Below are 54792 nucleotides of genomic sequence, written 5' to 3'. Positions count from 1 at the left end.
TTATTTTATTATAAGTATATTATAATGTATGTGGTTCTTTAGATTACAAAATCTAGCCAACAATACATTAGGAGGGTTACAGCATGGCTTTATCGAATGAGCTTCATGAAAGACTGAATAAAGAATCAAGTCTAACTGCCCGGCGCACAGCGGGGTTGACCTTGATTATAGGAATTATTTTTATCGCAGCGAATCTGCGGACTCCACTCAGTTCGGTAGGTCCCCTCGTAGGACTTATACGCAGCAGTACACAGATTTCCAATACAATGGCAGGGATGATTACGACATTACCTTTGCTTGCGTTTGCTTTATTTTCAACATGGGTTCCCCGGTTAGGTCGTAAATTTGGCGTGGAACGGCTGATTATGGCCGCTGTGATTTGTCTTACATTTGGTATTGTATTAAGGTCTGTTCCTGGGGTGATCACTTTATATGCGGGAACTATTGTGCTTGGGCTGGCTATTGCTGTGTGCAATGTAATGCTGCCCAGTCTGATCAAACATGAATTTCCATCGCGGCTAGGGATGATGACAGGTGTATATTCCATTTCGATGAATTTGATGAGTGCCATCGCTTCCGGAATCAGTATCCCGCTTGCCGTTAATGCAGGACTTGGCTGGAGGGGGGCACTTGGGATTTGGGGCGTTCTGAGCTTTATCTCTATTGTCATGTGGTTGCCACAATGGAAACGGAAGGGAAAAGAAAACGGGGCAAGTACGATTCAAAATAATACGGTGGCCGGTGAACAGACCAGCTTGTGGCGTTCAGGATTGGCCTGGCAAGTGACCTTGTATATGGGTTTGCAATCTATGGTGTTCTATGTGGTGATCGCCTGGTTGCCAGAGATTCTGCTGCAGCAGGGCATTGGCTCGGGCCAATCCGGCTGGTTGTTATCGATTCTGCAATTGGCGATGCTTCCCTTTACTTTTATTGTACCAGTTATGGCAGGACGGATGTCTAATCAGCGTCCGCTTATTATAATGGCGTTTATTTTTATAATGTCTGGCGTTCTCGGTCTGCTCTATGGAGGCGTCCATTTAATTGCGTTGTGGGTCATCTTAGTGGGGATCGGCTGCAGCTTCGCTTTTGGTTTGGCGATGATGTTTTTTGGACTCCGTACGAAGGATGCCCATCAGGCGGCAGAATTGTCCGGTATGGCTCAATCCGTCGGTTATTTGCTGGCAGCAGCCGGTCCGATTCTCTTCGGTTACTTGCATGATATGACGCAGAGCTGGACTACGCCGCTTCTGATTCTGCTTGGAGCAACCGTGCTACTTCTTATTTTTGGCTTGGGTGCAGCAAGAGACCGGAAAATTAGTTCCTAGAATCCCCTTGACGAATAGACGGCTCATTATTATAATTCAAATAATTTATTGAATATGATAAAGGGGGAGCAAGATGACTCCAGAGCCGTCGGCAAGAGCGTTTAAGGATGAGTTGTATGGACAATTTGCTCGTATCGGGAAATGCCTGTCTAGTGATAAACGTCTGGAACTGCTGCATTTATTATCTCAGGGTCCCAAATCGGTAGAAAAGCTGGCCAAAGGAACAGAGATGAGCGTAGCGAATGTTTCGCGCCATCTTCAAGTGTTATTAGATGCCAGGCTGGTGAAATTTAGCAAGCAGGGGACGTATGTCATTTATACATTGGCGAACCCTGAAATTTTAGGATTTTTAAATTCCTTGTGGCGTTTGTCCGAAAGTCAGCTGGCAGAAATTACGCGGATCAAATCGAATTTTATGAACAACTTTGAGGAAATACAAACACTTTCACTTAATGAGGTATTAAATAAGGTCGAAGACGGGAGTATTATTCTACTGGATGTCCGTCCGGCAGAAGAGTTTGACGCAGGTCATATTCCTGGGGCGGTTTCTGTACCGATGGAGGAACTGGATACTTATCTTCAAGGTCTTCCCAAGGATACCCGGATTGCGGCATACTGCAGGGGACCTTACTGCATTTTTTCAACTCAGGCTGTGGAAAAAATGCAGCAGGAGGGATTTACAGCGTTTCGTATAGAAGAGGGAGTATATGAATGGGGGCAAACCCAGTAAATTCATGTACCTCTCTTAGTTTGATTTATAGGTGGATGATGTACTAATCTTGCAGAAGACAAGAGAATGTGGGGTGGGAAATTGCAAATTCATTGCTTGCAGCATGTTCCGTTTGAATCGCCGGAGCACATTGCCGTTTGGGCCAGGAATAAGGGGCACCAGCTTAAGACCTCGTTAATGTACGAAGAAGATCAGAGCCTGCCTGAGCATGATGATTATGATTGGCTTGTCGTTTTGGGTGGCCCGATGGGAGTGTATGATGAGGAAAATATCCCTTGGCTGAGTTTAGAGAAACAGTACATAAACCAGGCTATCCATGCAGGAAAGTTAGTGCTGGGTATCTGTTTGGGAGCTCAACTCATTGCTGAGCAAATTGGGGGAGTTGTGGAAAAGAACCCGTGGAGGGAGATTGGCTGGTTCCCGGTAGAACTGACCGATGCAGCCCAAGACTCTGTATTTTTCCAAACGTTCCCGCAGCAGTTTACACCATTTCATTGGCATGGGGATACCTTCCGTTTGCCGGCAGAAGCGAAGACGTTGGCGTTTAGCGCAGGGTGTGGTAACCAAGCCTTCGAATATAATGGTCATGTCGTTGGCTTGCAATTTCATTTGGAATCTAACGAAGACAGTATCCGTACAATCATAGAGCATAGCGAAGACGAAATGGAGCCGGGGAAATATGTTCAGACACCAGCGGAAATGCTGGGACAACCCGAACTAGTTAACCAGTCTAATGAGCTGCTGTTCACTTTGCTGGGGTTAATAGAAGAGAAGTTCCAATCGGCTGCTGAGCAGTAAAATAGAGGTGGAGCGCAAGGATGATCAATCCCTGTGCTCCACCTTTTTTGCTTTAGTCGTCCCGGTCCAAACTGCAGACAAGACCGGGCCCCCCATTATATTAATTTATTTAAAGCTTCCTCTAACGTTACAGAACCCGTGATAAGCTCTGTTCCCTGACGTTCAAAGTCAATCCAGCCCGAGTTAAATCCATCCAGCATCTCCAGACGACCGTTCACGCGATCAGCAATTCCGCCTTGCTGAACAAAAGTATCTGCCCAATCCGAACGTGGAATCAGAATAGCTTCTACATTTCGGTTAAAAAGCTTGGCGAGCGTAGAAGCGATGTCATTAGGCGAATACGCCGCAGGTCCTTGCAGTTCAAGGTAGCGGGTACCTTCCCAAGTCTGCTGAAGTGTAGCGGCGGCAATTTTGCCAATATCCACTGTGGAGATCATGGGTATTTTACGATCCAGGGGTGCAAGATAAGCTTGGATATGCCCATTACTCATGGCGGGCTCAATATCCCACAGCGAATTCTCCATAAACCAGGCAGCCCGCAAAAAGGCTGAAGGGATTGATAACTGGCTTAATTCCTGCTCTAAAATATGCAATGAACCAATAATACCAAGACCCTGAGGATGTTGTGCGCCTACAGAAGATAAAGCAACAAATTTCTGGGGAGCTGCTGCTTCCAATGCCAAGCGAATAGATTTAACCACTTCTTTTGTTTCAGGAAAACCCTCTTCCGGATAAAAGTAAGGAGGGTTCATCACAAAAACAGCCTCTGCTCCGGTAAAAGCGACTTGCAGAGCTGCCGAATCACGGTAGTCCGCAGTCACCACTTCCGCGCCTCGTACTTCCCATGCGCTTGCCTTTTGTTCATCGCGAACAACAACTCTAACACTCTTGCCTTCTGCAAGAAGCTGATTAGCAACGGCTCCTCCGACTTGTCCTGTAACGCCCATGACTGTATACATCAATATCACTCCTTAAGATTTATGGGAGAAGTATATCATCGCAATTTACAAATTACAAGTTACAAAATAATTAAAACGTAACTTGTAGATATAAAAACGCCAGTTGAACTTCGATCGGGGATAGATCGAAGTTCAGCTGGCGTTACTGGCGATGGTTTATTTTGTTATAGATAATCCGTTCAATAAGACCTGCCAAATGGCTTGGAATTGCGCGTCGGAATGAGGTGATTCCCACTCTGCAGAATGGGCGGCATGATGGAATCTCGTTGTTGCGATAAATACGGCAGTAGCGGCCTGGCGGGGATCCTTGCAAGCGAAGATGCCTGACGATACCCCGTCTTCAATGATTAATGTTAGTTGATCTATTAGATGCTCAACATGGACTTCCAGTGCGCCTTCGGTCTCTGCGACCATAGCTGCGTACATGGCGAACAATTCAGGATCTTTTCTGGCGCGTTCCCGCTTGAATTCCCGTAAAGTATCCAGCCAACGGTACACTTTTTGATCGGCTGGGATATCCTCAGCAGCAACAACATTCAAAGAATCGAAGACGCTGTGCATCCAGCGTTCCACAACCGCTTTACGCAGTGCCGCTTTATTGTCGAAATATTTATACAACGCTGCATGGCTGACATGAAGCGCACGAGCGATATCAGATATGTTAGTCTTAGCGAGTCCGAACTTGCGGAAGACAGTCTCGGCGGTGTCAAGAATTACATCTTTGGACAACGATACATCAGTCATTAGGTTTAATCCCCTTAATATAATGGATTACAAATTACAGTTTACATATTACAACTATTATAGACGATGCTTGAACAGGAAAACAAAATAATTTGCATTGCTCCAGAGATGAAGGTTAAATGAACCACGTTGCGTAAAAAAGACTTGCATTTTATCCAAAAAAGGCGTATAGTCTTACTTAACGGTGATTGAGATCACCACTAAATAATATGCGGTCGTGGCGGAATTGGCAGACGCGCACGGTTCAGGTCCGTGTGGTAGCAATACTGTGGAGGTTCGAGTCCTCTCGACCGCATCATAGTTAGTAAACAATGAGCTCTTGAATTGTCCTTGTGACGATTCGAGAGCTTTTTGTTTTAACCGAACCGAAGACAACCGTTCTTTCTTTGTGTAAAAAGAGAGAGCGGTTGTTTTTTTTGATTTACATTTTTTTAATGAAGTGTTGATTCTGTGCTGATATTTCTCCTTTAAAGTTGTGACATGTTCTTTTATTTGTTGTGAATTTGTGAGATTGAATAGAAAAACACACATAAACGGTCATGGACAAAGGAGCTACCTATGAAGCGAATCGCAATAGACATTGATGAAGTCATGGCAGATACAGCCATCTCACATCTGGAGCTGTTTAATCTGGAACACGGTGATAACGTGACACTGGAAGAACTGCAAGGAACCACCCTTGTCAACATTCGACCAGAGCGTCGCGAAGAAATCGAAAGCTACTATGAATCCGAGCAATTCTTTCGCCAGTTGAGTGTCATACCGGACAGTCAGGAGGTTATTCGGGAATTACAGAAACATTACGAGATTTTTATTGCCACAGCGGCGATGGAAGTTCCTGCGTCGTTCCAAGCGAAATATGAATGGCTTAAGGAGCATTTTTCCTCTATACCTGACAGCCATATTGTATTCTGCGGTGACAAAAGCATTATTCATGCCGACTATCTAATCGATGATAATGTGAAGCAACTAAAGCGATTCAAGGGGACAGGCATTCTTTACAGTGCTGCTCACAATATTTTTGAAACGGGATATACCCGGGTGAATAACTGGCTTGAGGTACAAGAACTGTTGCTTGGAGAGCGAGCCGAGGTGAGGCGGTGACGAGGCATGGACGTTCCTTGGGAACGCAGCGGCGGGAGAATCCAGTGGAGCCGCTTGCTCACTGGCGGTTTACCCCTGATGGAGTTGAGCATGGAAGTCTGCAGAAGGAGAATCTTGTTCTGCGGGACTATAGCGGTAAAGGAAATCGATTATTACTTACCTCTGTAAACCTGGTGCCAGGGCACAGCGTTACAGCCTCTGACCTTTTAACCTGGGAAACAGAAGAAGGGGAAGAAGGGTTGGCTTTTCGCAATGATCGCCTTCCCAAGGGCTCCGGTTATTATTTTTGGACAGAGCAAGAGGCTCCATTGAATAAGGAAAGCATGTTACAAGGCTTTACGATCGAGGCGATTATTCGTCTTCCCGATCCTTTCGATGAAGTTCGCCACAGCTGGATGGGTGTATTGACCCGCCAGGGACAGGGAGGAGAACTTGGACGAAGCGGTGAGCGTGAGCTCTTGTCCTCTCTATCCGTATCCAACTGCAAGGAGATACAGTGGGTCAGCCATCCGGAGAATTTACACACCTCGACAACGAACTGGACGCGCCAGTTGGAGGCGGGAGACTGGCATCATGTAGTGATTGTCAATGATACGCACCGTACCCTGTTATTTGTTAACGGCATCTGTGATTATAACAGCCCTTTGGAAGGTATTTCCGGAATCGCTGCGGTCAAGGAAAGAGGCTGGAACGTAGGCGCTTCCGAATGGGCTGGAGGAATTGATACTCTATTTACCGGGACGATTAGGGAGATTCGTGTTACAGGAGAAGCGCTCCACCCGGACGACTGGCTCTGTAAGATGGAGGCGGAGCAAGTGCTGGAAGGAAGCTTTGAGGGTGAGCCAGAGCTGCAGCGGGAAGAGAATTATCATTTTGTCTTTATTCCCGATCCTCAAATGCAAACCTATTTGAACCCGGAGATGCTTGAGGCCCAAACAGCCTGGATTGTTAAGCATGAGGATCACTTGCAGCTGGCTATGACCGCCTTTGTCGGTGATCTGGTACACCGGAGTGAGGTCGAAGTCGAATGGGAGCGTGCCTCGGCTGCCGTTGCCATGCTTGATCAAGGCAAGGTGCCTTACATGATGACAGCGGGCAATCACGATTACGATGAGCATCATACGTATTTACACTATTTTGGCCCTGAACGATTTCAGGATAAAAGCTACTACTGTGGTGCTTCACCCTCTCGTTACAGTTCTTATGGGTTGAAGCCGGCGGGAAGCTACACCTACTTATGGCTGATGGTTGATATGGAACATCTAGAGAAGGACATGGACTGGTGCCGGGACATTCTCGAAAGTCATCGGAATTATCCGACCATCCTTGTCTCGCACGATATTATGTATACGACCCGGCATCGGGCCATGAATCTCCCTGAACTATCAGAGAATGGTGTCTTAATCTGGAAGGAACTCGTATATCCCTACGATCAGGTGTTCATGACCGTGAACGGACACTTTAACGGTAATGTGCATCAGGTGCGTAAGAATGCCAGTGGGCAAGAGGTCATTCAGATCCTCGTTAATTACCAGGATCGTTATAGAGGGGGAAATGGTTGGCTGCGGCTTGCTGAATTTGATGAGGTGGATAACAGAATGAGATTCAGAAGCTTCTCGCCATGGGTAGCATCGCTGGGAGTTTATGAGACTTTAGAGTACCCGGATTACCGGTTTCTAACCGGACGGTATGACGAATTTGAGTTGGCACTTCCATTCAAAACAAGATTTGCATTTGCAGCACAGCAGTAAGGGGTACAGGAGAGGGGAATAGAAACAGATGTCATTGTTGGCCGAGGAACGAAGAGACTTCATTCTCGAACAAATCGATGCTCATGGCAAAGTAAGGGTAACGGTGCTGGCTGAGCAGCTTAAAGTATCGCAAGAGACTGTACGCCGGGACCTGTTCCAGCTGGAGGAAGAGGGGAAGCTGAAACGGGTCTATGGTGGAGGTGTCAAGACACAGTACGAAGGCGGGGAGCCGCCGTATCAACAGCGCAGCATAATGAATTATGAGGCCAAACAGATCATCGGGGGCAGGGCGGCAGAGCTGGTCCAAGATGGAGATACCATCTTTATGGATACAGGAACCACCATTTATGAAATGGCTAAGGCCTTGAAAGGTAAAAAGCAAATTACCGTCATTACGAATTCATTAACTGTGGCTAACCAGCTGTGCGAATCGATCGCCAAGGGACTCGTGCATGGCCGAGCTATCTTGCTGGGTGGAGAACTCTCACCTTTTCAACGTTCCGTAAGCGGGTATCTGTGTCAGGAAATGCTTAAAAATTTCTATGTGGACCATGCTTTTATCTCCATAGGCGGGATTTCCATCGATACTGGAATTAGCGATTATGACTTGAACGATTCTGTGATTTCTAGAATGGTAATGAATAGCGCCAAAGAAATCATTGTACTGGCGGATCACAGCAAGGTAGGTATTCAGGCTAGTTGTCATTTAGCTTCGCTTGAGAAAATCGACGTAATCGTAAGTGACAAAGTTTATCCTTCGCTTTGGGAGGCAGAATTGGAGCGTCAAGGCATTACTTGGATCACCGCCGATCATTCTGAATGAAGAAGCGCCTGTAAGGAGGAGAATGAACCATGAATATGAAACTATCGGCTGCTCCTATGAAAAGAAAGAGTACAGAGAGAGCTGCCGGCAGCAGGCCCCGGATCTGGAATCGATTGATTGGCCATTATCAGCTTTATCTGATGCTATTGCCTTGTATCACATTTTTCATTATTTTCTCTTATATTCCTATGGGCGGAGTGGTTCTGGCCTTCAAAGACTATCAGTTCAACAAGGGAATATTCGGAAGTCCATGGGTTGGATTCACATATTTTGAGATGTTCTTTGAAGATCCGTTTAGTCTGCAAATTATTAAGAATACAATCATTATCAGTCTAATGAAGGTTTTTCTGGCCCTGCCGTTCCCGATATTGCTCGCTGTGATGCTCAATGAAATCAAGAGGAAAAGGCTGCTGCATGTGTTTCAGGGTATCGCTTATCTGCCTCATTTTCTGTCCTGGGTTATCGTAATCGGCCTGGTACAGCGGATTCTTTCGCCCGACACCGGCCTGGTTAATCAGGTGATTTCTTGGTTTGGCGGTGACGGGAGCACCTTCTTTTTAATGAAGGAGAATGCGTTCTATCCGGTCATGTTCTGGAGTTACATCTGGAAGGACATTGGCTGGAGTTCGATCATTTATTTTGCAGCTATTGTGGGGATTAATCCGGCCTTGTATGAAGCAGCAAAAATCGATGGCGCAGGAAGATTTCAGCAGATGTGGCGTATTACGCTGCCCGGTATCCGTCCTACCATCATGATTATTTTCATTCTATCTCTAGGTAATATCTTATCGGCAGGATTTGATCAGATTTACCTGCTGAGAACACCGGGCAACATGAATCTTTCAGAAATTCTCGATACGTACCTCATTCATATGGGACTCGAGAGCGGACAGTTTGGATTCGGTACAGCTCTGGGTCTAATGCAAGGCTTTATCGGTCTGATTTTAGTACTAGTCGTCAATCGGATATCCCGTAAATGGTTCGAAACTTCATTATGGTGAGCTGGCGGACGTTGCAGTGTGGCCTTTCACAATAGAAAAGCTAGGGAGAGGGAGAAATCAACCATGATTAAGAAAAGTTACTCCAATTTGCTTCTGCTTCTACTGGTATTTGGAATGGTGTTAACGGCATGCGGAGGGAATGACTCTCAGAGTAGTTCTAATTCTGATACCGATTCGGCCAAGAAAGCCGGAAAGCCTGCAACCTGGATCGCGGACCGTACAATCAAAGGCTTGATCTTCATGGGCAGCGATGTAACAGAAGAGATGAATCCCGACATTATGAAGAAGCTCAAGGAGATGACAGGTATTGACCTGCAGATCCAGGCTGTAGGCTTCGACGACTCTACGAAAGCACTGGCAGCCGGGCTGGCTTCAGGCGATCTGCCGGATTTTATCGGTTATTATCTGAATGATAGCGGCCGTCCAGAGATGGGGCTTATCAACAAGGCTGCTTCGGAGGATATGTTCTATGATGTCGCTCCAATGCTGAAAAACACAAAGGTATACAGTAAATATCTTGAAGATAACTATCTTCCTATTGATACGAAGTATGGTGTGATGTTCCGGCCTGAATATAACGGTGCTGCTTATAGTGTGCACATCAATATTCCAAGAGAAGGCGGATATGGGGTCAGGAAATATATCTCGGGACCGTATATCCGTAAAGATATTGCCGATGCCCTTGGTGTAGACCCGCGTAATATTACAACCTCTGAGCAGCTTTATGAATTGGCTGAGAAAATTAAGGCAGGCGGGTTCAAAGATAAGAACGGCAAGGCTGTGTTTCCGATCGGACCTGTCCTTTGGGGAGGTTCTGACCGACAAGGGCTATATAATGACCTTGTATGGACAGGCTTTAACGGTGAAGGCTTCAAGCGCGACGCTAGCGGTAAAATCTTGCATGAGAGTCAAACAGACTATGGTCTAAAGCGCGTAGAATTTGTGCAGAAGCTGCTAAAAGAAGGGTTGATGCATCCGGAGTATTACACGATGGAAGAGACCCGTGTAAAAGAAGGCGTGCTTAATGATTCCTTCGCGATTGTAGGGGAAATGCATAATTACGTTGACGAAGACAAGGATGGTCGGTATGTTCCGCTGGGTCCGTTGAACTCGGTAGACGGTCCTTATCAGATGGATTTGACTTATAAAAGCGGATACGGTGCATGGTCCATTCCTAAATCCACCAAAAATCCGGAAGATATTGTGAAGCTGGCTGATTTCCTCGCTACTCGTGAAGGTAAGCTGCTCTGGAATTATGGACTTGAGGGCCGGGATTATGATTTGAATTCCCAAGGAAATCCGGTACCAAAGAAACAAGTGCTTGATCTGCTGCAAAAAGACCCGGTTAGTGCAAAGAAGCTTGGATTTTCAGGGGTCGGTAACGGTTGGGGCTGGTTTCTTGGGGGTACAGATGTGGATGATCTCAAGGATTTTGGTGAGGCAACCTATGGCGCCAATGAGACTCCAGACCAAGATAAAGTACCACTTGAACTCGCTAAATACTGGGGATATGACGAAAAAAGGAGTCAAGCGAAAGTGAAAGACGGCTATTCAGCACTTGCCTTCCTGGGAGAGTTCAGCAAAGGGAATCAATTGAGCATGGCGCTCGACAAGTACAAGGAGAGTGTGGTTCGAGCCTATTATGCTAAGGACATGACAGAGGCAAAGACGATACTGGATGCTGCGGCGAAGCAGCTTCAGATTGCAGGGCTTGATGATTACATCAAACTACTGGAGGAAAAAAGTAAGGACCCTAAAACTCAGCTGCTCTTTTAATTCTGTATGACAACGGGGGATACATGGCATGAAGAAAGCTTCGATGTTTTCTACAGGTATGGAAAAGACAGTAGATGTGATGAATTATGGATTATTGATATTGTTGAGTCTTAGTATCCTATTGCCGCTTATTAATGTACTTGCGCTAGCCTTCAACGTGGGATCTGATGCGGCAAAGGGAGGCATTTATTTCTGGCCAAGAGAGTTTACGCTAGAGAACTTCCGTGAAGTATTCAACCAATCCAATATTCTGAATGGGTTTATGATTTCTATCTTTCGTACGGTCGTAGGTACCTTTCTGAGCGTGATCTTGACATCTATGGCCGCTTACGCGCTTAAGAGCCGCACTCTCCCGGGGCACAAGCAGCTGACCTTCCTGATTTTTTTTACAATGCTGTTTAGCGGCGGAATCATTCCTTATTATATTGTGCTCAAGAATCTTTCGCTTACGAATAGTATCTGGGTCTACATTATTCCGGCATTGTACAGTGTGTGGAACATGTTGATTATGCGGTCATTTTTTCAGCAGACACCGGAAGGTCTGGAAGAAGCCGCACGAATCGACGGCTGCAGCGACTTTGGCATTTTCTTTCGGATTATTGTCCCGGTCAGCAAACCTGTTTTTGCCACCATTGCATTGTTTAATGCCGTAGAGCACTGGAATGATTGGTTTACAGGAGCCTTTTATGTCCGTGATTCCAATTTAAAGCCGCTCTCTACGGTACTGCAGGAGATGTTGACGAAACAGCAGGCGCTGGCAGATACCTTAATGAAAGCGAGCAATCCTGCACAATTGCAAATGATTGATAAGATCCAGGTTACTGGCACTTCCTTGAAGATGGCTACGATTATTATTGTAATTACACCCATTCTGATGATTTATCCGCTGCTGCAAAAGTATTTTGCCCAAGGTGTGATGATTGGTTCGATAAAAGAATAATGCTTGAAAGGTAGGAATTAAACTTTGCCGGATGAACGTAAGGATCGGCTGAAGAGTTATAGTCTGCTTTCTCTGACTTGGCCGATATTTCTGGAGAACCTGTTCGGAATGCTGCTTGGCATCGTCGATACGATGATGCTGAGCGGCTACTCCGATACAGCGGTTACGGCTGTAGGATTGGCCAATCAGGTGTTGACCATTGCCGGGATGTTCTTTGGATTTCTGACTGTAGGTACTGCTGTAGTGTTGAATCAATCGCTGGGTGCAGGCAGGCCGCAGGATGTGGAGAGGATAAGTGCGCTTTCTCTTACACTTAATGTAATTCTTGGCCTTCTCATAAGTATGACTTTGTTATTGTGCCCTGGTGTTTTTCTTAATGTGTTCAAATTATCGGGAGGGATCATGGAGCAAGGCAAGGTCTTTCTGTCGATCGTTGGTAGTTCGATGCTAATGGTTGCCATTAACATGACTTTAGGTACCATGCTCCGCTGCCGCGGCATCGTGAAGGAAATGATGCTGGTGTCCCTGGCCAGCAATGTTATCAATATTATCGGGGTGTATATTGTACTTAAACATCCCTTTGGTATGCCGGTTTTAGGTGTAGGAGGTGTAGCTGTTTCTACGTGGGTCTCAAGGTTGTTCGCATTGCTGGTATTGCTTATATTATGCAGTCGCAGCCTGCCTCATCGTGTCCGGCTGCTTCCACTAAAGAGCTTTCGGAAAGAAGATATCCGACTATTGTTTAAGCTGGGGCTTCCATCGGCAGGCGAACCCATATCGTATAATTTGTCACAGGGTGTGATTACCTATTTTATTTCCGTGCTAGGGGTAGCGGCGTTAACGACCAAGATCTATACACAGAATATAACCTCATTCGTTTTTGTGTTTTCAATGTCTATCGGCACGGCTACCCAGATCATTGTGGGTCATTTAATCGGCTCAAACCACAAGGAGGATGCCTACCGTTCAGGACTGCGAAGCTTAAAGACGGGGCTACTCGTGACAACGGCTGTCAGTATTTTGCTCTATTTTATCTCAAGTCCGTTACTTGGATTGTTTACTTCAGACGCCGGGATCATTTCACTAGGCCGGGAATTATTCCTGTTATCCATTCTTCTGGAGCCGGCCAGAGCCTGTAATATGGTGCTGATCAGTTCCTTGAATGCGGCAGGAGATGTACGTTTTCCAGTTCTCATCGGGATCATTTCGATGTGGGGGATTAGTGTACCGATGGCATTTCTATTTGGTGTGGTGCTGCATTTTGGTTTGGCAGGTATCTGGCTTGCCTTTGCAATTGATGAGTGGATCAGGGCTTTAATGATGTTCTACCGATGGCGAAAGCAGGCCTGGAAGCGGCTAGTGATCGTCTCACAAGAACAGCTAAATATGTAAAAAAACCAAGAACCACATGCGAGCGTATGCTCGGTGTGGTTCTTGGTTCGTTGTTATTTTCGAACCGAAAGAATGAACTTCTCCAGCGGTCCTGTATCGGTAATAATCCCATTGCATTTATCGTTGTCCATACAGACGTATTGACCAACCGCAGAATAATTATCCGGCGAAGCGTTCGCAGGTTTGGTCTTGACCGAGAAGAAAGCAAGCTCTTGATGCCGATTGCAGAACAGGCAATACCCGCTCTTATGTGTCGGCGTAATTCTTCCCTCAATCCCAATGAACTGACCTTCGAATGGATATACAATGAATAATTTATTCGAAGCAATATCGATCCAGCTCAGATACGTCACAAATCGAAAATCGATGGATGAGAGATCAGGTACTTTTAGCTTCTTAGTCTTAGGGAACAACTTCTGAATTTGTTTTAGCGTAATCGTCGGATATGGCTCTAGGTAAGGCTCTAGTGCGCTGACATATCTCTGGAAATCATAACCCGACTCTAAGGTCGAGATTTGTTCCAGCATCTGCTGCTGCTCCTGTGTAATAGAAGGAAAGGCTTCAGTAACGATTGTTGCAGCACGAAATCTTACGGTCTCCAAAACTCTACGGTCTGCGACGGTGCGCAGTGTGTTTTGAAGGAATTCACTTTGTTTCTTAATAACGTTATATTGGTGGTTTCTAATGAATGGTGTATTCATAGCTTTTCAGCCCCTTATTTTTAATGGAAAAATATAAGGTGCAAAGCCCATTATTAGAAACGATAATGTTAAGTTTGGGCGATGAAATCTGTTCTATCGCACCTCACACAAAGTATCGCCCTAGTATTAGGCTTTGCATGAGGACACCCTAGCTAATGAGCAATTCTGCGTTGCCATGTCTATACAACCCCCTGTCACATATCCTGAGGAAAGTATAGCATATAGGCCTAAAAGGCACAAAGTTTAGAGGAACGTTAGCTGAACACAGATAGAGCGCTATACACTAGTAGTAATGCCATGACAATATTAAAAGCTTTTTGATACTTTAGCAGAAAGCTTTGGAAGAGAGAGCCGAACAGTGCCCAGCTAAAGGTCGCGAGAAAGCCGACAAAAGCAAGAAAGACAGCAAAGCCTATCAATCTGAAGTTCGAGTAATGGTAGGGTGTGATAAAGGTGGAGATGACAGTAATTCCATACAGGATCACTTTGGGATTAATGAATTGCAGCAATAATCCAGAGAAAAACGAGTTGTTATTGGAAGCAGAATCATCTCGTTGTTGGGAGCTGCTTCTAACAATCTTTACAGCCAGATACAGCATATATAGACATCCCAAAATGTTCATCCCAACTTTTATGCGTGGAATGAAATGGTATAATACCAGATTGAAATAGCTGGAGAGTAACATAATAGCTAAGAAGCCTGCACCGACGCCTAAAATAAAAGGAAATGATCTTCTCAGGCCCATTCGGCTGGCATTTGACATGGCCATTATATTATTGGGGCCTGGTGTAAAGGTAGTAACGATGACATACGACAAAAACGGAATAAAAGACATGCTTGAAACCACTCCTCAAATATATGCTACAATTGAACAAAATGTACGTCATAACATTCTGTGCTTCATGATTGTACAATAAATACGCTATAACGCACAATAGCAGGGAGTTGAGTATTTTGGATAATATTCAGTTGATCTTCGCTAAAAATCTGAAAGCTTTGCGTAACCAGAGAAAGCTCAGCCTGGACAAAGTATCTGAATTGACAGGAATAAGTAAAACGATGTTGGGGCAGATCGAGCGGGGAGAGTCCAATCCATCGATTACAACGGTATGGAAGATTGCAAATGGGCTAAAGGTTTCGTTCACTGCTCTGATCAATCAATCCCAAACGGAAGCGGTGGTTGTAGCCAAAGAGGATATTCAATCTCTTACTGAAGAGGAAAAATACCGCTTGTACCCGTTCTTTCCTTATGACGATGGAAGAAAATTCGAAATCTACACGGTAGATATTGATCCGGGAGGGGAGTTAATTTCCGAGCCGCACCAGGAGGGGACCGAAGAATACATTACTGTATTTGAAGGGGAGATGACGGTACTGGTTGGTGGCACCGAATATAAAGTTAAAGCTGGTGACGCCATTCGTTTCAAAGCGGACAGACCACACTCTTATTTCAACAGAGAAAATACAAAGTGCCAAATGAACATGGTCATATACTATGGCGGTAATCACTAGCGCTGAATAGCCCGAACAATGGGGAAGGCTTTGGCCGAAGCGTAGCATAACAAGAGGCTCGTAAACCAGCATTTGTAGCGGTTTACGAGCCTCTTTATGATTGTTATTCAAATGTATCAAACAAACTGCGAGCGGTAAGCTGCTCTTTAAAGGCTTCCAGTGTCAGCTGCTCTGATAGGCTATCTTTCGAGACGGTGACGGTTTTTGCGGCAGAAGCGGACAAGTCAAAGATGTTATCGCTCCAAAGGGAATCCGCATGGCTTAAACTAAGCTCCACAAATTTGGCGAGCGACTGGCTCTTAACTTCAACGATGAACTGATCTTCTGTCTCGGTGACAGAGGTGCTGATCTGTGGGTCCAGGTAATTAAAATGCTTGGATTTCACAAACAGTACAGTTCCTCCGCTGACCGATTGACCGTCTACGATATAGTCGAATTCCAGGTAGCTTTCTCTTTGCTTCTGCTTGGTGTCCAGTACAGAACCGAAATCCAGATTGGTGATCTCCTGTGTGGAAAGAGCATCAACGGATACCGCCAGCTCACCGCTCTGAATGAGTTCGGAACGGGTGTTCAGGAGACGCCAGCTTAGGTGTCCTGTGGTTTCGTTCAAGGTTTCGTTGGTCACATGCAGCGAGACAGTGGTTCCTTCTTCGCACGCGGAGGCCAGTACCGGAGCGAAGAATCTTTTAGCCGCGTAATGACCTGCTTTCCATCTGCCGAAATAGTCCAGACTGGACCAGGAAGCTACCGGCCAGATGTCATTCAGCTGCCAATAAATAGCGCCCATACATCTTCCGCGGTTTCTTCTCCAGTGCTCGATCCCATTGCGCATGCCTTCCGCCTGTATAAGCTGGGAGACATACAGCAGGTTATCGAAATCTTTCGGATACTTAAAATATTCGCTGATATAGTACAGAATCTTCTCATTGCCGGTACCGTTCTTCTGGTGAGACTCCATGACGTAGGAGAAAATATTCCGGTCTTCTGGCAGTGTGAACGACTCCACAGTTTTTAGTGACGGGAAGGATTGCAGACCAAACTCCGACATGAACCGCGGGAAAAGAGTTCTGAATTCGGTGATCGGCTTTCGTCCGTGCCAGACATCCCAATAATGCATATCCCCAATGTTCTCGTTGTTCGGGTCATCGAAGTTACCCGTGGAGGAAGGGGATGACCGCCAGTAGAAGGTGTTTGGATCAAGCGATTTGGACAACTCCGGCAAATACTCTTCGAATTGCTTGAGATAGTCTTGTTTCAGCTTTTCGCCGTACCGTTCTCCCCAGCCCCAATATGCCCAGGCATACTCCAGCTCATTGTTGCCGCTCCACAGACCGAGGGAGGCGTGGTGACGGATTCTTTTCATATTATCGATCGTTTCTAGTGTGATGCTGTCTTTGAACTCGTCGGTAAAATCGTAATTTCCACACGCATACATATGATCCTGCCACACAATCAAGCCATACTGGTCGCACAGATCATAGAAATAATCATCGGCATAATACCCGCCGCCCCACACACGGATACAGTTGTAGTTAGCTTCCACACAGCTTTTAATCAATTTTTCTGTTTTTTCATAGTTGATCCGCCCGAAGACGTTATCTTCCGGGATATAGTTCGCGCCCATGGCGAAGATGCTCTTACCGTTGACTTCAAACTCGAAGGACTCGCCCCAAGTATCTTTGACTTGCTTGACAGTTAGCGTGCGAAGACCGATCGTAAGTGTTTTGTCATCAATGACTTTAGCTCCGCTAGACAGTTCCACCTTTAAGGTATACAAAGGTTGACTGCCGAAATTGTTCGGCCACCAGATTTGCGGGTCGGTAATTGCCAGAGCCAGTGAGGTCTGAGAAAGGTTGACGGCGGACACCTGTTCGTACACTTGCCCATCCGGGGATTCCAGAACGGCCCGCAGGTGTAGTTCGGCTTCCGACCAATGTTGAAGATCTACCTTGATGTCCAGATGGACCTTGTTCTCGCTATGTGTCTGGGTCACATATACATCATCAATTCGCCCATTGTCATAGCCGTGAATGGTGATGTCCCGCCAAATCCCCGCATCGGGAATTTGCGGACCCCAATCCCAGCCGAACATACTGTGCGCCTTGCGGATATGAGAGATCCCTGGAACGGCATCCGCGCAGCTTGAGAGATGCTGTTCTTTTTCTTTTTCCAAAGCGTACAGGGTTGCCGATTGAATGAGGACATGGATCACATTGATCCCGGGAACGAGCACATCTTTTACGTCAACCTCATAGGTTCTGTGCATGTTATCCGCTTTCAAAACAAGCGTACCATTTATAGAAAGGTCACATAGGGTATCCAGCCCCTCGCAACGCAGCAGGACAACATCATGGTCCAGAAGATCTTTTTCCACGGGAAACTCTCTGGTGTATTCAAAATCGGATTTGGACAGCTCCAGCGCGTCATATTCATTATCTCTGAAGAACGGGTCTTCCATTTGACCGGCCTGAAGTAAATCATTAAACACAGAGCCAGGAACGTTGCCGTTGATCCATTCCGAATCGTTCGTTTTTTTCATCTGCCATATACCGCTAAGTGTTAACAATTGCATCTGCATTCCACCTGCTTTTTAAGAATTTTATTGTGCTATATTGGTATATAGTATCAGCTGGATATCAGGATAGTCTTGTATTGTTTCATCTTTTTTTGTGCTATATTAACATAGGATTTAACAGGAGATTGAAGAACAGGCCGTTGGCCGGAGTTGACATCATATGAGGTGAGAAGAATTGACACAAGCGACCCTTTTAAAAGCCGAAACGCTGATTGACCCCCAGGTACAGTCCACTTTTCATATTGAATATTCGATTAAGCACACCACACCGCTGCACTATCATGATTATTATGAAATTTTTATTATCACAGAAGGTAGATGCGTACATCATATTAATGGCGAGGCACAGGTTTTGGAGCCTAATACGATGGTGTTCATCCGCCCGGACGACATGCACTGGTATGACTTTTATGAGGAGAATGACTGCCAATTCATTAATGTTAACTTTTATAAAGAAGTGGTGGAGGATGCTTTTCATTATTTTGAAAATTCCGTCTTTGCCGGGAAGCTGAAAGGCTTGAAAATGCCGCCTTATGTCATTCTGCCGTCTTTCGATATGGAGACGCTCGTCCAGAAGAGCAAGCTGATTCATCTGTATACGAGCATAGATAAGCAGAGGGCCAGGATTTTAGCGCGCAGTTTTCTGACGGATGCGTTGACCTACTACTTTTTCAATGATCAGGATCAGAACCAGAAAGAGATCCCGCAGTGGCTGAATGCACTTCTTATGGACATGCAGAAAAAAGAAAATTTCACAGGCGGTCTGAGCCGCTTGAATGAAATATCCGATCATAGTGTTGGCCATATCAACCGCGTATTCAAGCAATATCTCCACACGACACCGACGGCGTACATCAATCAATTGAGGCTCGGTTATGCCAAAAATCTTTTGCTGACCACTAATCTGACGATTCTGGAAATCTCCTATGAAGCCGGATTTGATAATCTTAGTCACTTCTATCATTTGTTCAAAATACATTATGGAGCTTCCCCGGGGAAGATTCGTTCCCGTTAGGAAGCCCAGTGTGATTTCTGTATCATATATAAATTTAATAATGCATAAAAATTAATTGGCCGCTCTGCGTAACAACTCCAAGCGAATTTCAAAAAAGAAATGGAGGTAGGGAAATGTCCAATGTAACAAAATCGAATACATTGTTAACCCGGGTCTTTGCTATCTGTATGAGCTTTATATTCATAGGTTCTTTTTTTAGTTATGGTGCCAAGGCCGCAGAAGCCAGTCCGCAATTTAAAGTCATAGCTTTTTACAACGGAACTTGGGACGCAGCCCATATAAGCTTTGTAAACGAAGCAAACAGAAGGTTCCCTGAGTTTGCCAGCAGGTACAATTTTTCATACGAATCGACAAATGATTGGAGTAAATTAAATACTTCTAATCTTTCCCAGTACCAGGTTGTCATTTTTTTAGATGATGTACCTCCTGCTGCTCAAAGACCCGCATTTGAGCAATATATGAGAAATGGCGGAGGATGGCTGGGTTTTCATGTAAGTGCTTTCACCACAAACCCTTCTTCATGGAACTGGTACTATAACGAATTTTTGGGGTCGGGGGCCTTTAGATCAAACACGTGGTTCCCAACGCCAGCTACCTTGCGCCTTGAGAACAGTACCCATCCTGCCACCAGTAATATGCCGGCAACATTCAAAACCCCTGCAAGCGAATGGTATAGCTGGTCGGTTGATCTGCGCACCAAACCCAATATTGATATCCTATATTCCGTCGATCCTGTGAGTTTTCCTCTTGGTACGGATCCCAACCAATCTTGGTACAGTGGTTATTATCCTATAGTTTGGTCCAATAAAAATTATAAAATGATGTATGCCAATATGGGTCATAATGATATGAACTATGCAAACAACACAGCGAAATCCTATACTTTTTCTGATGAGACGCAGAATAAACTTATTATTAATGCTCTTTTATGGATGGGTGGCGGTCAACAGCCTAGCACGTCCTTTAGTGTGCCGGGTACGATAGAAGCTGAGAATTATTCCAGCATGTCTGGAGTACAAACTCAGAATACTACGGATACAGGCGGTGGCCTAAATGTTGGCTGGATCGATCCCGGCGATTGGGTAAACTATCCCGTCAATGTCGCTTCCTCTAATACGTATAAAGTAAGTTACAGGGTAGCCAGTCCAAATGGAGGCGGCACCATTCAAGCTGAGAATGGTACTACAGGTCAGGTATTTGGTTCTGCCCAAGTCCCTGCTACAGGCGGTTGGCAGACCTGGACCACAATTTCCCATGATGTTAATCTTTCTGCTGGAGAGCAGCTTTTAAAATTATCATTTCCCTCTGGAGGGTTTAATCTTAACTGGATTAAAGTCGAGGAGAAAACACCGAGTATAAGAATTGAGGCAGAGAATTACATCGAAAGTAATGGCGTTCAGAAGCAAGACACAACAGACGTTGGTGGAGGGCAAAATGTGGGATGGATCGATCCTGGTGACTGGATGACTTATTCAACGCCAACTCCCCTTTCTCCGGGGACTTACACTATCAGCTATAGGGTAGCTAGCCCCAATGGCAGTCAAATTCAATTTGAAAGGGCTGGAGGCGGAGCAATATTCGGCACCATTACAGTCCCGGCAACGGGAGGATGGCAGACCTGGACCACCATCTCGCATGATGTCGTACTTTCATCTACAGAACAGCAAATTGCTTTATCTTTTCCAACCTTAGGCGGCTTAAATGTGAATTGGTTTACGATTACTAAGAAGTAATAGGTTGTTTAAGCACAATGCTCCTATTTGCTGTTAAAACTATTTTATCCGGTGGTCAGAAACAGTGTTTAATCTAGGCGGTAGGCCTAATGAAGATTTTGGATATGCTTATCCTTGATGAGCCGACTTCCAACAAGCCTCCAAACCGGCACTGAAGCGGGATGGAGGCTTCTATTTTTTTGAAGTATAAAAAGTTATGGCGTGTTCTTGCGGCTATAATGGGCTTTGTTTATTGTTTTACTTGCTCTCTACTTGCTTCGCAATATCCACCCACTCGGTAGCATGGCCATGGGTGAAAAGTTCATCAGGCGTCAGCTCAACTACACTGGTAGGACTGCCGCATGCCGGGAACAGCGTATCAAAGCGCTTAACTGAGACATCGATATACACAGGAATGTGATCCGCGACAGCGAAGGGACAGACACCGCCAACCTGCTGATCCAGTTGTTCCTCCACTTCAGATGCCGTAAGCATCCTAGCCTTCATACCAAAGTAATGACGGAACTTCTTATTGTCGATACCCACGTCACCGGCCATTACGATCAGCATGCAACCCTCATCTTTTCTGAGACTTAGTGTCTTGGCAATTCGGGCGGGCACAACACCAATGGTATTAGCCGCTTCCTCAACCGTTGCACATGAACTGTCAAAATGCTTGATTCGACCGGTCATTCCCTGTTCTTCAAAATACGTAACAATCTTCTCATAGGACATTATTTCGGACTCCTTCTCAATCTAGCAGTAGATTAATAGCACTATAAACTAGCAATAACGCCATAATTACATTGACCACTCGCCAGTAGTTGTTAATGACATTATGAAGCAGCACGCCAGCGATAACCCATACATGTGTTGCCCCGTTACCGATTGCAGCCGACAAGAGGATAAAGCCGGCAATTGCAGGATACGAGGAATAATAGGGGAGAATGTAAGCGATGAAAACGGTCAGCCCCCATAATATTATTTTCACATTTACGAATTGCAAAATAAAGCCGCGCAAAAAGGATGACGAACCTGATTCCTGATCTTCATTCTTTGCAGGTTTACTTGTGATCGTACGGAAGGCGAGGTACAAGATATACATACTGCCGACATATTTTAAATAGATCAGGATGCCAGGCAGATATCTTCCCAAGATTACGCTGAAGAAGCCGCAAAGGATCATTACTGCCAGAAAGCCAGTATAAATTCCGAGCAGCAGCGGCTTGCTTTTTTTCAACCCGTAAGTACTGACTTCATTTAATGCGAGAATGTTGTTAGGTCCTGGCGAAAGAGCTGTCGTTATTGCATATGCGAAAAAAGAGATCCATAGTGTAATATTCAATTGAAAAGCACCTCCTTTTACGTTACGATAGCATAAATCGATATTTTAATATAATTGAAACAATGAATAATAAAATTCGATTCTATTGAACTGAAAGAAGGATATTCTCATGGAATTGAAATATTTGTACACAGTGAAAACCATTTTAGAAGCTGGAAGCTTTCAAAATGCCGCCCGGCAGCTAAACTATACACAGTCCACGATTACCTTTCAGATGCAGCAGCTTGAACAGGAACTAAACGTCAAGATCTTTGAAAAGATAGGACGGAAGATGGTACTGACGCAAGCCGGAAAAGAGATTTTGCCGCTGATCGATAACATAATTAAGTCTACTGAACAGATTAGTAACTATGGTAAAAGCACACTTGAAATTAGCGGTGACCTGAATGTTGCTATTCCTGAATCCCTATTAATCTATAAATTCCAGCCTCTTCTAAAAGCTTTTAAAGAGCAGGCTCCGCGTGTGAAGTTATCCCTGCAAGCCCTAAACTGCTATGTCATTAAAGACAAAATCGTAAGCGGGGGAGCTGATCTGGGGATACATTATGATGTAGGGGGGAGTTCTGCCTCTGTAATGAACAGATCTTTGTCTGCACATGACCTGGTGTTGATCGCTTCACCGCTTCTGGTCGAGGATCAGCATAACTTTACGGCGAAGAATCAGGTTAAAGCAGTCAGCATGATTGTTAATGATCCAAGCAGCATTTTTCAGCAAAAATTCGATCAGTATATTAAAGACAAGAACATTGTAATGGACAACATCATTGAGGTCGGGAGCATTGAAGCAACGAAGCGCTGTGTAAGCAGTAATTTAGGAGTGGCCTATTTACCACGCTTTACAGTGGAAGAAGAGCTAAGGAAGCAATCTCTTATTGAACTGCCGACAGAGCTTGAATCTGAACGTATCACAGCGATCTGCTCCCATCATAAGAATAAGTGGCTTAGCCCAGCGATGGAGTTGTTTGTATCTTTGTTGGAAGAACATTTGGTATAGAAATGGCGTCTGAGGACAAAAGAAAAAGGATCAAAATATCTGGAAATCAGATACTTTGATCCTTTTTACGTTATGCTATTTCTTTCCGTATTCTTTATTAAATGTTTCTACAACATCATCAATGGTACGAGTGACAGGGATGAAGTTTCCTTCATATCTTTGCTGAATATACTCTTTGACTTTGTCAGAGTGAAGTACGGTGTTCAACTTCTTGAAAGCATCTGCTTTGTCTTTTAGAATATCCTCTTTCGTTGCCACCACGTTAACATAGGCGCTCTCTTGTTCGTTCTCATGGAATAGGGAGGTATCCAGCTTGTATCCTGCCTCAAGAGCTACACCATTATTAATAATGGCTGCGTCAACGTCATCCAGCACTCTTGGAAGCATACCGCTTTGCGCTGTAATAATGTCGAGCTTATGAGGGTTCTCTGCAATTTGATCCACCCCGCCCTTGGCAAGGTCGAAGTCCTCTGGGAGCTTAATAAGTTTGGCTGTTTCGAGCAGCTTCAAGGCCCGGACCAGATTGGACTGATCGTTCGGGATCGCAATCTTGGCGCCGTCTTTAATCTCATCTACATTCTTAATTTTCTTGGAGTAGATGCCGAGGGGGGCAATAATCGTCGTATCCGCTGCCACCAGAGAAGAATTGTGAATGCCGTTCCAGCTTGTCAGATAAGCGATATGCTGGAAGGCGTTGGCTTCGAGGTCTCCATCGGCGAGCGATTGGTTCATATCTACCTGACCAGATAGGGTGACGACCTCAATCTTCAATCCCTCTTCTTTGGCTTGATCCCGAACAAAGTTCCACAAATCGCTCTGAATATCTGTCGTTCCTATTTTCAGTGAAGCTTCACTGGCAGAGCCTGTCTCCTTGTTACTGCATGCAGATACCAGCAAAACTGCCAATACCATAGATCCTGTTAATAAAAGCCGACCCCATTTTGATTTCTTACTCATCTGTAAAGACCCTCCTAAAGTTGAATGAAAAATAATGACGCTTAATTCCTAGTAAACACATGAGAATTATTAAAATCATACCAGCTTTACTTCGAATGTCAATCCTTAGTTGCTCAATAGAGGAATTGATTTCCACTGAAATCTAATGTATCATAAATTCAAATTAAAACTGAGTATACCAATTTATTAACTATGTTTAACAGGATCTTTTTTCCATCTGCAATCATTCAGGTCTATTACGGAGAGGATGAAATCTATGTCTGACGCTAGACAAATTAAAATCGGTTTATATATTGTCGGAACCGGCATGCATATCGGTTCGTGGCGGCTGCCGCAAGCACAAGCGGATGCCAGTATCGATGTAGGCTTTTATAAAAAAATCGCCCAGGAAGCCGAAAGAGGCCTGTTTGATGCGGCCTTTATCGCTGACAGCTTGGCTGTTGACGAGAATTCACATTCACAAATACTAAATAGATTTGACCCTACTGTTCTGATTACTGCTATTGCGGGTGCTACTAGCCATATCGGGGTTGTAGCCACTGCTTCCACCACCTATAACGAGCCCTATAATTTAGCCCGGCAATTCGCTTCGGTCGATATCATTAGTGGAGGGAGAGCTGGATGGAATGTGGTGACCACCGCTGATGCGACTGGACTTACTGCACTTAACTTCAGCCGGAAGGAGCATCTCCTTCATGATGACCGGTACAAGATTGCAGAGGAATTCATCGATGTAGTGAAGGGCTTATGGGATTCATGGGAAGAGGATGCTTTTATCCGCAACAAGGAAACTGGCGAATTTTATAATCCGGAGAAGGTGCATCTGCTCAATTATGAAGGCGAGTTCTTCCAAGTTAGGGGGCCGCTCAATATTGGACGCACTCCACAGGGTCATCCGGTGCTATTCCAGGCAGGCTCCTCCAACCCGGGGCAAGAACTGGCTGCAAGAACGGCTGAGGTGGTATTCAGTCATAAAAAATCGTTCGAAGAAGCCAAAGACTTCTACAAAGAATTGAAAGGCCGGATGTCTAAATATGGGCGGAGAGAGGACGAACTGCTTATTCTGCAGGGCATCTCTCCGATTATCGGGCGAACGGAAGCCGAGGCAGCAGAGAAGGCAGCGCTATTGGACTCGACGGTTATACAGGAGCAGGCCCTGAGGTTCTTGTCCGGCTATGTGGGGAATGTCGATCTGACCGCCTACAGTCTGGATACCCCTGCATCGCAAGTGGCTTGGCGGGAAGTGAACAGCATCCAGAGTGATTTTGATAGAATTCAGAAAATCATTCGTGAAGAGGACCTGACGATCGGCGAGCTTTATTCTAAAATCAGCAATGTGTCATCGGATGAGTCCCTGCGTGGAACACCGGAACAAGTGGCAGATACGCTGACGTATTGGTTTGAAAATGGCGCCGCTGACGGGTTTATATTCGTTCCGCCTGCACTACCGGACAGCCTGACTGACTTTGTCGAGCTAGTCGTACCGATTCTTCAGGAACGGGGCATCTACCGGACGGAATATGACAGTACAACCTTGCGGGGACATTTGGGACTCTCTGTTCCGGTCAACCGCTATGCAGAACAACCATTGCCTGCAAGCCAGATTTAAAAGAGGAGCTATAAATCAACTCCAGAATATGCGGCAGGCAATAGATCAGAACGCAGATTAGTAGACTATTCAGCAGCTTCTCTTAAATCGCTGCAACATTATGTGCTAACACTCGTCAATAGGGTTGTAACATTCCAATTACTGGCGAGGAGACAGCAATGATGAACAAAAAATTTGCAATGCTTGGTGCTACGGCTATACTTACTCTCACGATTACTGGACAAAGCTTTGCCGCCGGGGTGGCATTTACCGATCTTGCGAATATCCCGGCCAAGGATAAGATCATCTCTTTGCAGCAGAAGGGCTACATACAGGGTGTTAGCAGTGATCGCTTTGATCCTAAGGGCACACTGACTGCAGCTCAGGGAATTCAGCTTCTTGTTAATGCCTTTGATTTGAATATTGATCTGTTGCGATTTATCAAAGAGCCGCATGCGACTGATTATTTCCCTAAAGCAAATGCTGCTGCGTGGTATGCCAATACTCTGATCATTGCGGCCAACAACAATATTGACCTGTCCAAAGACCTGGACCCCGGAGCAGCATGGACCAAGGAAGAGTTCACCCACCATTTGATTCTGGCCATGGGGACGAGTAGCAATCTGCAGATGATCAAAATCAAGCCGATGGAATTTGGCGACCAGGGCCAGCTTAGCACTGCATTTGACGGGTCCGTTCAGCTTGCACTTGTGCTTGGAATTGCCAAGCTGGATCAGAACAATAATTTCAAGCCGCAGGAGAAGATCACACGTGCCGAAGCGGCGGAGCTGGTCTATAACGCGCTGGCATACATCGAGGAACACCCAGCGCCGGCGCAGGGTTCTTAAGTCGGGATGCTGGAAAAGAGACTTAAATAACCGCCCTCCCATCATAAACAGCTACAGCAGAAGACCACTTATCCTTCATTGGGTGAGTGGTCTTCTTGCGTGTTAGATGGGCAATGCTTGTAGCAACACATGATTATTTTATAGAAAATGCTGATCAGCTTGGATGTTATATCTGGATAGATTAACCTACACTAGTAGTACGGCTAGAATGGAGTTTCTGTTAGGAGGCGAAAGTGGTGACGGAGTCGATTTATTTTGGAAGTGTGTTTACTGCGGGGGTACTGTCGTTTTTTTCCCCTTGTATATTGCCGTTACTGCCTGTGTATCTTGCCTACCTCGGCAGCTCAGAGCAGGGCAGCGGTCAAGAAGGGGTCTGGAAGCTGGGGAAGATGACAATCTCGCCACTGCTTATAGGTAGAACCTTGATGTTTATTCTGGGGCTTTCAGCAGTTTTCGTAATGCTTGGTTTCGGGGCAGGCGCACTTGGGGGAGTACTAGGGAGTTCGTATTTCATAACAGTCTGTGGAATCGTCGTTATCTTGTTCGGGATTTACCAGACGGGTGTGATCAAGCTTTCTTTTTTGGAAAAAGAAAAGCGCATAGACGCTGATTTACAGCATAAAAAAGGATTCGCGGGCGCTTTTCTGCTCGGGTTCACGTTCAGCTTCGGCTGGACCCCTTGTATCGGTCCTGTGCTTGCAGCTGTGCTGGGCCTTTCGGCAAGCGGCGGCTCGGCGGGAGCGGGAGGCATGTATATGCTGATCTATACCCTGGGCTTGGCGTTACCGTTTCTGGTCATGGCCATATTCTCCAGCCTGCTGTTAACGAAGGTGCGTCGGATTTATAAGCATATGCGCGTATTGAAGGCCATCTCAGGCATCGTATTAATTGTGATGGGACTGCTGCTGGTTAGCAATAAGCTGAACCTGATTACAACCTATTTTCAAGTGTAGAAGGAGGAAGGCGTCATGAAAAAGATGAAAACATGGGTCTGGGTCGCAATAGCTGCCCTACTAGTGATAGGCGCGATTGGTATTTATGGTAGAGAGGGCGTCACTTCAGTATCGGTAGCTGGAGGGGCAGTGAACAAAGGGCAGCCTGCACCAGCGTTCACGCTTAAAGATTTGCAGGGAAATGAAGTGTCCTTAGCTGATTTCAAAGGGCAGAAGATATATGTGAAATTCTGGGCGTCCTGGTGTCCTATTTGCTTGGCTGGGCTGGATGAACTGGATCAGCTGTCGAGTGAGCAGCATGACTATAAGGTACTGACGATCGTCAGTCCTGGATACAATGGGGAGCAATCGGCTGCTGATTTTACAAACTGGTTCTCCAAAAGAGGGTACGACCATATTCAGGTGCTGTTGGATGACGGAGGTACTTTGACTCGTAAATTTGGCGTGAGAGGATATCCCTCTTCTTATTATATCGGTTCGGATGGCATTCTGGTCAAAAGCGCACCAGGACATAACACCAATGAAGTGATTGCCGAGACTTTTCAATCCATACATTAAAATAGAAGGATACGGGAGGGAATTATGAAACGACTAGGACTGATAGGTTCACTGCTGCTATTGCTGGTACTAAGTGCTTGCACGCCGTATAATTTAATCACTGAAGGAGCGGGAGGGATTGCTTCCGCAGGCGGGGGCACAGCGACAACGGCTTCTCTGCCGAATCCGAACAAGGAAGTGGATTACTCAGGGAGTGAACTGCGCGATATTTATTTTGCCGGCGGGTGCTTCTGGGGCATCGAAGCTTACATGGCCCGGGTATACGGGGTTAGCGATGCTGTGTCCGGCTATGCCAATGGTACCGGAGAGAATCCTTCTTATGAAGATGTTGTCCGCGGGGACAGGGGGTTCGCTGAGACGGTCAAGGTCAGCTATGATCCGAAGCGGGTGAGTCTCGAACAGCTTATCGCTGCGTTCTTCAAGGTCATCGACCCGACAAGTGTCAATAAGCAAGGCAATGATCAGGGAATTCAATACCGGACTGGGATTTATTCGAGCAATGCAGCGGATCTGACCGTGATTAAGGAAGCAATCGCGAAGGAACAGCTGAAATATGACAAGAAAATCGTTACCGAAGCACTGCCGCTAAGCAATTTCTATATGGCAGAAGAGTATCACCAGGATTATCTGGAGAAGAATCCGAACGGGTACTGCCACATTGATCTGAGCGTGGTGCAGGATGTAAATATTCACATTGATGCCTCTAAATATCCTAAGCCAAGCAATGAGGAACTGAAAAAGAAGCTGACCAAGATCCAGTATCAGGTAGCCGTACTAGCCGATACTGAGCATGCGTACTCGAATGAATATTGGGATCAATTTGAGCCGGGCATCTACGTAGATGTCACAACAGGTGAGCCGCTGTTCGCCAGCGCTGATAAATACGATGCCGGCTGCGGCTGGCCGAGCTTCACCAAGCCAATTATTCCGGAGGTAGTAACTTACGACGAGGATCACAGTTTTGGCATGACCCGTACAGAGGTACGGAGCCGGGCAGGGGATATTCATCTGGGTCATGTTTTCGATGATGGACCGGCAGACAAGGGCGGCAAACGCTTCTGCATCAACAGTGCTTCCATCCGTTTCGTTCCGTTGGCAGACATGGATAAGGAAGGGTATGGAGATCTGATTGTTGTCGCTAAATGAGGATGAAGGAGTCTAAAGGTTATGTATAAGCTGCTGCTTGTTGAAGACGAGGATCTGGTAAGAAACGGCATCAAGCGTTTCGTCCCTTTCGATGAACTTCATATTGGTGAAATCTATGAAGCCGCGAGCGGAGACGAAGGATTGCGGATTTTTGAGGAGCAGCTCCCGGATCTTGTGTTGCTGGATATTAACATGCCGCGCATGAACGGACTGGACTTTGCGACAAGAATCAAGGTGCTGAAGCCGGATGTCAAGATTGCGGTGATTACCGGTTATGATTATTACGACTATGCGGTAACCGCTTTGAAGATCGGGATCGATGATTATGTACTGAAGCCCGTCTCTAGAAAAGATGTGTTCGAGGTCTTGAGCAAACTGGTGAATAAACTTAAGAATGAGGGTCAGCAGACTGAACTGCTGACCCTTCTCAAGGATATGCAGTCGCGGACAGGCGGAACCGTGCCGGTCAGTGAACCGGAAGGTGAAAAACAGCATGTGGCTCAGGTGATTGAGAGCAACCTCGCAAATCCGGAGTTCTCGCTAACCGCATTAGCGGAGCAGATGGGCTTCAGTTCAGGCTATATGAGTACATTGTTCAAAAAGCTGTTCAAGGTGTCTTTTCAGGACTATATCGTATCCCTCAGGCTGGAACGGGCCAAGCTGCAGCTACTGGCTTCAGATAAAAAGGTGTACGAAATTTCCGCGGACGCAGGGTTCGATAACCCGAACTATTTCAGTTCTTCTTTCAAGAAGAAATTTGGCATGTCGCCCCTGCAATACCGTGAAAGGATCAAAGAGTAATGAAACCCTTCTTTCGCTCGTTACAATTTCGGATTCTGTGGATTTACATTCTGATAAGCATTCTGACGGTCGGGATTACGGGCAGTGTTCTTTATGTCGGTATATCCAGAGTGGTGATGAACCAGTCCGTAGAATCCAGTCAGATGGCGATTGCCAAGGGCGGCACGTATGTGGAGATGTATATTGACCGTCTCAACGTGCTGTCCACGATGCTCGCCCGCAATCCCGAGACCGTCCGCACACTGGCAGAAAAGAATAAAACAGGGGAGCGGGATGTCCTTCAGTTCATCCAGAATGTACTGATTTCGGACCCGTTTATTCAGTCGGTGATCGTGATCGGCAAGGATGGCTATGTATTATCTAATGAACAAAAATTGAATATGAGACGTTCGTCGGATATGATGGAAGAGCCATGGTATGTAGCTGCCATACATAGTAACATTCCTGCGCTTACCTCTGCACGGATGCAGAAGTTCTCTATGGACAAGGATAACTGGGTGATTTCCTTGAGTCAGGAGGTCAAAGATGAGCGTGGACAGAATCTTGGAGTAGTGCTGCTGGACATCAAATACAAGGGACTTGAGGACTATCTCAACGGCTTGGAGCTGGGCAGCAAAGGGTATGCTTTTATTATCAACAGCAATCATGAAATGGTCTATCATAAGGACGTTTCGTATTTTGTGGACAGCGCCAAGCAGAAGCAGCTGATTGCCATGAGTCAGCAGGCCCAGGGATATGATCTGAAGGAGAACCGTCTAGTCTACCAGACCCATCTGAAGGGGACAGATTGGACCCTGGTAGGCGTCAGTTCTTTGGACGGATTGCAGCAGATTCGCATGCAGCTGATGAAATCGTTTATTATGGTTGGCGCAGCACTGCTGCTGCTTATCTTGGTAACGTCGCCTTGGATTGCGAAGAGCATGACCCGGCCGATCCACCGGCTGGAGCAGGCGATGCAGCAGGTCGAGAGTGGACTACTGGCCATCAGTGTGCCTGAAACTGGTGTTACAGAGGTGCAGGGACTTGCCCGGCACTTCAACTCTATGGTACTGGAGATCCGTCAACTGCTGAAGGATATTGAGACCAAGGAGAGATCGCTGCGTCTGCATGAGCTCAGTGTGCTGCACAGCCAGATTAACCCGCATTTTCTATATAATACGCTGGATACGATTGTATGGATGGCGGAGTTTCAGGATACCGAGCGGGTCATATCAACGACGAAGGCGCTCGCCGAATTTTTCCAGCTGTCACTGAGCGGTGGTGAAGAATTTACGACGATTGAAAAAGAGATGGCGCATGTATCCAAGTATTTGATCATCCAAAAAGAACGGTATGGCGACAAATTGTCATACGAACTGGGATATGATCCCGCTTTGTCGGATCTGGTCATTCCCAAAATCATTTTGCAGCCGATGGTTGAAAATGCGATTTACCATGGCATACGAGAGAAAAACGGACCGGGATCTCTTGAGATCAGCTGTGGCAGGACAGTCGAAGGCAGCGTACAGTTTATCATTAAGGATGACGGAGCAGGCTTTGATCCTGCCATTCTTGAAGCCGGCACTGAGGCTTCAAGGCAAGAGCCGGTACCACAGGTACGATCCAAGCTGGGCGGAATCGGCATTCACAACGTGGATGAACGTCTCAAGCTATATTACGGGCAGAATTACGGAGTTACGATCACTTCCGCGCCCGGACAAGGGACCGAAGTCAAAATCGTTATCCCCTGACCCGCATTTCGGAAGGGAGAGAACAATGATGGACAATACACAGATAAACGAACCAATGATGGACAATACAAACCAGAAGATCAAGCTTCCGTTCTGGAATCTGCCCCGTAAGCTTAACCTCATGCTGCTGATTATGTTCGTCATGATGGTTACAATCATTATTACTGCTGTGCATTTACAGAACCGCAACTTGGTTATTGATGAAAATACAGAGCAGGCGCAGATGATGGTAAAAACCTTCGGTGCAGCGATCCAGACTAACGACGATAGCCTGCAGAACTACCTGGAGCAGCAGGTACGGATGCAGCCGGAAATTGTATCCATGAAAATCTATGAGGCAGCAGAAGGCGGAAAGGTCATTGCTGCCAAGGATGGTTCGCTAGTGGGGCAGGCAATCACGTCAGAAGCGCTGCAAACCTTAAGTGATAACCGGGAGCAGAGCTTTTACAAGGATGAACAGCTACAATTTATCGCCCCCGTACATATTGATAATAAAACCGCTTATGTGGTGGATGTCGTATTTTCCTTAACACGGGAACTGAAATCCGCGGACAAGCTGTTGTTCAATACTTCGATCATCGGCTTGATTCTGTTGGCTTTATTCGCGTCTATCCAGTACTTTTTGATCCACCAGAAAATCTCCAAGCCGATCCGTGAGGTTATGGAACTGGCGACAGAGATTTCTCGTGGTAATCTGCGGATCAAAATTCCTGTGCAGCGGCGCAAGGATGAGATCGGCCTTCTGTATCAGACTTTTGGCCAAATGACTGAGAGTCTGACACATCTGATCGGTAGCGTACGATTCGGAACCGGGCAGGTTAGCAGGGCGGTCGATCGGCTGGTAGTAAACGCGGAAACAACCGAAGCAGCTGCGCAGGAGATTGCATCTAGTATTCAAGAGTTGTATGACGGCAGCAATCTGCAATTGCAGCTGTCACAGGACAATGCTGATGCCATGGAGGAGGCGGCCGGAGGCATTCAGCGCATTGCAGATTCATCCCAGAGTGTCGCTGATATCAGCGAAGAAGCGACGTCGTTGGCGCACCAAGGTGATACTTCGCTCGAAGAGACGATTCATCAGATGGGCCGGATCAAGTCTACCGTGAATCAGTTGAACGAAGTGCTGCATAACTTGACTGATAAAACAAAAAGAATTGACGAGATCCTCCAGATTATCCGGCAGATCTCTTCCCAGACCAATCTGCTCGCATTGAACGCAGCCATTGAGGCAGCGAGAGCTGGTGAATCTGGCCGGGGATTTGCCGTAGTGGCCGGAGAAATCCGCAAGCTCTCGGAGCAAACCGGCCTGTCGGCTGAGGAAATCTCCGGGCTGGTTCATACGCTGCAGACGGAGTCTGAAGCTGCTCTGAACTCCATGGGGGCGGTGAATGATGAAGTTACCGGCGGAATGCAATTGACAGAGGAAGCTGGAGTCATTCTCAAGAATATACGGGGTAAAATAGAGGCCGTATTCAACCGCATTCAGGAGGTATCCGCTGCCTCCCAGGAAATTTCTGCAGGAACGGAAGAAGCGACAGCTTCGATCGTGCAGATGACCGAGATTGCCCGGCAGTCATCCGAGAAGACATACTTATCTTCCGAAAGCGTCAAGAGCCAGATGAACCAGGTCAATGAAATGAAAGAAATGTCCGACCAGGTCAAGGTACTCTTAAGTAATCTTAAAGATACGGAAGCGGCATTTGTAATTTAATATGTGGCCATTGGCAAATGGCTGCAGTACTAGTAAGCAGCGAGTCTTCTTGTATAGAGGAGATTCGCTGCTTTTTGTTTATAATGGAATATTTTACAAATCAAAGGGAGCCAGTTATGATAAGAGTTAGAAGGCGCTTGTGAAAATAGGAGCATATTTTACTTGGGAGGTATGTGTAAATGGAACTCATCCAGAGGAGAAACAGCATAGTGAAAGTAGCTTTCTATCTGTTATTTGCCGGGTATGCTGTGATAGCCATCAACCTTATCCTATTCAAGACGATCCCTGTAACAGCAATTTTCAGCACACCTAGTTTTGCTTTGCGAAGTGTGAACCTCATTCCCTATCACATAATTACAACTTACTTCAGCGATGATTCTATAGGGTTAAAACGACTGCTGGAGAATACTTTGGGTAATATTGCCCTGTTTATTCCTTTGGGGGTTTTTGTATCTTACATGGGTGTAATACGCTCTTTTCGGTTCAAGGTTGGCATTTTGGTGGCCACGGCAGTATCGCTTGAGGTCATTCAGTATGTATTGGCACTCGGCAGCAGCGATATCGACGATGTTCTGTTGAATCTAATCGGAGGGCTGCTTGGGATTGCTGTGTATAAAAGGATCGAGCGGAGGACGAGTTCGAGAGAGCAGGTACTGAATGCTGTCGTTGTCTTTTTCCTTGTAACGGGGATTGGCGGTATAGCGGTGATTGGGATTGTGGATCGCAATCTCCTGCCGTTCGGCAATCAGAAGGTTGAATATATTGATGAGAACAAAGGAATTATGGCGGGACTGGATGAGAGTACAAGTGACCTGTTCGGTGATCTGAAGGCGGCGGAGCAAAGTACTATCACAGTCTATCAGAATCCTAAGTATATAACTACTGTATCAACATCGGAAACGGTGGATCCGGCCAGTGAGCTGTATACCGGCATCTCCCTGGATGCTGCAACGAAAATCTTCATCAGACATATAAGTTCAGTGAAAAATCAGCTGATTTCCAGATATGAGAAAGGTTCTGCGGCGGATTTGGTTTCTTTGATGGGACAAAAAGGCACAGCTCTTACGGTCAGAGTGTGGTTGTCCGATGATGATGTTCAGGTCGCCAGAGCAGTTCTGGTGGGTGTGACGGATTGAGGATAGAATTGGAGCTAATTGCAGTGAGATCGCGAGATCGTCACAGTAGAAATCATTTATTGTCTTCACGTATTTCCGCTAAAGTTTCGGTCAAGGCTCTCCACTGTTGTGGGACCAGCGACTCTGCTGTGCAATATACAGTCTGCAAGTATTTGCTGAGCGGTGTTAATGGACCTTTGACCAGAATTTCTTTGATCTCGGAGGGCTTACCCGGGACAAAAGTGGCTGTTGATTGCCTGAAGCGATTGAGTGGGAGAAACATTTCGCAGGACTTCCGGTAGGACATCCGATGGGGATACCGCGGAGAGCTCCCGGAATCATATTTGGAAAGCGCAATGATGTCAAAATGATCCGTCAGTAGTGCAGCAGCATCCAGTTGGAGAATGGCAAAGGATTCATCAGGCTCCCGGCGGGAATACATACCGAGCATCGCCAGGCAATCGCGTTTAGTAGGCCAGAGGAATACATGACGGTCGAGACAGGTTCTAAATTGCTCCGGAGAAGTGTTAGGGTCCATTGCTTCGTCGGTAATGCGCAAATGAGCGTTCAGAACTACCGCTTGCTCATTGAACAGGGTGGTATGTTTCTCGCTGCGACGCATGCCTGCCGATAGCTGAGGTGCAATAACGGATGGCGGGTACAGGGCATCGAAATGGGCGATGGTTTGCAGATTGGAGGCCCTGGTGAAGTGATATAACGACCGTCTAAGTGGGCTTTTAGTGATGTCGGCAACAATGTCCATGGAATTAGATTCTCCAATGCAAGGGATCGGTATGCTTGAAGCTATATTTATCATTATGGGCCTTGAGTGGGGAAATAATTTTATTGAGGATTTGTTTCTATAGCGGCTTATTGAGCTTTTCTTTTCTGTGTTTGCTTACGAGATCCATAATGAAACTTATGAGTACTATAATAATAGAATGGAATAAAGGCTTAACCATGCTTGCGTCATCATAAATAAAATAGGCGAATATGAAATTAGCTATAAAAATAAACAGATATCCGAGGATTATGATCATTCCTTTCTGAGTGATTAATTGTAGTTTATTTTCAATATTAAGGTAAAAAATAATCAAATTCAATTGTATTATATAAGGCATTAAACAACACAACGTAAATTATCGCAAATGACTCAGGCGTTCAAAATAACAGCTTACTCTTACTTGTGCCCTAAGGTACAAAACGAACCTTTGATTCACAAGGATTTCACCCCTTCAGGTGTTTTCCCGTTATCAAAGTCTCTCTTAAGCTCGACCGTGACACTTCCAAGGCGAATGTTAATTATTGCGCAGTGTCACCCTACATAATTGCCCTCCAAACTTCAAACAATGAGAACACAATCCAAAGTGAGAAGGAGATGAGGGCATGAGGAAATACCAATGGCGTCATCGGCTCATGACCGGGGGGAGAAACATTGCTGTGCTGTTGTCCGCCGGATGCCTGGCGATATCCGGGAGCTATGCTGCATCAGCAGCCGAAGCGCTGAACGGTAAGGTAGTACAGACTACGGATAGTACCGCAGCTGATGTCAATGGACAACCGAAGGCTTCGTTGAACGGTCCAAAAAGCACTGTACCAACGGGAAATGAGGCAAAGGGTTCTCGTCAGACCCGCAGCCGGGTGGCTATCATTATTGATGATTTTGGTAACGACATGAAGGGAACGGACGAAATCTTTTCCCTGCCGATTAAGCTCACCGTGGCGGTAATGCCGTTCCTTCCTACCTCCCAGCAGGACGCAAAACGTGCTCATGAGCGTGGAGACGATGTGCTGGTCCATCTGCCGATGGAGCCAAAGAGCGGCAGACCGGAGTGGCTGGGCCCAGGAGCAGTGCTGGCGAAGATGACCGACGCAGAGGTGCGGCAGAAAGTCGAGGCGGCGCTGGAAAATGTTCCTTATGCTATCGGCATCAACAATCATATGGGTTCAAAAGTGACGGGAGATCCCCGGATCATGGGTATTATATTGGCTGTCTGCAAGGAGCGTGGACTATTCTTCGTGGACAGCAAGACTAATTACCGTTCTGTGGTGGGCCAGGTTGCACAAGAGATCGGTTTGCCCCGTGTGGAGAACCATATTTTTCTGGATGATGTTCATACCGCGAGCCATGTGCGGAAGCAAATGCGTCTTGTGCAGGAGCGGGCGCTGAATCAGCGTTACTGCGTAACCATCGGGCACGTCGGTGTGCAAGGCAAAAATACCGCAGCGGGGATTCGCAGCGGCATTGAAGACATGAAGAACACGGTCGACTTCATCGGGATCTCCGATCTTGTAAAAGAAGAATGGAAGTGGGCTCCCAAGCCTACACTTCCATAAGATAAGCGGCAATGCCGTTCGCTACAGCTTCGGCAATCTCCTGCTGGCCAGCAGGGCTGCACAATTTCGCCCGGTCCGTTGGACTGCTGATAAAACCCGCCTCGACGATTACCGTTGTGGCGGTTATTTTATTGAGCAGATAAAAGGGCTTGCCGGGTCTTGAATCCGTCTGCGTACCATACAGATGGTTCAACTGGCTCTGGATCGACTTGGCGAGCATGAAGCTGCGCCCTTCCTGACGATACAGCACCAGCGGTCCATGCTTGGACGGGGAAGAAGCCCAGTTGATATGGATGCTGACGACAATGTTGGCGGGCAATGTCTCGGCCAGCTCTTTGCGCTGGGCCAGATCGCGCAGATGACGGGAGGAGCTACGCAGCCAGTGGTTCTCTTCACTGGGCGCATAGTCGCCGTTACGGTTCAGAATCGCATCAAAACCATCGCTGCGCAGCAGCAGGAACAGTTTGCGGGAGATATCCAGTGTGATATCTTTTTCGAGAATTTTCCCATGGGAGGTACCGCCATCCACACCTCCGTGCCCGGCATCGATCAGGATCATCCGGTGGCCATGGCCCAGCATGTGGTGCCGCTCATCATTATGCTGCTGCTCCTGCGTGGAATGCACCGGTGCGGCTCCGGCATAGCCTGGGGTCAGCAGCAGCATTCCAGCCGCCCAGCAGAGACTGATCCGGCGTAGGAACCTGGAGGAGCCTGGCCCGATGGTCAACTTCATCTTAACACGCCTCCTTACTCTGAAATGGGAAAAAGATCTGGGAGTGGTTACACTGTTAGATTGTGCCGCTACAGGCAAACCTATACGAACCTCTTCCCCAGGGTTTAGTTTTTCTGATGAAGGAGCACACTATAGCTATAATGAAGTGTCCATCAGATCAAGGATAAACAGTGCAGGAGGTGGCCAATATGGCTTCAGGCGGCGATGAGCTGGTGAAGTATATCACCGAGAAAATAGTCGTATTTATCGAGGACCCGCGTAGCAGTATCCGTTCCCATAAGGAAATGGCGAAGCAGCCGTGGTCTGAGAAGTGGTTCGGTATGATCCCTATGGGTTGGTCTATTTGGAGGGGGAACTGGCCACGAAAGGAAAAGGACTCTGTATCCTCCTTTAACGGGCATGATGCATAGTCTGGCTCTAGTCCAGCCCACTAAAGCAAATAACCTTCCTTGTGCCAGAAATAGGCGCTGGAAGGTTATTTGTCATGTTCAGATATCCTCATGATCACATCATCAACGTATCTCTAATTGAATGACGCTGTACGATTGCCGGGTAACTTATGAAGCGTGCCGCTCTGGATCAATACGGACAGCGGCAAGTAACGTTTGCCTCCTGCCCCTGTAGCTGCGTATAGAGCCGTCTTGGCGTCCGCAGTTTTCTCTGCCGGCAGCCAGCTCTGGTAGCCTGTAATCGTAAAGGGCGCTCCGAACAGGTCATTGCGGCCCGCTGCCTGAAAGACAAGGCTTACGCCGGGAGCAATCTCAGCAGTAAAGCTGTCCGCATCCTTGACAGCCAGCTTGGGCGATGTCAGCCATAGCAAATCGGCATAAGGGTCGTCTGTTCCTCCGGTCCGGTAAGCAGTATGAGGGACGGTAGCCTTTTTACTGGTTACATCCTCTACACTGACTGTTGTATTCTTGAGTGCGTTATCCGCCTGGCTTAGCGTCCAGGGCAGGATCTGTGGTGCAGCGGCATCGATAAAAAGAAGCTTGCCGTCAATCTTTAATTTCCATACTGGCAGAAGGGGTGCATACAACGCTGTAAGTTCCAGAGTACCCGAATAAGTAGAAGAAATAAGTCCTTGCTGCACCAGTAACCGGTGCAGTTCACTCAAGCTGTAGGGGAGACCATAGGTTCCGGCTCCATATTCACTCAGTACATAGCCTCCATCCTCTGCGGCGGAGATAATCATATAACCGATGCGCTGCTTGCCGTTCATCACATTGACCAGCCAGCCATGCGTTCCGGGACCCAGTGGGTAATATTGAGGCTTTGCACTTGCCCATTCCTTGAAAGGGGCCTGCTCAGAGAGCTTCTCGATATTCGATTGGGCGAAGTCTTCCAGAGTGACAGGGGCGGAAGCCTCCTGAAACCGGAAGATGGGCGGTACCTCCTGTGAGACAGCCTGTACAACGCTTATTCGGCTACCAGTCGCAGCGAGCTGCGTTGGGAAACCAAAGCTTGCTGCTGCCAGTACCAGGCATAACAACAGCAGGAGGGAAGCTGGGAGCCTGCGGCGGCGTCCCCGCTGGACGAATATTTTCATATCACCGATCACCTTTCTTCTCCATGGGCTTACTGATATTGTAAAGGACAAGCTGTAAAAAGAGTGTTGCAAGCTGTCGCGGCCGGCTGCGGGAATTCCGCTGTTTTTTTGCCTGCTTTTAGCGAGCCGGGTCGCATTCTATGTCTTCCGCAAATGGAACAGTCCATAGGTCACCGCAGAAACTGCAATTTGCGGTTCATATTGCCATGAGGTTTCCTGCCGGCGCCGGGCATACTGCTCCTCGATCTCTTTACGCTTCTCTTCATCCGGTTCCTTGAGCAATTCTTCGTAATAGACGTCGATGATAGCTAGCTCTAGCCGCAATCGTTCACGAGCTTCTTCCGCCCAGCTATAATCCAGCTCTGCAAGACGAGCGGTAAGACTAGTCTCGAGCTGTTCCGCGCCTGCCGTCACCGACATTTCAAGCGGCTGTACATGGACATTCTCTGGGAGGCGTGGGGTCAACTTGAGTGGTGACAGCTTGCTTCCAAATTCATAGGTGATGACACCTGTGACCAAAGAGATTCCCATAAAATGCAGCTCCTCACGCTTCAGGTCGCATGACATCTCCACCTTGTAATAGACTCCAAGCCACGGCTCATAGGCTGCTGAGAACAGGGTTGTCCGCTGGCGACTCCCAGGATCTTCGAACAAGTAGAGGCATTTGCCTTCCTCGCGGGCAGCTTCCCAGATCTGGCGCAGCCGTTTGCTGCCATAGATAACATCCTCGCGCCTGATCATGCCGGGGCCTATCCGGGGCAGCGCCGGTACAACGCCGAAGTAGCGGGACAAAATGCTGTCCTGCGGATTGCCCGGAGGGGCAGGAGACCCTACAGAGCCTGCGGAAATGATGCCCGCAGGTTCTGTGGCGGCTTCTATTTCCGCAGGCTTGCTGGTTATTCCATGGCCGATGTCGGCCCTCATTAACCCCGGATTACCTAATCCTGGACTCCGGGGTGCCAAGGCGGCTTCAGCCTGACGGTCATATTGTTCAGGATTGAACACGAACGTGAATGACAGCGTCTCGGGTGCTACCCCGGTGCGTTCTACGAAGCCCCAATAATAGGGGCGATCTGTGAGCATCTGATCTGCACGCGGAGAGAGCTTGACTGTTACATGCAGGGGAGAGGTCTCAATAATCGAGCAGTCTGTGGCCTCAAGATAATCCATAACCTGCTTGCGCACTTGCTGTGGGGAGAGGGTCATATGGTTGTCTCACTTTCCTTCTTGATGCTGGTATTCAATTGACTTAGCGATTCACCAATATGGTTAAGACCACTGCGTAACTGCTCCTCGTCTTGCGATTCCAGCATGATCTTGTACAGGCTCTTCTCCAGCGATTCCTTCTTCTCGAACTTTTCCAGAATGACGTCGAGTCCGCCGATGACCATCTCGAACATATTAATCTTCTCATGCAGGAGATGCAGGATATGCTCTTCAATGGTGCCTTGGGTCGACAGGTTATAGATCATCACGTCATTTTGTTGTCCCAGCCTATGGACACGCCCAATCCGCTGCTCTACCCGCATGGGATTCCATGGCAGATCGAAGTTGATCATATGGTGGCAGAATTGCAGATTGATGCCCTCGCCGCCGGCTTCTGTGGCAATCATCACCTGGGCGCGGCCGCGGAACAGATCCATCATCCAGTCTTTTTTACCGCGATTCATGCCCCCGGAATAGGTAACGCATTGTAGCCCGCCTTCACGGAAGTATTGCAGCAAATACTCCTGAGTGGCCCTATATTCGGTGAACACAATCACCTTTTCATTCATTTCACGAATCAAAGACAGAGTCTTTTCCGCCTTAGTATTTGCTTTTACCGTACGAATCGTCTGGAGCAGTTCCATCATCCGGTCACGCTTAGGGGAATCCTCAGGCAATTTCTTGATCAGGTTCACCAAGGTGATAAAGACAGCATCCCGGCTGCTGCATACCTCACGCTGTAGAGTGACAAGAGAGAGCATGCTGCTGAGATTGCCGCCAGCTTCTTGATACTGGTCTTTGACAAAGGCAGTAACCCCGTCATAGAGTCGCTTCTCTTCTTCCGACAGTGTCAAGGGGATGTTGCGGACTTTGCGTTTCGTAAAATTGACCGGTCCCTCTCCGCGGCGGTTGCGGATCATCAGCTTGGACAGCTCCCCGCGGAGCTGCTCTTCGTTCTTAGGCTGGCGCTTATCGACAACAAAGTTGGTGGCAAAATCGCCCTGATTCCCCAGCTGTCCCGGCTTCAGCAAAGTAATGAGATTGAACAGCTCGCCGAGGTCGTTCTGCACGGGGGTGGCGGTAAGCAGAAGGCAGTATTTTTTACGCAGCTGCTGTACGAACTGGTAATTGGTTGACTTCTTATTCTTGAGTTTATGGGCCTCGTCAATAATCAGCATGTCGTACTCGTTGTTCATCAGTACTTCTTTATGCGGATCACGTTTGGCAGTGTCCAGAGAAGCGACGACAATGTCGTTACCCCAGGAATAGGCTTTCTTCTGAGCAATGGCAGAAATGCCGAATTTGGCGTTCAACTCCCGAACCCATTGCAGCACTAAGGAGGCCGGAACGAGAATCAGTACCTTGGACACGAGTCCACGTACGAGATACTCCTTGAGGATCAGCCCGGCTTCGATCGTCTTGCCAAGTCCAACCTCATCGGCGAGAATGGCCCGACCCGACATTTGGAATAGCACCTTATGTGCTGTATCAATTTGGTGGGGAAGCGGGGAGAGGCCGGACAAATGCTTCATACATTGCAATTCGTCGAAGCTACTAACCAGACCCGCTTCTTCGCCCTGCACGGCCAGCTGTGACAATCGCCAGTCTCCCCAGGGTCCGCCTTTATCAAGCTTTGACTCCAAATCCTGTAGCCAGTTCCGGTTGAAAGAAAGAGGAACAGGCAGCACGGGCGCAGGCTGACTCGCCCCAGCGGGCAGAGAATTACGGAATAATTGCGTCATACGGCATTCTCCTCTCGCAGTGATTCATATTGAATGTGTAAGAGTAGTATGCGCGGAAAAGAGAGGATTCATAACCCGGGAGAGTAAAAGCGGGAGAGGGGGAGTAAGGAATTTCGCTGTCCGGCGTATATATGGAGCGTTCGCGGAAGGATGGTCGCATGTGGGGGCTGCGTCATAAGGCATTTCTTTTTCCAACACTGTAGTTAATGTAATCACAAGATAGAGCCTCAGTTGTAGCAGTAAGGAGTACACTAAAATTCGTTGCAGTGACTTGCGCTCAGTCGTCGAAGCAAGCGTTGCTGAATTGGTGATGCAGGGGACAAAGACGGTCAGGGTCATCGTATACAATGATGAAGCTAGCGTACTGCTAGATATGTTGGCTTATAAAAAATAAAATCTTTGGCTCATAAGTACTCCCCTTTGGTATAGTTATAATTAATTTCAAATAATTGTTAGTTGGAGGTCTTTAATGAGCCATATCAGAGGAATTATCTTGGAGGGTTATTCTCATGCAGGAAAAACATCTGTTTTAAAAGCTCTAAAGCTACTTCAAGCACAAGAAGAATCATCGGAGCGTAGTATTATTGTCTTGAGTGAGCATTATTCCCAAGTATTAAATAATGTTCATGGAGAATTTAAAAGCTTAAGCCGTGATGAACATCTTCATATATTGAAAGAACGGGTTAGCATGCTAAGACAATTAAATGAGTGGTCCACATATTTGGGTCCAGATGCATCTCGGGCGTCTAGAGGTATATTTTTTATATTGGAAAGATTCCATCTGAATCACAGATTGGCCTTCCCCTCCGATTCCTTGTATGAAATTGAATCACTTGAAAATGAAATGCTCCATCTGGGGGCTACATGTGTATTATTAACGGTTTCTTCTAGCAACGTAGAGGGAAGAATGCAAAGTCGGACACCTCACGAATGGATAAGCAAATCAAGAGAAGAGATCAGAAAGTCAGCCGATGAATTTATACAAACCCAATCAGAGCTACGTAAACAATCTAGTTTATCGATCCTACCAACGATAGAAATAAATACTGATAATAAGGATTGGATTACATATGCAAAAAGAATAATGAATTTATTGAACTAACATTCAAATCGGATCATAGAAACAAACAAATGAAGTTCCATTGATCAGTGATCCACAAGTACACTCCTGCCAAAAGAACTTTAGTAGTTTTTTTATAGAATATGAGGCGTACCACCTTCTAATTATATATGAAGAAGCGGCAGAGTCGCTGGCTTAATCTGTTTGATGATTATAAGGAGCGGTAACTGTGCTGCAAATCACCGGCATTAGTCAGAGATATTCCGATCTGATTACCGGTATTCATCCAACGTTACCCGCAGTGATTACAAGAATGTTACCAGTTTTTCATCTGCATATTCATGTACACCTGCGGGACTGATAGAGGAAGAATTGCTAGAAAAAGCAGGGTCGATCCCCTGAAAAATAAGCGATAAATAGCAGTATAATCTATGAATATGTAGAAAGAATGTAAGAGCAAATAAAGTTGTTAATCTATCAAATGGCATTGACAGGAGGGGGACATCTATACTACTATACAAATAGTTACAAAATATTAATCAATGTTGCCGAATTTCAATCGTTGAAAACGGGGGAACCACATCTGGGTGAATTATTCCTGAAAGCAAGGGAATATAGGGAAACCTTTAACCGAACCCTCAGCTAACTCCGTAGGCATTTGAAGGGAGAATCACGGTCTGAAGAAGTTTATTGTTTCTGTACTTGGAGCCGCTATTCTATTAACTGCAGCACCAGCCGCATTTGCCAGTGACGTTAACGCTAAGATCGACAATGAAGTGAACCAACTCATTGGTACTCCTTATGTATGGGGAGGCACAACAACAGCGGGTTTTGACTGTTCCGGATTTATTCTATACATATTCAACAAGTTCAATGCGGGAGATCTTCCGCGCACCTCGCAGTCCCAAGCTAAAGCGGGTACAGCTGTCGCTAAAGAAGATCTTCGTGTCGGAGATTTAGTATTTTTCAATACCCTTGGTAACGGAATTTCTCATGCAGGTATTTATATCGGTGATGGTGAGTTCGCTCATTCCTCCAGCAGCAAGGGCGTTCGCATCAGTAAATTGTCGGAATCGTATTATGCTGATCGTTATGTTACCGCACGCCGTGTAGTGAGTGAGACAAGCTATCTGGCCATGACTGGACAGAAATAATTCAGAAAATACATAGAAGGTGTCCCGAATTAGCCAGCTTTCTGGCTGTCCGGGGCACCTTTTGTTTTTAGAGTATGCTAAGAGATTAGCGTAAAATATAGCCGCCGTCCGGGAACAGGGTGCTGCCGGTGGTATATCCGTTCGTCATCAGGTATACAACAGTATGTGCGGCTTCTGCGGCTGTGCCGATCCGGCCGAGCAGGTTGATTTTGGCATAGGCGTTATAGGATTCGTCCCGAACCGCTTGTTCGGCGCCTTCCCAGTTAAATTCTGTGTGAATCGTTCCCGGGGAAATGACATTGACCCGAATAGGAGCCAGCTCCACCGCCAGCGCTTTACCTAGACTTTCTATGGCTCCATTGCAGGCAGCGTAGGAAGCGCCATCTGTGAGCGGTCTTTGCCCAAAGGCACCAGACATCAGTACGACTGAGCCATTCGGGCGCATCTGCGGAGCAGCATATTTTACTGCATTGTATTGTGGCCAGAATTTAGCGTCAAAGCAGCTGCGGGCAACCTCCGCACTTGACGTGATCGGACCTCTGACATAGCTGGCTCCAGGCGTGAACAGATGATCGAACGGACCCACTTGCTCGAAAAAGGATTTCAGCTGTTCCTCATCTTTGTTGTCCAAAGTATATATTTCTACGGAGTCTGCGCCCAGTCTTTCCTTTGCTAGTTCCAGTTTGTCCAAGGACCGACCTGCCAGAACGACGGATGCACCTTGTTCCACCGCTTGTTTGGCTGTTGCCAATCCAATCCCGGAGCTTCCTCCTATAATAACGACCCGCTGTTTTTGTAGAGTAAGAGTTGACATGATAGGTTGTTCTCCTTTATTCGTTTGTTGGTTTCCATTCTATTATTGGGTAAAATAACGGCGCTGCACAGTACGCACTTTATTCGTACCCGGTACGAAAATTCGTACTATCAGGAGAGACGTGCAATTGAGGGGCGTCACAGGTATGATGGAGAGAACAGGAGAGGTGATGATGATGAAACGAAATTCGCAGGAGCCCAGACTGACAGGCGTTCTGGCAACCTTGGATGTTATTGGGGGCAAATGGAAGCCTCTGATCCTGTTCATGCTGCTGGTGGACGGGACGCAGAGGTTCGGGGAACTGCGGCGGAGGATACCGGACGTGTCCCAGGGAACGCTCACAAAGCAGCTACGGGAGCTGGAGGAGGACGGGCTCATTGACCGGATCTTTTATCAGGAGATGCCTCCACGCGTGGAATACAGCCTGTCTGAGCACGGTAGAACGATTGCAGTAGTACTGGATAGCATGTGTGGTTGGGGCAGAAGCCATCTTAACTTCGTAAATGAACGTGAAGATGCTGAAACGACTGTCAGGGAGAACTGAGGGAACGGTAGCCTGAGGAAAATAGCCTGTAGGGCGCATTTAGGCAAATAGGGTGTCTACTCTCGTTAACAAGTTGAAAGCTGCTGAGCAGCTTACTATAGCCGTATAAAAAGAGCAGAGCCGAGGATATCGGCTCTGCTCTTTTGTATGACAAGATTGTTCGCCAGATGGGCGAGACCTATTGTTCCAGGCGGTGTCCGCCGTGGAAGACCGGTCCTACGTACTGGTTGAACGCGAAGCCGTTGCGGATGGCTGCAGAGACGAAGTCTTTCGCTTTGGCAACCGCTTCGTCTACGGTCAGGCCGTTCGCAAGTCCACCGGTAATCGCAGCCGCAAAGGTGCAGCCTGCGCCGTGGTTGTGTGCCGGTTCGATTTTATCCGCTTCGAAGACGGTGTAGTCTGTACCGTTAAAGAAGACGTCGATTGCTTTGGAGCCATCCAGTGCCTTACCGCCCTTAACAACAACATTGCGGGCACCCAGTCCGTGGATCAATCGTGCAGCTTCTTTCATATCTTCGATAGTAGTGAGTTTGCCGAGACCGGACAATACACCTGCTTCAAACAAGTTAGGTGTAACTACGGTGGCTAGAGGCAGCAGCAAATCGCGGATCGCTTGCGCGCTCTCCGGGTTCAGCACCTCGTCTTCACCTTTGCAGACCATAACAGGATCAATGACAACATTGCTCTGCAGATTCTCACGGATTGCTTGCTCGGCTACCTTAACAATTTCTACACTGCCCAGCATACCGGTCTTCATGGCATTAACTGGACCGCCAGCGAAAATGGTCTTAAGCTGCTCGGCAACGATAGCTGCATCCACCGGATAGACATTATGGTGCCAGCCGTTGTCCGGGTCCATTGTTACAATGGTGGTCAGCGCGCTGAAGCCGTACGTTCCATATTCCTCAAAAGTTTTCAGGTCAGCCTGAATGCCAGCGCCTCCGCTGGAGTCACTACCGGCAATGGTTAAAGTCTTGATTATTTTTGACAATGCAAACGTCCCCTTCTTCTATGTCTCAATTCATAAGTACGAATTGAATTGATTATAACAAAAATCGGCACTTAGTGAAAATACATCAGAGTTTCATATTATACATTGAAAAAATCATGAAATCTCTGTTAGTCTGATAGAGTCCATTTTTTACAATAACATAAGGATAGTTTACTCCGTGAAGGGACTTTTGTCTGATGAAGATTGTGCGAATTATTGCTCAGGTGGTACTGCTGTACTTATTCTCCCTGGCTGGCGAGGCTGTGAAGCAGCTTTTGCATCTTCCCATACCGGGAAGTATTATCGGCCTGTTGCTTCTTTTTATTCTGCTGCTGTGCCGGGTTGTGCCTGTCCGATGGATTGAGCACGGGTCTGCGGCGATCTTGGCGTATCTTCCCTTATTTTTTATTCCCGCGACAGCTGGTATTGTCGATCACTTAAGTCTGTTTAGCGGAAAAGGGCTGCTGCTGATTGTAGTGCTGGTCTTGAGTACGGCCGTCACAATTGGTGCGGCGGCGCATTCCAGCAGATGGTTTGCCAGATGGAGCATGGATGTACCAAGGGCCCTGCCAGGTACGGAAGAGAAAGGGAAGGAAGCTTGATGATTCTGACTGCGATTGCAATTGTATTTGCCAATGTAAGCATATATGTGGTGATGGCCTTGATCTATAAAAGATTTCGCATCCCTGTTCTAATGCCAGCCTTAACTGCGACGTTCCTGGTCGTCGTCCTGCTGCTGTACTTTGAAATTCCCTACGAGACTTACATGATCGGCGGACAGTGGATTAACAAGCTGCTGGGTCCCGCAGTGGTCTCTTTAGCATATCCGCTCTATAACCAGCGTCATGTGTTGCGCCGTAACCTTCCAGCGGTTCTGGGAGGTACATTAAGTGGTCTTCTGGTAGGGATGTTCAGCGGAATCCTGCTGGCTCTGCTGATGGGGTTTCCGAAGCAGTATATTCTTTCACTTCTGCCTAAGTCCATCACGACGCCGGTAGCGATCCAGATCTCTGGCAGCTTGGGAGGGGAGTCGTCCCTGACCTCTGTCTTTGTCATGATTGCCGGATTTACCGGTGCCATTGCCGGCCCATACATCCTGAAGCTGTTCAGAGTCCGCAGCGAGATCGGGATTGGAATTGGTCTAGGAACGGCTTCACATGCACTGGGAACGGCTAAGGCGCTGGAATATGGGGAACAGTCCTTGTCCATGAGCTCGGTCGCGATGACCGTGTGCGCTATTGCTGGCTCCTTTACTGCTCCACTTGTAGCCTGGCTGCTGTACCACTAGCAACATGGAAAACGGGTACCGTCCTAATAATAAGGAGGGTACCCGTTTTCTTGTTCACTTATTTGAACAGAAGTGTCTGGATCGCATGACCCGGAATGGAGGTCTCAGCCAGCTGTTCACGGCAACGGAGGGTGAACGGCAGCTCATTGTCTGTCCGGTTCATGACGACAACAGCAATGGTTCCGTCTGGGTTGCGGAACGCTGTTGTCTCCAGATGATCGGTGTACTTGGAGCTTCCAATGCGCTTAGCGCCTGGACGAATATATTTACTGAAATGCCCGATGTAATAGTAGGAGCTCTCGAAGATGAGTTCATCCTGTACGGTGTCGCCAATAATCGGGGCGTCGCAGAAGTTGCCTACATGGTTAGGACCACCTTGCTCGTCGAGCAGGATATTCCAGTCGGTCCAAGTAGACATCCAATTGTTCAGGTTACCGATGATGTCATGGCCATAACGCTCGCCTGTCTTCCAGGAACCGAGGTGAACGCCACCTTCCTGACAGCCTTCGCTGAAGAAGAGTTTCTTATCCGGGAAGCGGTCATGTACCGCAGACAACGCTTCAAAGTGATCTCCGGAGTACCAGTGGAAGCAGATGCCCCAGATGTACTTGGATGCAGCCTGGTCTTCAAAAGCAACCTTGGCACGGTCATAGACCCGTTCCTTGTTGTGATCCCAGATCAATACCTTAACGTGGGACAGGCCGGCTTTCTCCAGTGCAGGTCCGAGGTAATCGCGGACAAAATCCTTTTCTTCCTCAGCGGTGTAGATACAGGAATCCCAAATTTGTTGTGCTTTGGCTTCATTCTGTACGCTGACTCCCCAGATATCGATGCCTTCTTCGGCATAGGCCTGGATGTATTTAACGAAAAGATTGGCCCAGGCTTCTCTGTATTCCGGTTTGAGCTTGCCGCCATTGTTCATTTCACCATTCGTCTTCATGAAGGCTGGGGGGCTCCATGGTGAGGAGAAGAGACGGAAATCTGTACCTACTGCATTGGAAGCGCGCTTGATCAGCGGAATAATGGACGTGTGGTCACGGGAAATATCGAAAGTTGCTAACTCGGCATCTTGCTCTTCTACATAAGTGTAGTTGCCTAGTGAGAAGTCACAGCTTTGAATATGTGAGCGGCAAAGGGTGTAGCCAATGCCTTGCTCCCGATCGAAATAAGCATCAATGACTTTCTTCTGATTCTCTTCGCTTAGCTTGGCCAACGTTACTGCCGAAGCTTCGGTAAGCGCACCGCCAAAGCCTTCAATTTCCTGATATTCAAGATCATCATAAATATTGATCAGCGTATTTTCTTTTTCCTCAGTGTCAGGAATGAAGGTAAGCGCTTGCTTTTCTGTCAGTCGATCTGCAGTATCTTTAGCGGTCTGGATGACGCGAATAGTTCCTTGGCTCATAGTGACGATAACCTCCTAGGTAATTTCATAAATTTATTATAGGAGGAATTCCAGCCTCCTTTGAAGAAACAATATGGCTAATAACCTCATCAATCTGGTCATGAAAGTGTAAAGAAAAGAGGAGTGACTATGGAAAAAATTGGCGTGAACATACAGCTCAGCGCCTACGTCAGCCATGATCAGCCCTTTCGGCAGTTATTCCGAAACGGTCTCGAAACCTATATCATCCGGCTCCAGGTAGAAGGCGAGTCCGAAGCGCTGATCGACGGCAAGATGGTGACCGTCCTCCCTGGGGACATGCTTTTATTCCCTCCGGGGGAGATCTACGATCTGCGGATCGGAGAGAAGCAAAGTCCGCTGGGCCACAGCGGCGATTATTTTGTCATGTGTACCGGTGACTGGGTGGATTACTGGTGGAACAAACGCGAGCGCCCGAAGAAGATCAGAATTGCTGATGTCGGCAAAATACATAGCGTATGGCAGCAGCTTATCCTTGAACAAAGAAGGTTGGACGGAGGTAACGCGGAAATTCTTGAGGCCTTATTCAAGGCTTTATGTCTGCTTCTCGACCGGGCCATTGAAGAGGCACCTGTGACCTCATCCGCATCCCTGCTGCTTGCCCTTAAAATGAAAGGTTACATCGAAGAGCATGCTACCTCCATCATTCGTCTGGAGGATGTGGCCTCCCATGCCGGGATCAGTCCGACAAGAGCCGTGCATCTGTTCAAGGCGCAGTTTGGTTATTCCGTGATCCAATATGCCAAGCAAATCCGTCTGGCCATGGCCCTGAGCCTTATGGATAACAGCAACTACACTCTGGAACGTATCGCAGAAGAATGCGGCTTTGGCAGTTACACGTATTTTCATAAGGTATTCCGGGAGCGTTACGGTGTATCCCCTGGCGTGTACCGGCGACGGGAATAGTTTCAGGGGCTGGAGTGAAACAACGCATGGCGTACCTAGTGTTCGCACGAAGTTGGATCTTCATACAATACAGCCCTATCAAGGGGGAAACAAAAAACCGGCCTCAATGGCCGGCTTCTGTGTCTATGCGGCAGCTTTCTGTAGAAAGCTGTTTTATTTTATATTCCTCGCCCCAATCCTTCATAAGCATTATGATCGGAGTTAAGGTTCTTCCAAATTCGGTCAACGAATACTCCACTTTAGGAGGAACCTGATGGTACACTTCACGGTGCACTACACCGTCTTCTTCTAATTCACGAAGCTGCAGGGTCAGCATCCGCTGGGTAATTGCTGGACAGATTCGGCGGAATTCGCTGAATCGTTTGGTCCCATCCATTAGATGATACAGCAAAATTCCCTTCCATTTGCCACCGATGACATTCAGTGTATGTTCTACTGGGCAAGCCTGCCCTGTGTCCAGTGAGATATCGTCGCTAAAGCGGCTTTTTCGATTAGGCATGAGATCTTCTCCCCTTGGTATCATTTTATATACTACACCACATTAATGTGCGTACTTATAAAAACGAAGTATATAACTTAATATTAAAACTGTGATCGGTTATACGTCAATTCAATGAGAAGAAGAGAGGGATCAATAGTGGAAACAACATCTGTGAAAAAAGAAATCCTGTCAGCTTACAACTTCAGACATGCGACCAAAGAATTTGATGGTAGCAAAAAGATCAACGATGAGGATTTTGAATTTATATTGGAGACAGGACGATTGTCCCCAAGCTCCTTTGGCTTTGAACCATGGAAATTTGTGGTGGTTCAGAACCCGGTACTCCGTGAGAAATTGTATGACTATGCCTGGGGAGCGCAGAGACAGCTGCGGACGGCGAGCCATTTCGTACTTATTTTGTCCAGACTGCCTAAAGATCTGTTGCCTAACTCCGATTATCTCAGTGGACTAATGCAAAATGTTCAAAACATGCCACCTGAGGCCTTCGAGGGAAGGAAAAACAGGTTCGATGACTTCCTGAAAAATGATTTTGAACTGAAAGATAATGAACGGGCGCTATTTGAATGGGGTTGCCGACAATCCTATATTGCGCTAGGCAATATGATGACGGCTGCAGCGCAAATTGGAGTGGACTCCTGTCCCATTGAGGGCTTTAACAAACGTAAGATTGAAGAAATCCTGTCCGCAGAAGGAATTATGGACGCCGGTCACTTTGGCATTTCCTGTATGGTGGCGTTTGGCTATCGGCTTAACGATCCACGCGTGAAGATACGGCAAGACGCTGGTCAGGTAATCCAGTGGGTGTAAGAAAATGATATCAAGAACAGGCCGGAAAACTCCGTGCCTGTTTTTTTTATGAGACTCTCCAATCTTTATCCAAAATTATGTATTTATTCTGTTCCTTGATATATAATTTCATGACCATCATGATTATGGAGGTGTACACATGTACTTAACGACAGATACCCAATCCCTGCGGGTGTATGAAGCACTCGCCAGCGAAGTCCGTCTGCGGATTGTAGATCTGCTGGGTGAGCGGGAAATGCATATCAAGGAGCTGGCTGCAGAGCTTCATCTCAGCAGCGCAATTGTCAGCTCTCATGTAGTTAAACTGCAGAAAGCGGGCATTGTCAGCTCCAAAATGAGACGGATCGACGGGGGTACCTATAAATATTGTTCGCTGTCTGCGAACTATTTTCTGGTGAAGCTGGCCGGGGCAAGTGCAGTTGCCCGAAAAGTCGTCGAGGTGTCCGTCCCTGTCGGGCATTACACCGATCTGCAAGTCGCTCCTGGCTGTGGAATAATGGGCACTGATAAAGTGGTGGGCTACTGTGATGATGATACACGGAGGTTCAGAGACCCATGCCATGCTGATACAAGTGTCCTGTGGCTTGATAAGGGATACGTGGAATACAAAGTGCCTAATTATCTTTTCAGGGACATCGCTGTGCAGGAGATTGAAATCTCCATGGAAATCGGCTCCGAGGCGTCGCATGTGAACGAGAAATGGCCGACAGACATCATCTTTACACTGAACGACAGAGATTTGGGAAGATGGACCGGACCTGGAGAGTCAAGCAAACTGAGGAATTCCCTGACCGCGGATTATTGGAAGAATGAAGTGAACCGGCGGGGTCTGCTAAAAGTGCTGCGGATTAACGCTAGCGGCACATATATGGATGGACAACAGATTTCCGAGGTGACGCTGGCTGATATTTGCTGGCATCACGAGCAATGGACATTCAGGGTTACGGCTGCAGAAGTGAACCGAAGGCGGGGCCGACTGGCATTATACGGCTGCGGAAGCGGAAATTACGAGCAGGATATTGTGTTCAGAGTCTACAGCGAATGAGCCTATGAAGAAACTGCGATGCAATTGTTTTGTCGTTGCTGTCCGCACAGTTGTCAACGTCCAGGACTCCTCGGCGTTCCCAAGATCATCCGTCCGGAGCGTCATTGCGCCATGTTTGGAAACAACCTCAACGGGTAACGATAACTAAGAACCAACATCGTACAGCCCAAAAGGAGGATTCCACATGACGGATCATATTCAGAATGAAGCGGACATCCGCAATAAGAAAAATAAATCCGGCGATTCACTGGCGGAAATCAAGAAGATGGAGAGTGGGGTCGACATCGAGCCGCAGGCAGACGACTGGGTCGCTAAACCTGCGGAATCCGCGCATCCTGACCCGCTTCCAAAGAATCAGCGATAAGAACGCCGAACAGGCCATCCATATGGGTGGTCTGTTTTGTTATGCTTACAGCGAATATTTCCAGACTAAGGAAGGCATACTATGCCCCGATGTTCATTCACCAGATGTACAGTCAGGGGGCGGGATCCATTTCAATTTTCACTCGAACACCGTTTATCTCATTATATAACTACGGGCCAGTTGCTGTGGTTAGCGAGTACTTTTTTTACTTTATGATGTATTCCTTTCTGGGCTGGGTACTCGAAGGAACCTACAATTTATATAGCCAGGGCACCTTTCACAAAGAAGGTTTTCTGCGAGGTCCATTCAAACCGATGTACGGCTTGGCTCCGCTATTGTTGCTGGCTGTTCGGGACTTGGAAGTATCGCTTCCAATATTCCTGTTGTGTGCCTTACTGATACCGTCAGCGGTTGAATACGCTAGTGGTTGGCTACTGCAAAAAGCTTTTCACAAGCAATGGTGGGACTACTCCGGTATGTCTTACCAGCTTCACGGACATATTTGCCTGCACTTTTCTTTATACTGGTGGATGTTGTCCATTGCTTGTATGTATGTGCTTCAGCCGCTCATGGTGTTGTTGTACCGTCAGGTGGGGGTGGTGTGGCAGATAGCCATGCCGCTAGTGATCCTGTTATTTAGTGCAGATATTCTATGGACCTGCTGGACCCGAGGTCGGGGGCAGAAAGAAGTGGAGCTTGGAGAGGGATGAAGGTTCTACTAAGATATAATGTCATGCAAGGCGAATACTCTTCATAATAATGAGAGGCTGGGCCTAACGATCAAAAGGGAACCCTGTACAAAGGTACAGGGCTCCCTTTTTTCATATTATTTATACGTATTCTGCTCATTCTTCTGGAATTTCTGATCATCACTACTGATCATTTCTTTCCGGTGGTCCTTTTTCTTTTGTCCGAGCTGCTGGGCCTGCTGGCTTGTCACAGGTGTCGTTTCAAGGTCACTTACTGTGTTGATCAGGTTTTTATCCGGTTTGACTGGACTCATTGTGTAATCCTCCCTGGCATCGAATGATTGGCATGGTGCTTATCTATTGTGGCAGTAATCAGCCTGGAGTATGCAAATTCACGATAACAGGTGAGCGTTTTGTATGCTCTTGAACCGGTGGGAGAAAAAGTTAAGATGAACAAGGTCAACCGTGGGGCTTTGTCTAATATACATATATAGTAGTTTAATTAAGGTCACGTCATAAACCCAAAGGATGGTTAGCCATGCCAATGTCTGAGTACTATCGAGGATTACGGGAAAAGATCGGACCAGAGTTGCTACTAATTCCCTCAGTAGCGGCCGTCATAAGAAATGAAGAAGATGAGATCTTGTTTATTCGCAAGCCGGGCGAGACACTATGGGGTCTGCCAGCAGGTACCATCGAACCGGGAGAGAAACCATCTCGTTCTATACGCAGAGAGGTGTATGAAGAGACGGGACTCATGGTTAATCCGAACCGGATGATCGGCGTGTTTGGCGGTGAGAAATTTAGATTCGAATATAACAATGGTCATCAGGTGGAGTATCTGGCCATGGTATTCGAATGTTCAATGATCAATAGAACGCTTGTGGGACTGGATGGAGAGGCGGAGGAACTGAAGTTTTTTAAGGAAGAAGAACTGCCTGAGCTAGCGATTCCTTATCCGAAAGAGATTTTTGCAAAGAACAGTTCTTCCTTAAAGCCGATATTTGAATAAAGCATCATTTGTTAGTAGAAGCCA

At 47.0% G+C, this 54792-nt stretch carries 54 protein-coding genes, 1 tRNA gene and 1 riboswitch; of the genes, 37 read left to right on the top strand and 18 right to left on the bottom strand.

Features of this window, described 5'->3' with window-relative positions; all coding sequences use genetic code 11:
- Positions 1–83: 83 nt before the first annotated feature.
- The 3 genes from ACFRAM_RS14075 to ACFRAM_RS14065 all read left to right on the top strand — a co-directional run bounded on the left by ACFRAM_RS14075 (position 84) and on the right by ACFRAM_RS14065 (position 2853).
- A complete protein-coding gene (locus ACFRAM_RS14075; RefSeq protein WP_379466371.1) occupies positions 84–1325 on the top strand; it encodes a CynX/NimT family MFS transporter in 1242 nt (413 codons plus the stop codon).
- Positions 1326–1398: 73 nt separating this feature from the next.
- A complete protein-coding gene (locus ACFRAM_RS14070) occupies positions 1399–2055 on the top strand; it encodes an ArsR/SmtB family transcription factor (protein WP_379466370.1) in 657 nt (218 codons plus the stop codon).
- Between the two features lie 66 nt (positions 2056–2121).
- On the top strand, positions 2122–2853 hold the full coding sequence (locus tag ACFRAM_RS14065) for a type 1 glutamine amidotransferase (protein WP_379466369.1): 732 nt from the start codon (positions 2122–2124) through the stop codon (positions 2851–2853).
- A gap of 95 nt (positions 2854–2948) precedes the next feature.
- Here the strand turns inward: ACFRAM_RS14065 and ACFRAM_RS14060 are convergent, their stop codons facing one another.
- The gene (locus ACFRAM_RS14060) at positions 2949–3812 is read right to left on the bottom strand and encodes an NmrA family NAD(P)-binding protein (protein WP_379466368.1); all 864 of its coding nucleotides are present in this window, start codon (positions 3810–3812) and stop codon (positions 2949–2951) included.
- Positions 3813–3968: 156 nt separating this feature from the next.
- Positions 3969–4556, bottom strand: a complete 588-nt coding sequence (locus ACFRAM_RS14055; protein ID WP_379466367.1) for a TetR/AcrR family transcriptional regulator — start codon at positions 4554–4556, stop codon at positions 3969–3971.
- Between the two features lie 211 nt (positions 4557–4767).
- On the opposite strand from ACFRAM_RS14055, the gene ACFRAM_RS14050 reads away from it, so the two are divergent.
- The 8 genes from ACFRAM_RS14050 to ACFRAM_RS14015 all read left to right on the top strand — a co-directional run bounded on the left by ACFRAM_RS14050 (position 4768) and on the right by ACFRAM_RS14015 (position 13343).
- Positions 4768–4851: transfer RNA gene (locus ACFRAM_RS14050), tRNA-Leu, on the top strand.
- Between the two features lie 263 nt (positions 4852–5114).
- Positions 5115–5660, top strand: coding sequence for a 5' nucleotidase, NT5C type (locus tag ACFRAM_RS14045; protein WP_379466366.1), 546 nt, complete (start codon positions 5115–5117; stop codon positions 5658–5660).
- Entirely contained in the window at positions 5657–7411 is a 1755-nt protein-coding gene (locus ACFRAM_RS14040) for a LamG-like jellyroll fold domain-containing protein (RefSeq protein WP_379466365.1), read from the top strand. Before ACFRAM_RS14045 ends, ACFRAM_RS14040 begins: the two co-directional genes overlap by 4 nt.
- Before the next feature lie 28 nt (positions 7412–7439).
- Positions 7440–8234: a DeoR/GlpR family DNA-binding transcription regulator gene (locus ACFRAM_RS14035; RefSeq protein ID WP_379466364.1), complete on the top strand. Its 795-nt coding sequence runs from the start codon at positions 7440–7442 to the stop codon at positions 8232–8234.
- 29 nt (positions 8235–8263) lie between these two features.
- Complete coding sequence (locus ACFRAM_RS14030; protein WP_379466363.1) at positions 8264–9235, top strand: ABC transporter permease; 972 nt, start codon at positions 8264–8266, stop codon at positions 9233–9235.
- Positions 9236–9298: 63 nt separating this feature from the next.
- Positions 9299–11011 carry an extracellular solute-binding protein gene (locus tag ACFRAM_RS14025; RefSeq protein WP_379466362.1) on the top strand — a complete coding sequence of 571 codons (1713 nt, stop codon included), beginning with the start codon at positions 9299–9301 and terminating at the stop codon, positions 11009–11011.
- A 28-nt stretch (positions 11012–11039) separates the two neighbouring features.
- A complete protein-coding gene (locus ACFRAM_RS14020) occupies positions 11040–11951 on the top strand; it encodes a carbohydrate ABC transporter permease (protein ID WP_379466361.1) in 912 nt (303 codons plus the stop codon).
- A 24-nt stretch (positions 11952–11975) separates the two neighbouring features.
- Positions 11976–13343, top strand: coding sequence for an MATE family efflux transporter (locus tag ACFRAM_RS14015; RefSeq protein ID WP_379466360.1), 1368 nt, complete (start codon positions 11976–11978; stop codon positions 13341–13343).
- Between the two features lie 53 nt (positions 13344–13396).
- Here ACFRAM_RS14015 and ACFRAM_RS14010 read toward each other — a convergent pair whose 3' ends face one another.
- Both ACFRAM_RS14010 and ACFRAM_RS14005 read right to left on the bottom strand, forming a co-directional pair.
- The gene (locus ACFRAM_RS14010) at positions 13397–14044 is read right to left on the bottom strand and encodes a FusB/FusC family EF-G-binding protein (RefSeq protein WP_379466359.1); all 648 of its coding nucleotides are present in this window, start codon (positions 14042–14044) and stop codon (positions 13397–13399) included.
- 254 nt (positions 14045–14298) lie between these two features.
- Entirely contained in the window at positions 14299–14880 is a 582-nt protein-coding gene (locus ACFRAM_RS14005; RefSeq protein ID WP_379466358.1) for a LysE family transporter, read from the bottom strand.
- 116 nt (positions 14881–14996) lie between these two features.
- Here ACFRAM_RS14005 and ACFRAM_RS14000 point away from each other — a divergent pair, with 116 nt between their 5' ends.
- Positions 14997–15557: a helix-turn-helix domain-containing protein gene (locus ACFRAM_RS14000; protein WP_175406440.1), complete on the top strand. Its 561-nt coding sequence runs from the start codon at positions 14997–14999 to the stop codon at positions 15555–15557.
- 103 nt (positions 15558–15660) lie between these two features.
- Here ACFRAM_RS14000 and ACFRAM_RS13995 read toward each other — a convergent pair whose 3' ends face one another.
- Positions 15661–18129 (bottom strand): beta-mannosidase, encoded by a 2469-nt coding sequence (locus ACFRAM_RS13995; RefSeq protein WP_379466357.1) that lies wholly within the window; start codon positions 18127–18129, stop codon positions 15661–15663.
- 178 nt (positions 18130–18307) lie between these two features.
- Between ACFRAM_RS13995 and ACFRAM_RS13990 the strand changes: the two genes are divergently transcribed.
- Positions 18308–19147, top strand: coding sequence for a helix-turn-helix domain-containing protein (locus tag ACFRAM_RS13990; protein WP_379466356.1), 840 nt, complete (start codon positions 18308–18310; stop codon positions 19145–19147).
- 113 nt (positions 19148–19260) lie between these two features.
- Entirely contained in the window at positions 19261–20880 is a 1620-nt protein-coding gene (locus tag ACFRAM_RS13985; RefSeq protein ID WP_379466355.1) for a carbohydrate-binding protein, read from the top strand.
- A 237-nt stretch (positions 20881–21117) separates the two neighbouring features.
- Here the strand turns inward: ACFRAM_RS13985 and ACFRAM_RS13980 are convergent, their stop codons facing one another.
- Together ACFRAM_RS13980 and ACFRAM_RS13975 are read right to left on the bottom strand one after the other, a co-directional pair.
- Positions 21118–21594, bottom strand: a complete 477-nt coding sequence (locus tag ACFRAM_RS13980) for a YbaK/EbsC family protein (RefSeq protein WP_379466354.1) — start codon at positions 21592–21594, stop codon at positions 21118–21120.
- 16 nt (positions 21595–21610) lie between these two features.
- Positions 21611–22204: a LysE family transporter gene (locus ACFRAM_RS13975; RefSeq protein ID WP_379466353.1), complete on the bottom strand. Its 594-nt coding sequence runs from the start codon at positions 22202–22204 to the stop codon at positions 21611–21613.
- Between the two features lie 109 nt (positions 22205–22313).
- Here ACFRAM_RS13975 and ACFRAM_RS13970 point away from each other — a divergent pair, with 109 nt between their 5' ends.
- Positions 22314–23198: a LysR family transcriptional regulator gene (locus ACFRAM_RS13970; RefSeq protein ID WP_379466352.1), complete on the top strand. Its 885-nt coding sequence runs from the start codon at positions 22314–22316 to the stop codon at positions 23196–23198.
- Between the two features lie 75 nt (positions 23199–23273).
- Here ACFRAM_RS13970 and ACFRAM_RS13965 read toward each other — a convergent pair whose 3' ends face one another.
- Complete coding sequence (locus ACFRAM_RS13965) at positions 23274–24155, bottom strand: MetQ/NlpA family ABC transporter substrate-binding protein (RefSeq protein ID WP_379466351.1); 882 nt, start codon at positions 24153–24155, stop codon at positions 23274–23276.
- A 256-nt stretch (positions 24156–24411) separates the two neighbouring features.
- Here ACFRAM_RS13965 and ACFRAM_RS13960 point away from each other — a divergent pair, with 256 nt between their 5' ends.
- From ACFRAM_RS13960 to ACFRAM_RS13920, 9 genes are all read left to right on the top strand, one after another.
- Positions 24412–25764: an LLM class flavin-dependent oxidoreductase gene (locus ACFRAM_RS13960; RefSeq protein WP_379466350.1), complete on the top strand. Its 1353-nt coding sequence runs from the start codon at positions 24412–24414 to the stop codon at positions 25762–25764.
- Between the two features lie 158 nt (positions 25765–25922).
- Positions 25923–26591: an S-layer homology domain-containing protein gene (locus tag ACFRAM_RS13955; protein WP_379466349.1), complete on the top strand. Its 669-nt coding sequence runs from the start codon at positions 25923–25925 to the stop codon at positions 26589–26591.
- A 236-nt stretch (positions 26592–26827) separates the two neighbouring features.
- Entirely contained in the window at positions 26828–27544 is a 717-nt protein-coding gene (locus ACFRAM_RS13950; protein ID WP_379466348.1) for a cytochrome c biogenesis CcdA family protein, read from the top strand.
- A gap of 15 nt (positions 27545–27559) precedes the next feature.
- Positions 27560–28102, top strand: a complete 543-nt coding sequence (locus ACFRAM_RS13945; protein WP_379466347.1) for a TlpA family protein disulfide reductase — start codon at positions 27560–27562, stop codon at positions 28100–28102.
- 24 nt (positions 28103–28126) lie between these two features.
- The gene (gene msrB, locus ACFRAM_RS13940; protein ID WP_379466346.1) at positions 28127–29248 is read left to right on the top strand and encodes a peptide-methionine (R)-S-oxide reductase MsrB; all 1122 of its coding nucleotides are present in this window, start codon (positions 28127–28129) and stop codon (positions 29246–29248) included.
- Between the two features lie 21 nt (positions 29249–29269).
- Positions 29270–30049, top strand: a complete 780-nt coding sequence (locus tag ACFRAM_RS13935; RefSeq protein WP_175374428.1) for a response regulator transcription factor — start codon at positions 29270–29272, stop codon at positions 30047–30049.
- Entirely contained in the window at positions 30049–31779 is a 1731-nt protein-coding gene (locus ACFRAM_RS13930) for a cache domain-containing sensor histidine kinase (protein ID WP_379466345.1), read from the top strand. The genes ACFRAM_RS13935 and ACFRAM_RS13930 overlap by 1 nt, the downstream gene beginning before the upstream one ends.
- Positions 31780–31804: 25 nt before the next feature.
- A complete protein-coding gene (locus ACFRAM_RS13925; protein ID WP_379466344.1) occupies positions 31805–33490 on the top strand; it encodes a methyl-accepting chemotaxis protein in 1686 nt (561 codons plus the stop codon).
- Positions 33491–33699: 209 nt separating this feature from the next.
- Entirely contained in the window at positions 33700–34626 is a 927-nt protein-coding gene (locus tag ACFRAM_RS13920; protein WP_379466343.1) for a VanZ family protein, read from the top strand.
- Between the two features lie 52 nt (positions 34627–34678).
- On the opposite strand, the gene ACFRAM_RS13915 is transcribed toward ACFRAM_RS13920, so the two are convergent.
- Entirely contained in the window at positions 34679–35368 is a 690-nt protein-coding gene (locus tag ACFRAM_RS13915) for a DUF7002 family protein (protein ID WP_379466342.1), read from the bottom strand.
- Between the two features lie 623 nt (positions 35369–35991).
- Between ACFRAM_RS13915 and ACFRAM_RS13910 the strand changes: the two genes are divergently transcribed.
- Positions 35992–36942 carry a divergent polysaccharide deacetylase family protein gene (locus ACFRAM_RS13910; protein WP_379466341.1) on the top strand — a complete coding sequence of 317 codons (951 nt, stop codon included), beginning with the start codon at positions 35992–35994 and terminating at the stop codon, positions 36940–36942.
- Here the strand turns inward: ACFRAM_RS13910 and ACFRAM_RS13905 are convergent.
- Entirely contained in the window at positions 36929–37675 is a 747-nt protein-coding gene (locus ACFRAM_RS13905) for an N-acetylmuramoyl-L-alanine amidase family protein (RefSeq protein ID WP_379466340.1), read from the bottom strand. The genes ACFRAM_RS13910 and ACFRAM_RS13905 overlap by 14 nt on opposite strands.
- Before the next feature lie 188 nt (positions 37676–37863).
- Here ACFRAM_RS13905 and ACFRAM_RS13900 point away from each other — a divergent pair, with 188 nt between their 5' ends.
- The gene (locus ACFRAM_RS13900) at positions 37864–38085 is read left to right on the top strand and encodes a YqzE family protein (RefSeq protein WP_379466339.1); all 222 of its coding nucleotides are present in this window, start codon (positions 37864–37866) and stop codon (positions 38083–38085) included.
- Between the two features lie 113 nt (positions 38086–38198).
- Here ACFRAM_RS13900 and ACFRAM_RS13895 read toward each other — a convergent pair whose 3' ends face one another.
- From ACFRAM_RS13895 to ACFRAM_RS13885, 3 genes are all read right to left on the bottom strand, one after another.
- Positions 38199–39221, bottom strand: coding sequence for a hypothetical protein (locus ACFRAM_RS13895; protein WP_379466338.1), 1023 nt, complete (start codon positions 39219–39221; stop codon positions 38199–38201).
- A gap of 138 nt (positions 39222–39359) precedes the next feature.
- Entirely contained in the window at positions 39360–40427 is a 1068-nt protein-coding gene (locus tag ACFRAM_RS13890) for a YqhG family protein (RefSeq protein WP_379466337.1), read from the bottom strand.
- Entirely contained in the window at positions 40424–42169 is a 1746-nt protein-coding gene (locus ACFRAM_RS13885; protein WP_379466336.1) for a DEAD/DEAH box helicase, read from the bottom strand. Before ACFRAM_RS13885 ends, ACFRAM_RS13890 begins: the two co-directional genes overlap by 4 nt.
- A gap of 469 nt (positions 42170–42638) precedes the next feature.
- Between ACFRAM_RS13885 and ACFRAM_RS13880 the strand changes: the two genes are divergently transcribed.
- Positions 42639–43271: a hypothetical protein gene (locus ACFRAM_RS13880; RefSeq protein ID WP_379466335.1), complete on the top strand. Its 633-nt coding sequence runs from the start codon at positions 42639–42641 to the stop codon at positions 43269–43271.
- Between the two features lie 494 nt (positions 43272–43765).
- A riboswitch (cyclic di-AMP (ydaO/yuaA leader) is annotated at positions 43766–43902 on the top strand.
- Between the two features lie 4 nt (positions 43903–43906).
- Entirely contained in the window at positions 43907–44383 is a 477-nt protein-coding gene (locus tag ACFRAM_RS13875; RefSeq protein ID WP_379466383.1) for a C40 family peptidase, read from the top strand.
- Positions 44384–44468: 85 nt separating this feature from the next.
- On the opposite strand, the gene ACFRAM_RS13870 is transcribed toward ACFRAM_RS13875, so the two are convergent.
- Positions 44469–45197, bottom strand: a complete 729-nt coding sequence (locus tag ACFRAM_RS13870) for an SDR family oxidoreductase (protein WP_379466334.1) — start codon at positions 45195–45197, stop codon at positions 44469–44471.
- A 172-nt stretch (positions 45198–45369) separates the two neighbouring features.
- On the opposite strand from ACFRAM_RS13870, the gene ACFRAM_RS13865 reads away from it, so the two are divergent.
- Positions 45370–45741 carry a winged helix-turn-helix transcriptional regulator gene (locus tag ACFRAM_RS13865; RefSeq protein ID WP_175374812.1) on the top strand — a complete coding sequence of 124 codons (372 nt, stop codon included), beginning with the start codon at positions 45370–45372 and terminating at the stop codon, positions 45739–45741.
- 178 nt (positions 45742–45919) lie between these two features.
- Here the strand turns inward: ACFRAM_RS13865 and thiD are convergent, their stop codons facing one another.
- Positions 45920–46732 (bottom strand): bifunctional hydroxymethylpyrimidine kinase/phosphomethylpyrimidine kinase, encoded by an 813-nt coding sequence (gene thiD, locus ACFRAM_RS13860; RefSeq protein ID WP_379466333.1) that lies wholly within the window; start codon positions 46730–46732, stop codon positions 45920–45922.
- Positions 46733–46929: 197 nt separating this feature from the next.
- On the opposite strand from thiD, the gene ACFRAM_RS13855 reads away from it, so the two are divergent.
- The gene (locus tag ACFRAM_RS13855; protein WP_175374440.1) at positions 46930–47334 is read left to right on the top strand and encodes a CidA/LrgA family protein; all 405 of its coding nucleotides are present in this window, start codon (positions 46930–46932) and stop codon (positions 47332–47334) included.
- A complete protein-coding gene (locus ACFRAM_RS13850; protein WP_379466382.1) occupies positions 47334–48020 on the top strand; it encodes an LrgB family protein in 687 nt (228 codons plus the stop codon). The genes ACFRAM_RS13855 and ACFRAM_RS13850 overlap by 1 nt, the downstream gene beginning before the upstream one ends.
- A gap of 58 nt (positions 48021–48078) precedes the next feature.
- Here the strand turns inward: ACFRAM_RS13850 and ACFRAM_RS13845 are convergent, their stop codons facing one another.
- Complete coding sequence (locus ACFRAM_RS13845; protein ID WP_175374441.1) at positions 48079–49425, bottom strand: glycoside hydrolase family 30 protein; 1347 nt, start codon at positions 49423–49425, stop codon at positions 48079–48081.
- 129 nt (positions 49426–49554) lie between these two features.
- Here ACFRAM_RS13845 and ACFRAM_RS13840 point away from each other — a divergent pair, with 129 nt between their 5' ends.
- Complete coding sequence (locus ACFRAM_RS13840) at positions 49555–50349, top strand: AraC family transcriptional regulator (protein WP_379466332.1); 795 nt, start codon at positions 49555–49557, stop codon at positions 50347–50349.
- Positions 50350–50452: 103 nt separating this feature from the next.
- On the opposite strand, the gene ACFRAM_RS13835 is transcribed toward ACFRAM_RS13840, so the two are convergent.
- On the bottom strand, positions 50453–50848 hold the full coding sequence (locus ACFRAM_RS13835; RefSeq protein ID WP_379466331.1) for a winged helix-turn-helix transcriptional regulator: 396 nt from the start codon (positions 50846–50848) through the stop codon (positions 50453–50455).
- Positions 50849–50962: 114 nt separating this feature from the next.
- On the opposite strand from ACFRAM_RS13835, the gene ACFRAM_RS13830 reads away from it, so the two are divergent.
- From ACFRAM_RS13830 to ACFRAM_RS13815, 4 genes are all read left to right on the top strand, one after another.
- Positions 50963–51658, top strand: a complete 696-nt coding sequence (locus ACFRAM_RS13830; RefSeq protein ID WP_379466330.1) for an NAD(P)H-dependent oxidoreductase — start codon at positions 50963–50965, stop codon at positions 51656–51658.
- 139 nt (positions 51659–51797) lie between these two features.
- A complete protein-coding gene (locus tag ACFRAM_RS13825) occupies positions 51798–52703 on the top strand; it encodes an ArsR/SmtB family transcription factor (protein WP_379466329.1) in 906 nt (301 codons plus the stop codon).
- Positions 52704–52887: 184 nt separating this feature from the next.
- Positions 52888–53067 carry a hypothetical protein gene (locus ACFRAM_RS13820; RefSeq protein ID WP_175374446.1) on the top strand — a complete coding sequence of 60 codons (180 nt, stop codon included), beginning with the start codon at positions 52888–52890 and terminating at the stop codon, positions 53065–53067.
- A gap of 41 nt (positions 53068–53108) precedes the next feature.
- Positions 53109–53777, top strand: coding sequence for a putative ABC transporter permease (locus tag ACFRAM_RS13815; RefSeq protein ID WP_379466328.1), 669 nt, complete (start codon positions 53109–53111; stop codon positions 53775–53777).
- A gap of 116 nt (positions 53778–53893) precedes the next feature.
- On the opposite strand, the gene ACFRAM_RS13810 is transcribed toward ACFRAM_RS13815, so the two are convergent.
- Positions 53894–54070 carry a hypothetical protein gene (locus tag ACFRAM_RS13810; RefSeq protein ID WP_175374447.1) on the bottom strand — a complete coding sequence of 59 codons (177 nt, stop codon included), beginning with the start codon at positions 54068–54070 and terminating at the stop codon, positions 53894–53896.
- A gap of 224 nt (positions 54071–54294) precedes the next feature.
- On the opposite strand from ACFRAM_RS13810, the gene ACFRAM_RS13805 reads away from it, so the two are divergent.
- A complete protein-coding gene (locus tag ACFRAM_RS13805) occupies positions 54295–54768 on the top strand; it encodes an NUDIX domain-containing protein (RefSeq protein WP_379466327.1) in 474 nt (157 codons plus the stop codon).
- Positions 54769–54792: the final 24 nt, after the last annotated feature.

The sequence above is a fragment of the Paenibacillus sp. NPDC056722 genome (assembly GCF_042790635.1).
Taxonomy (GTDB): Bacteria; Bacillota; Bacilli; order Paenibacillales; family Paenibacillaceae; genus Paenibacillus_AQ; species Paenibacillus_AQ agri.
The sequence above is the reverse complement of the archived record's forward strand: the minus strand, read 5'-3'. Positions and strand labels throughout refer to the sequence as shown.

Coding starts and splice junctions, on each gene's coding strand:
- ACFRAM_RS14075 (WP_379466371.1), top strand. CDS start 84: ATGGCTTTATCGAATGAGCTTCATGAAAGACTGAATAAAGAATCAAGT.
- ACFRAM_RS14070 (WP_379466370.1), top strand. CDS start 1,399: ATGACTCCAGAGCCGTCGGCAAGAGCGTTTAAGGATGAGTTGTATGGA.
- ACFRAM_RS14065 (WP_379466369.1), top strand. CDS start 2,122: ATGTGGGGTGGGAAATTGCAAATTCATTGCTTGCAGCATGTTCCGTTT.
- ACFRAM_RS14060 (WP_379466368.1), bottom strand. CDS start 3,812: ATGTATACAGTCATGGGCGTTACAGGACAAGTCGGAGGAGCCGTTGCT.
- ACFRAM_RS14055 (WP_379466367.1), bottom strand. CDS start 4,556: ATGACTGATGTATCGTTGTCCAAAGATGTAATTCTTGACACCGCCGAG.
- ACFRAM_RS14045 (WP_379466366.1), top strand. CDS start 5,115: ATGAAGCGAATCGCAATAGACATTGATGAAGTCATGGCAGATACAGCC.
- ACFRAM_RS14035 (WP_379466364.1), top strand. CDS start 7,440: ATGTCATTGTTGGCCGAGGAACGAAGAGACTTCATTCTCGAACAAATC.
- ACFRAM_RS14030 (WP_379466363.1), top strand. CDS start 8,264: ATGAATATGAAACTATCGGCTGCTCCTATGAAAAGAAAGAGTACAGAG.
- ACFRAM_RS14025 (WP_379466362.1), top strand. CDS start 9,299: ATGATTAAGAAAAGTTACTCCAATTTGCTTCTGCTTCTACTGGTATTT.
- ACFRAM_RS14020 (WP_379466361.1), top strand. CDS start 11,040: ATGAAGAAAGCTTCGATGTTTTCTACAGGTATGGAAAAGACAGTAGAT.
- ACFRAM_RS14010 (WP_379466359.1), bottom strand. CDS start 14,044: ATGAATACACCATTCATTAGAAACCACCAATATAACGTTATTAAGAAA.
- ACFRAM_RS14005 (WP_379466358.1), bottom strand. CDS start 14,880: ATGTCTTTTATTCCGTTTTTGTCGTATGTCATCGTTACTACCTTTACA.
- ACFRAM_RS13995 (WP_379466357.1), bottom strand. CDS start 18,129: ATGCAATTGTTAACACTTAGCGGTATATGGCAGATGAAAAAAACGAAC.
- ACFRAM_RS13985 (WP_379466355.1), top strand. CDS start 19,261: ATGTCCAATGTAACAAAATCGAATACATTGTTAACCCGGGTCTTTGCT.
- ACFRAM_RS13980 (WP_379466354.1), bottom strand. CDS start 21,594: ATGTCCTATGAGAAGATTGTTACGTATTTTGAAGAACAGGGAATGACC.
- ACFRAM_RS13970 (WP_379466352.1), top strand. CDS start 22,314: ATGGAATTGAAATATTTGTACACAGTGAAAACCATTTTAGAAGCTGGA.
- ACFRAM_RS13965 (WP_379466351.1), bottom strand. CDS start 24,155: ATGAGTAAGAAATCAAAATGGGGTCGGCTTTTATTAACAGGATCTATG.
- ACFRAM_RS13960 (WP_379466350.1), top strand. CDS start 24,412: ATGTCTGACGCTAGACAAATTAAAATCGGTTTATATATTGTCGGAACC.
- ACFRAM_RS13955 (WP_379466349.1), top strand. CDS start 25,923: ATGATGAACAAAAAATTTGCAATGCTTGGTGCTACGGCTATACTTACT.
- ACFRAM_RS13945 (WP_379466347.1), top strand. CDS start 27,560: ATGAAAAAGATGAAAACATGGGTCTGGGTCGCAATAGCTGCCCTACTA.
- msrB (WP_379466346.1), top strand. CDS start 28,127: ATGAAACGACTAGGACTGATAGGTTCACTGCTGCTATTGCTGGTACTA.
- ACFRAM_RS13935 (WP_175374428.1), top strand. CDS start 29,270: ATGTATAAGCTGCTGCTTGTTGAAGACGAGGATCTGGTAAGAAACGGC.
- ACFRAM_RS13930 (WP_379466345.1), top strand. CDS start 30,049: ATGAAACCCTTCTTTCGCTCGTTACAATTTCGGATTCTGTGGATTTAC.
- ACFRAM_RS13925 (WP_379466344.1), top strand. CDS start 31,805: ATGATGGACAATACACAGATAAACGAACCAATGATGGACAATACAAAC.
- ACFRAM_RS13915 (WP_379466342.1), bottom strand. CDS start 35,368: ATGGACATTGTTGCCGACATCACTAAAAGCCCACTTAGACGGTCGTTA.
- ACFRAM_RS13910 (WP_379466341.1), top strand. CDS start 35,992: ATGAGGAAATACCAATGGCGTCATCGGCTCATGACCGGGGGGAGAAAC.
- ACFRAM_RS13905 (WP_379466340.1), bottom strand. CDS start 37,675: ATGAAGTTGACCATCGGGCCAGGCTCCTCCAGGTTCCTACGCCGGATC.
- ACFRAM_RS13900 (WP_379466339.1), top strand. CDS start 37,864: ATGGCTTCAGGCGGCGATGAGCTGGTGAAGTATATCACCGAGAAAATA.
- ACFRAM_RS13895 (WP_379466338.1), bottom strand. CDS start 39,221: ATGAAAATATTCGTCCAGCGGGGACGCCGCCGCAGGCTCCCAGCTTCC.
- ACFRAM_RS13890 (WP_379466337.1), bottom strand. CDS start 40,427: ATGACCCTCTCCCCACAGCAAGTGCGCAAGCAGGTTATGGATTATCTT.
- ACFRAM_RS13885 (WP_379466336.1), bottom strand. CDS start 42,169: ATGACGCAATTATTCCGTAATTCTCTGCCCGCTGGGGCGAGTCAGCCT.
- ACFRAM_RS13880 (WP_379466335.1), top strand. CDS start 42,639: ATGAGCCATATCAGAGGAATTATCTTGGAGGGTTATTCTCATGCAGGA.
- ACFRAM_RS13870 (WP_379466334.1), bottom strand. CDS start 45,197: ATGTCAACTCTTACTCTACAAAAACAGCGGGTCGTTATTATAGGAGGA.
- ACFRAM_RS13865 (WP_175374812.1), top strand. CDS start 45,370: ATGATGAAACGAAATTCGCAGGAGCCCAGACTGACAGGCGTTCTGGCA.
- ACFRAM_RS13855 (WP_175374440.1), top strand. CDS start 46,930: ATGAAGATTGTGCGAATTATTGCTCAGGTGGTACTGCTGTACTTATTC.
- ACFRAM_RS13850 (WP_379466382.1), top strand. CDS start 47,334: ATGATTCTGACTGCGATTGCAATTGTATTTGCCAATGTAAGCATATAT.
- ACFRAM_RS13845 (WP_175374441.1), bottom strand. CDS start 49,425: ATGAGCCAAGGAACTATTCGCGTCATCCAGACCGCTAAAGATACTGCA.
- ACFRAM_RS13840 (WP_379466332.1), top strand. CDS start 49,555: ATGGAAAAAATTGGCGTGAACATACAGCTCAGCGCCTACGTCAGCCAT.
- ACFRAM_RS13835 (WP_379466331.1), bottom strand. CDS start 50,848: ATGCCTAATCGAAAAAGCCGCTTTAGCGACGATATCTCACTGGACACA.
- ACFRAM_RS13830 (WP_379466330.1), top strand. CDS start 50,963: ATGAGAAGAAGAGAGGGATCAATAGTGGAAACAACATCTGTGAAAAAA.
- ACFRAM_RS13825 (WP_379466329.1), top strand. CDS start 51,798: ATGTACTTAACGACAGATACCCAATCCCTGCGGGTGTATGAAGCACTC.
- ACFRAM_RS13820 (WP_175374446.1), top strand. CDS start 52,888: ATGACGGATCATATTCAGAATGAAGCGGACATCCGCAATAAGAAAAAT.
- ACFRAM_RS13815 (WP_379466328.1), top strand. CDS start 53,109: ATGCTTACAGCGAATATTTCCAGACTAAGGAAGGCATACTATGCCCCG.
- ACFRAM_RS13810 (WP_175374447.1), bottom strand. CDS start 54,070: ATGAGTCCAGTCAAACCGGATAAAAACCTGATCAACACAGTAAGTGAC.
- ACFRAM_RS13805 (WP_379466327.1), top strand. CDS start 54,295: ATGCCAATGTCTGAGTACTATCGAGGATTACGGGAAAAGATCGGACCA.